Annotated in this window: 77 protein-coding genes and 2 tRNA genes (1 of these 79 running past the window's edge); 18 read left to right on the top strand and 61 right to left on the bottom strand. The window is 70.2% G+C overall.

Annotated elements, in window-relative coordinates; all coding sequences use genetic code 11:
* The 56 genes from CBQ26_RS21140 to CBQ26_RS00830 form a co-directional block, all read right to left on the bottom strand.
* A protein-coding gene (locus CBQ26_RS21140; RefSeq protein ID WP_143341887.1) for a hypothetical protein crosses the window boundary here: on the bottom strand, window positions 1–2 show a 2-nt sliver of it. Its footprint begins 184 nt before the window's first position; just 2 of its 186 coding nucleotides fall inside the window; the start codon is cut by the window's left edge — 2 of its three bases fall inside, at window positions 1–2; its stop codon lies beyond the left edge, outside the window.
* A 76-nt stretch (window positions 3–78) separates the two neighbouring features.
* On the bottom strand, window positions 79–1,050 hold the full coding sequence (locus CBQ26_RS00570; protein ID WP_088246678.1) for a hypothetical protein: 972 nt from the start codon (window positions 1,048–1,050) through the stop codon (window positions 79–81).
* Complete coding sequence (locus CBQ26_RS00575; protein ID WP_088246679.1) at window positions 1,047–1,313, bottom strand: hypothetical protein; 267 nt, start codon at window positions 1,311–1,313, stop codon at window positions 1,047–1,049. The genes CBQ26_RS00570 and CBQ26_RS00575 overlap by 4 nt, the downstream gene beginning before the upstream one ends.
* A complete protein-coding gene (locus CBQ26_RS00580; protein ID WP_088246680.1) occupies window positions 1,310–1,765 on the bottom strand; it encodes a hypothetical protein in 456 nt (151 codons plus the stop codon). Before CBQ26_RS00580 ends, CBQ26_RS00575 begins: the two co-directional genes overlap by 4 nt.
* A complete protein-coding gene (locus tag CBQ26_RS00585; RefSeq protein WP_143341888.1) occupies window positions 1,762–2,238 on the bottom strand; it encodes a hypothetical protein in 477 nt (158 codons plus the stop codon). Before CBQ26_RS00585 ends, CBQ26_RS00580 begins: the two co-directional genes overlap by 4 nt.
* Complete coding sequence (locus tag CBQ26_RS00590) at window positions 2,235–2,936, bottom strand: hypothetical protein (protein WP_088246682.1); 702 nt, start codon at window positions 2,934–2,936, stop codon at window positions 2,235–2,237. The genes CBQ26_RS00585 and CBQ26_RS00590 overlap by 4 nt, the downstream gene beginning before the upstream one ends.
* Window positions 2,933–3,373 (bottom strand): hypothetical protein, encoded by a 441-nt coding sequence (locus tag CBQ26_RS00595; protein WP_088246683.1) that lies wholly within the window; start codon window positions 3,371–3,373, stop codon window positions 2,933–2,935. Before CBQ26_RS00595 ends, CBQ26_RS00590 begins: the two co-directional genes overlap by 4 nt.
* A gap of 3 nt (window positions 3,374–3,376) precedes the next feature.
* Window positions 3,377–3,871: a hypothetical protein gene (locus CBQ26_RS00600; protein ID WP_088246684.1), complete on the bottom strand. Its 495-nt coding sequence runs from the start codon at window positions 3,869–3,871 to the stop codon at window positions 3,377–3,379.
* A gap of 50 nt (window positions 3,872–3,921) precedes the next feature.
* Window positions 3,922–5,022 carry a phage major capsid protein gene (locus tag CBQ26_RS00605; protein ID WP_088246685.1) on the bottom strand — a complete coding sequence of 367 codons (1,101 nt, stop codon included), beginning with the start codon at window positions 5,020–5,022 and terminating at the stop codon, window positions 3,922–3,924.
* An 81-nt stretch (window positions 5,023–5,103) separates the two neighbouring features.
* On the bottom strand, window positions 5,104–5,451 hold the full coding sequence (locus tag CBQ26_RS00610; protein ID WP_088246686.1) for a hypothetical protein: 348 nt from the start codon (window positions 5,449–5,451) through the stop codon (window positions 5,104–5,106).
* Window positions 5,452–5,495: 44 nt separating this feature from the next.
* Entirely contained in the window at window positions 5,496–6,938 is a 1,443-nt protein-coding gene (locus tag CBQ26_RS00615; RefSeq protein ID WP_143341889.1) for a S49 family peptidase, read from the bottom strand.
* A gap of 2 nt (window positions 6,939–6,940) precedes the next feature.
* Window positions 6,941–8,272 (bottom strand): hypothetical protein, encoded by a 1,332-nt coding sequence (locus tag CBQ26_RS00620; protein WP_088246688.1) that lies wholly within the window; start codon window positions 8,270–8,272, stop codon window positions 6,941–6,943.
* Window positions 8,273–8,489: 217 nt separating this feature from the next.
* A complete protein-coding gene (locus tag CBQ26_RS00625) occupies window positions 8,490–10,247 on the bottom strand; it encodes a hypothetical protein (protein WP_143341890.1) in 1,758 nt (585 codons plus the stop codon).
* On the bottom strand, window positions 10,141–10,704 hold the full coding sequence (locus CBQ26_RS21670) for a hypothetical protein (RefSeq protein WP_088246690.1): 564 nt from the start codon (window positions 10,702–10,704) through the stop codon (window positions 10,141–10,143). The genes CBQ26_RS00625 and CBQ26_RS21670 overlap by 107 nt, the downstream gene beginning before the upstream one ends.
* Before the next feature lie 551 nt (window positions 10,705–11,255).
* Window positions 11,256–11,332 (bottom strand) — tRNA-Leu (locus CBQ26_RS00635).
* A 59-nt stretch (window positions 11,333–11,391) separates the two neighbouring features.
* Window positions 11,392–11,485, bottom strand: a tRNA-OTHER gene (locus CBQ26_RS21675).
* 258 nt (window positions 11,486–11,743) lie between these two features.
* The gene (locus CBQ26_RS21150) at window positions 11,744–12,052 is read right to left on the bottom strand and encodes a DnaJ-like cysteine-rich domain-containing protein (RefSeq protein ID WP_143341892.1); all 309 of its coding nucleotides are present in this window, start codon (window positions 12,050–12,052) and stop codon (window positions 11,744–11,746) included.
* Between the two features lie 16 nt (window positions 12,053–12,068).
* On the bottom strand, window positions 12,069–12,452 hold the full coding sequence (locus CBQ26_RS00640) for a hypothetical protein (protein WP_088246691.1): 384 nt from the start codon (window positions 12,450–12,452) through the stop codon (window positions 12,069–12,071).
* A gap of 135 nt (window positions 12,453–12,587) precedes the next feature.
* The gene (locus CBQ26_RS00645) at window positions 12,588–13,760 is read right to left on the bottom strand and encodes a hypothetical protein (protein ID WP_088246692.1); all 1,173 of its coding nucleotides are present in this window, start codon (window positions 13,758–13,760) and stop codon (window positions 12,588–12,590) included.
* Entirely contained in the window at window positions 13,757–14,458 is a 702-nt protein-coding gene (locus CBQ26_RS00650) for a metallophosphoesterase (RefSeq protein WP_172417855.1), read from the bottom strand. Before CBQ26_RS00650 ends, CBQ26_RS00645 begins: the two co-directional genes overlap by 4 nt.
* Complete coding sequence (locus CBQ26_RS00655) at window positions 14,451–14,894, bottom strand: hypothetical protein (RefSeq protein WP_143341893.1); 444 nt, start codon at window positions 14,892–14,894, stop codon at window positions 14,451–14,453. The genes CBQ26_RS00650 and CBQ26_RS00655 overlap by 8 nt, the downstream gene beginning before the upstream one ends.
* Entirely contained in the window at window positions 14,891–15,316 is a 426-nt protein-coding gene (locus tag CBQ26_RS00660) for a hypothetical protein (protein ID WP_143341894.1), read from the bottom strand. Before CBQ26_RS00660 ends, CBQ26_RS00655 begins: the two co-directional genes overlap by 4 nt.
* Window positions 15,317–15,395: 79 nt before the next feature.
* A complete protein-coding gene (locus CBQ26_RS00665; protein ID WP_143341895.1) occupies window positions 15,396–15,743 on the bottom strand; it encodes a hypothetical protein in 348 nt (115 codons plus the stop codon).
* Window positions 15,740–15,964, bottom strand: a complete 225-nt coding sequence (locus CBQ26_RS00670) for an FmdB family zinc ribbon protein (protein WP_088246697.1) — start codon at window positions 15,962–15,964, stop codon at window positions 15,740–15,742. Before CBQ26_RS00670 ends, CBQ26_RS00665 begins: the two co-directional genes overlap by 4 nt.
* Window positions 15,961–16,296: a hypothetical protein gene (locus CBQ26_RS00675; protein WP_088246698.1), complete on the bottom strand. Its 336-nt coding sequence runs from the start codon at window positions 16,294–16,296 to the stop codon at window positions 15,961–15,963. Before CBQ26_RS00675 ends, CBQ26_RS00670 begins: the two co-directional genes overlap by 4 nt.
* The gene (locus CBQ26_RS00680) at window positions 16,293–16,565 is read right to left on the bottom strand and encodes a hypothetical protein (RefSeq protein ID WP_088246699.1); all 273 of its coding nucleotides are present in this window, start codon (window positions 16,563–16,565) and stop codon (window positions 16,293–16,295) included. The genes CBQ26_RS00675 and CBQ26_RS00680 overlap by 4 nt, the downstream gene beginning before the upstream one ends.
* A gap of 3 nt (window positions 16,566–16,568) precedes the next feature.
* Window positions 16,569–16,847 carry a hypothetical protein gene (locus tag CBQ26_RS00685; protein ID WP_088246700.1) on the bottom strand — a complete coding sequence of 93 codons (279 nt, stop codon included), beginning with the start codon at window positions 16,845–16,847 and terminating at the stop codon, window positions 16,569–16,571.
* Complete coding sequence (locus tag CBQ26_RS00690) at window positions 16,844–17,059, bottom strand: hypothetical protein (protein ID WP_088246701.1); 216 nt, start codon at window positions 17,057–17,059, stop codon at window positions 16,844–16,846. Before CBQ26_RS00690 ends, CBQ26_RS00685 begins: the two co-directional genes overlap by 4 nt.
* A complete protein-coding gene (locus CBQ26_RS00695) occupies window positions 17,056–17,355 on the bottom strand; it encodes a helix-turn-helix domain-containing protein (RefSeq protein WP_172417856.1) in 300 nt (99 codons plus the stop codon). The genes CBQ26_RS00690 and CBQ26_RS00695 overlap by 4 nt, the downstream gene beginning before the upstream one ends.
* A complete protein-coding gene (locus CBQ26_RS00700; RefSeq protein ID WP_088246703.1) occupies window positions 17,352–17,561 on the bottom strand; it encodes a hypothetical protein in 210 nt (69 codons plus the stop codon). Before CBQ26_RS00700 ends, CBQ26_RS00695 begins: the two co-directional genes overlap by 4 nt.
* Window positions 17,558–17,875 carry a hypothetical protein gene (locus CBQ26_RS00705; RefSeq protein WP_088246704.1) on the bottom strand — a complete coding sequence of 106 codons (318 nt, stop codon included), beginning with the start codon at window positions 17,873–17,875 and terminating at the stop codon, window positions 17,558–17,560. Before CBQ26_RS00705 ends, CBQ26_RS00700 begins: the two co-directional genes overlap by 4 nt.
* Window positions 17,872–18,297: a VRR-NUC domain-containing protein gene (locus CBQ26_RS00710; RefSeq protein ID WP_088246705.1), complete on the bottom strand. Its 426-nt coding sequence runs from the start codon at window positions 18,295–18,297 to the stop codon at window positions 17,872–17,874. The genes CBQ26_RS00705 and CBQ26_RS00710 overlap by 4 nt, the downstream gene beginning before the upstream one ends.
* A gap of 1 nt (window position 18,298) precedes the next feature.
* Window positions 18,299–18,877 carry a hypothetical protein gene (locus CBQ26_RS00715; protein ID WP_088246706.1) on the bottom strand — a complete coding sequence of 193 codons (579 nt, stop codon included), beginning with the start codon at window positions 18,875–18,877 and terminating at the stop codon, window positions 18,299–18,301.
* Window positions 18,874–19,158, bottom strand: coding sequence for a hypothetical protein (locus CBQ26_RS00720; protein WP_088246707.1), 285 nt, complete (start codon window positions 19,156–19,158; stop codon window positions 18,874–18,876). Before CBQ26_RS00720 ends, CBQ26_RS00715 begins: the two co-directional genes overlap by 4 nt.
* Complete coding sequence (locus tag CBQ26_RS00725) at window positions 19,155–19,427, bottom strand: hypothetical protein (protein WP_088246708.1); 273 nt, start codon at window positions 19,425–19,427, stop codon at window positions 19,155–19,157. The genes CBQ26_RS00720 and CBQ26_RS00725 overlap by 4 nt, the downstream gene beginning before the upstream one ends.
* Window positions 19,424–19,708 (bottom strand): hypothetical protein, encoded by a 285-nt coding sequence (locus tag CBQ26_RS00730; protein WP_088246709.1) that lies wholly within the window; start codon window positions 19,706–19,708, stop codon window positions 19,424–19,426. The genes CBQ26_RS00725 and CBQ26_RS00730 overlap by 4 nt, the downstream gene beginning before the upstream one ends.
* The gene (locus tag CBQ26_RS00735; protein ID WP_088246710.1) at window positions 19,705–19,974 is read right to left on the bottom strand and encodes a hypothetical protein; all 270 of its coding nucleotides are present in this window, start codon (window positions 19,972–19,974) and stop codon (window positions 19,705–19,707) included. The genes CBQ26_RS00730 and CBQ26_RS00735 overlap by 4 nt, the downstream gene beginning before the upstream one ends.
* A complete protein-coding gene (locus CBQ26_RS00740) occupies window positions 19,971–20,411 on the bottom strand; it encodes a hypothetical protein (RefSeq protein WP_088246711.1) in 441 nt (146 codons plus the stop codon). Before CBQ26_RS00740 ends, CBQ26_RS00735 begins: the two co-directional genes overlap by 4 nt.
* A gap of 109 nt (window positions 20,412–20,520) precedes the next feature.
* Window positions 20,521–20,928: a hypothetical protein gene (locus CBQ26_RS00745; protein ID WP_088246712.1), complete on the bottom strand. Its 408-nt coding sequence runs from the start codon at window positions 20,926–20,928 to the stop codon at window positions 20,521–20,523.
* Window positions 20,925–21,332 carry a hypothetical protein gene (locus tag CBQ26_RS00750; protein ID WP_088246713.1) on the bottom strand — a complete coding sequence of 136 codons (408 nt, stop codon included), beginning with the start codon at window positions 21,330–21,332 and terminating at the stop codon, window positions 20,925–20,927. The genes CBQ26_RS00745 and CBQ26_RS00750 overlap by 4 nt, the downstream gene beginning before the upstream one ends.
* Before the next feature lie 80 nt (window positions 21,333–21,412).
* Complete coding sequence (locus CBQ26_RS00755) at window positions 21,413–21,970, bottom strand: hypothetical protein (protein WP_088246714.1); 558 nt, start codon at window positions 21,968–21,970, stop codon at window positions 21,413–21,415.
* Window positions 21,967–22,176 carry a hypothetical protein gene (locus CBQ26_RS00760; protein WP_088246715.1) on the bottom strand — a complete coding sequence of 70 codons (210 nt, stop codon included), beginning with the start codon at window positions 22,174–22,176 and terminating at the stop codon, window positions 21,967–21,969. The genes CBQ26_RS00755 and CBQ26_RS00760 overlap by 4 nt, the downstream gene beginning before the upstream one ends.
* Window positions 22,176–23,801: a hypothetical protein gene (locus tag CBQ26_RS21155; protein WP_143341897.1), complete on the bottom strand. Its 1,626-nt coding sequence runs from the start codon at window positions 23,799–23,801 to the stop codon at window positions 22,176–22,178. Before CBQ26_RS21155 ends, CBQ26_RS00760 begins: the two co-directional genes overlap by 1 nt.
* A gap of 248 nt (window positions 23,802–24,049) precedes the next feature.
* Window positions 24,050–24,646 carry a hypothetical protein gene (locus CBQ26_RS00775; RefSeq protein WP_088246718.1) on the bottom strand — a complete coding sequence of 199 codons (597 nt, stop codon included), beginning with the start codon at window positions 24,644–24,646 and terminating at the stop codon, window positions 24,050–24,052.
* Window positions 24,643–25,386, bottom strand: a complete 744-nt coding sequence (locus tag CBQ26_RS00780) for a hypothetical protein (protein WP_143341898.1) — start codon at window positions 25,384–25,386, stop codon at window positions 24,643–24,645. The genes CBQ26_RS00775 and CBQ26_RS00780 overlap by 4 nt, the downstream gene beginning before the upstream one ends.
* Before the next feature lie 160 nt (window positions 25,387–25,546).
* The gene (locus tag CBQ26_RS00785) at window positions 25,547–25,933 is read right to left on the bottom strand and encodes a hypothetical protein (protein ID WP_088246720.1); all 387 of its coding nucleotides are present in this window, start codon (window positions 25,931–25,933) and stop codon (window positions 25,547–25,549) included.
* The gene (locus CBQ26_RS00790) at window positions 25,930–26,424 is read right to left on the bottom strand and encodes a hypothetical protein (RefSeq protein ID WP_088246721.1); all 495 of its coding nucleotides are present in this window, start codon (window positions 26,422–26,424) and stop codon (window positions 25,930–25,932) included. The genes CBQ26_RS00785 and CBQ26_RS00790 overlap by 4 nt, the downstream gene beginning before the upstream one ends.
* Window positions 26,411–26,986, bottom strand: coding sequence for a hypothetical protein (locus CBQ26_RS00795; RefSeq protein ID WP_088246722.1), 576 nt, complete (start codon window positions 26,984–26,986; stop codon window positions 26,411–26,413). Before CBQ26_RS00795 ends, CBQ26_RS00790 begins: the two co-directional genes overlap by 14 nt.
* Window positions 26,983–27,204 carry a hypothetical protein gene (locus CBQ26_RS00800; RefSeq protein WP_088246723.1) on the bottom strand — a complete coding sequence of 74 codons (222 nt, stop codon included), beginning with the start codon at window positions 27,202–27,204 and terminating at the stop codon, window positions 26,983–26,985. Before CBQ26_RS00800 ends, CBQ26_RS00795 begins: the two co-directional genes overlap by 4 nt.
* Window positions 27,201–27,611 (bottom strand): hypothetical protein, encoded by a 411-nt coding sequence (locus tag CBQ26_RS00805; protein ID WP_143341899.1) that lies wholly within the window; start codon window positions 27,609–27,611, stop codon window positions 27,201–27,203. Before CBQ26_RS00805 ends, CBQ26_RS00800 begins: the two co-directional genes overlap by 4 nt.
* Window positions 27,612–27,625: 14 nt before the next feature.
* A complete protein-coding gene (locus CBQ26_RS21680; protein WP_172417857.1) occupies window positions 27,626–27,796 on the bottom strand; it encodes a hypothetical protein in 171 nt (56 codons plus the stop codon).
* Window positions 27,796–28,326 (bottom strand): hypothetical protein, encoded by a 531-nt coding sequence (locus CBQ26_RS00810; RefSeq protein WP_143341900.1) that lies wholly within the window; start codon window positions 28,324–28,326, stop codon window positions 27,796–27,798. The genes CBQ26_RS21680 and CBQ26_RS00810 overlap by 1 nt, the downstream gene beginning before the upstream one ends.
* Window positions 28,323–28,886: a DnaJ-like cysteine-rich domain-containing protein gene (locus tag CBQ26_RS00815; RefSeq protein WP_088246726.1), complete on the bottom strand. Its 564-nt coding sequence runs from the start codon at window positions 28,884–28,886 to the stop codon at window positions 28,323–28,325. Before CBQ26_RS00815 ends, CBQ26_RS00810 begins: the two co-directional genes overlap by 4 nt.
* Window positions 28,883–29,323 carry a hypothetical protein gene (locus tag CBQ26_RS00820; protein ID WP_143341901.1) on the bottom strand — a complete coding sequence of 147 codons (441 nt, stop codon included), beginning with the start codon at window positions 29,321–29,323 and terminating at the stop codon, window positions 28,883–28,885. Before CBQ26_RS00820 ends, CBQ26_RS00815 begins: the two co-directional genes overlap by 4 nt.
* A 126-nt stretch (window positions 29,324–29,449) precedes the next feature.
* A complete protein-coding gene (locus tag CBQ26_RS00825) occupies window positions 29,450–30,019 on the bottom strand; it encodes a hypothetical protein (RefSeq protein ID WP_088246728.1) in 570 nt (189 codons plus the stop codon).
* A complete protein-coding gene (locus CBQ26_RS00830) occupies window positions 30,016–30,474 on the bottom strand; it encodes a hypothetical protein (protein ID WP_088246729.1) in 459 nt (152 codons plus the stop codon). The genes CBQ26_RS00825 and CBQ26_RS00830 overlap by 4 nt, the downstream gene beginning before the upstream one ends.
* A gap of 26 nt (window positions 30,475–30,500) precedes the next feature.
* Here CBQ26_RS00830 and CBQ26_RS00835 point away from each other — a divergent pair, with 26 nt between their 5' ends.
* Window positions 30,501–31,472, top strand: coding sequence for a site-specific integrase (locus CBQ26_RS00835; RefSeq protein WP_088246730.1), 972 nt, complete (start codon window positions 30,501–30,503; stop codon window positions 31,470–31,472).
* Here CBQ26_RS00835 and CBQ26_RS00840 read toward each other — a convergent pair whose 3' ends face one another.
* Window positions 31,473–31,880 (bottom strand): hypothetical protein, encoded by a 408-nt coding sequence (locus CBQ26_RS00840; RefSeq protein WP_088246731.1) that lies wholly within the window; start codon window positions 31,878–31,880, stop codon window positions 31,473–31,475. It abuts the gene before it with no gap.
* A 1,482-nt stretch (window positions 31,881–33,362) separates the two neighbouring features.
* Window positions 33,363–33,605 (bottom strand): helix-turn-helix domain-containing protein, encoded by a 243-nt coding sequence (locus CBQ26_RS00845; RefSeq protein ID WP_088246732.1) that lies wholly within the window; start codon window positions 33,603–33,605, stop codon window positions 33,363–33,365.
* Between the two features lie 140 nt (window positions 33,606–33,745).
* Between CBQ26_RS00845 and CBQ26_RS00850 the strand changes: the two genes are divergently transcribed.
* Window positions 33,746–34,315 (top strand): helix-turn-helix domain-containing protein, encoded by a 570-nt coding sequence (locus tag CBQ26_RS00850; RefSeq protein WP_088246733.1) that lies wholly within the window; start codon window positions 33,746–33,748, stop codon window positions 34,313–34,315.
* Here the strand turns inward: CBQ26_RS00850 and CBQ26_RS00855 are convergent.
* From CBQ26_RS00855 to CBQ26_RS00860, 3 genes are all read right to left on the bottom strand, one after another.
* Complete coding sequence (locus CBQ26_RS00855) at window positions 34,293–34,475, bottom strand: hypothetical protein (protein ID WP_088246734.1); 183 nt, start codon at window positions 34,473–34,475, stop codon at window positions 34,293–34,295. The genes CBQ26_RS00850 and CBQ26_RS00855 overlap by 23 nt on opposite strands.
* A gap of 76 nt (window positions 34,476–34,551) precedes the next feature.
* Complete coding sequence (locus tag CBQ26_RS22755) at window positions 34,552–34,683, bottom strand: hypothetical protein (RefSeq protein WP_255675758.1); 132 nt, start codon at window positions 34,681–34,683, stop codon at window positions 34,552–34,554.
* 47 nt (window positions 34,684–34,730) lie between these two features.
* Window positions 34,731–36,206: a hypothetical protein gene (locus tag CBQ26_RS00860; protein ID WP_088246735.1), complete on the bottom strand. Its 1,476-nt coding sequence runs from the start codon at window positions 36,204–36,206 to the stop codon at window positions 34,731–34,733.
* 142 nt (window positions 36,207–36,348) lie between these two features.
* Between CBQ26_RS00860 and CBQ26_RS00865 the strand changes: the two genes are divergently transcribed.
* From CBQ26_RS00865 to CBQ26_RS00940, 16 genes are all read left to right on the top strand, one after another.
* The gene (locus CBQ26_RS00865) at window positions 36,349–36,750 is read left to right on the top strand and encodes a hypothetical protein (RefSeq protein ID WP_088246736.1); all 402 of its coding nucleotides are present in this window, start codon (window positions 36,349–36,351) and stop codon (window positions 36,748–36,750) included.
* On the top strand, window positions 36,747–36,953 hold the full coding sequence (locus CBQ26_RS00870; protein ID WP_088246737.1) for a hypothetical protein: 207 nt from the start codon (window positions 36,747–36,749) through the stop codon (window positions 36,951–36,953). Before CBQ26_RS00865 ends, CBQ26_RS00870 begins: the two co-directional genes overlap by 4 nt.
* Entirely contained in the window at window positions 36,953–37,147 is a 195-nt protein-coding gene (locus CBQ26_RS00875) for a hypothetical protein (protein WP_088246738.1), read from the top strand. Before CBQ26_RS00870 ends, CBQ26_RS00875 begins: the two co-directional genes overlap by 1 nt.
* A complete protein-coding gene (locus CBQ26_RS00880; RefSeq protein ID WP_088246739.1) occupies window positions 37,144–37,416 on the top strand; it encodes a hypothetical protein in 273 nt (90 codons plus the stop codon). The genes CBQ26_RS00875 and CBQ26_RS00880 overlap by 4 nt, the downstream gene beginning before the upstream one ends.
* Entirely contained in the window at window positions 37,416–37,817 is a 402-nt protein-coding gene (locus CBQ26_RS00885; protein ID WP_088246740.1) for a hypothetical protein, read from the top strand. Before CBQ26_RS00880 ends, CBQ26_RS00885 begins: the two co-directional genes overlap by 1 nt.
* Window positions 37,814–38,374 (top strand): hypothetical protein, encoded by a 561-nt coding sequence (locus CBQ26_RS00890; RefSeq protein ID WP_088246741.1) that lies wholly within the window; start codon window positions 37,814–37,816, stop codon window positions 38,372–38,374. Before CBQ26_RS00885 ends, CBQ26_RS00890 begins: the two co-directional genes overlap by 4 nt.
* Entirely contained in the window at window positions 38,371–39,162 is a 792-nt protein-coding gene (locus CBQ26_RS00895) for an N-6 DNA methylase (protein ID WP_088246742.1), read from the top strand. The genes CBQ26_RS00890 and CBQ26_RS00895 overlap by 4 nt, the downstream gene beginning before the upstream one ends.
* Window positions 39,159–39,656, top strand: coding sequence for a hypothetical protein (locus CBQ26_RS00900; RefSeq protein ID WP_088246743.1), 498 nt, complete (start codon window positions 39,159–39,161; stop codon window positions 39,654–39,656). Before CBQ26_RS00895 ends, CBQ26_RS00900 begins: the two co-directional genes overlap by 4 nt.
* A complete protein-coding gene (locus CBQ26_RS00905) occupies window positions 39,653–42,274 on the top strand; it encodes a ParB/RepB/Spo0J family partition protein (protein WP_088246744.1) in 2,622 nt (873 codons plus the stop codon). The genes CBQ26_RS00900 and CBQ26_RS00905 overlap by 4 nt, the downstream gene beginning before the upstream one ends.
* Window positions 42,267–42,602, top strand: a complete 336-nt coding sequence (locus tag CBQ26_RS00910) for a hypothetical protein (protein ID WP_088246614.1) — start codon at window positions 42,267–42,269, stop codon at window positions 42,600–42,602. The genes CBQ26_RS00905 and CBQ26_RS00910 overlap by 8 nt, the downstream gene beginning before the upstream one ends.
* Entirely contained in the window at window positions 42,595–42,864 is a 270-nt protein-coding gene (locus tag CBQ26_RS00915; protein WP_088246615.1) for a hypothetical protein, read from the top strand. Before CBQ26_RS00910 ends, CBQ26_RS00915 begins: the two co-directional genes overlap by 8 nt.
* The gene (locus CBQ26_RS00920; protein WP_088246616.1) at window positions 42,864–43,400 is read left to right on the top strand and encodes a hypothetical protein; all 537 of its coding nucleotides are present in this window, start codon (window positions 42,864–42,866) and stop codon (window positions 43,398–43,400) included. The genes CBQ26_RS00915 and CBQ26_RS00920 overlap by 1 nt, the downstream gene beginning before the upstream one ends.
* Window positions 43,397–45,091: a helix-turn-helix domain-containing protein gene (locus tag CBQ26_RS00925; RefSeq protein ID WP_088246617.1), complete on the top strand. Its 1,695-nt coding sequence runs from the start codon at window positions 43,397–43,399 to the stop codon at window positions 45,089–45,091. Before CBQ26_RS00920 ends, CBQ26_RS00925 begins: the two co-directional genes overlap by 4 nt.
* A complete protein-coding gene (locus CBQ26_RS00930) occupies window positions 45,088–46,263 on the top strand; it encodes a hypothetical protein (RefSeq protein WP_088246618.1) in 1,176 nt (391 codons plus the stop codon). The genes CBQ26_RS00925 and CBQ26_RS00930 overlap by 4 nt, the downstream gene beginning before the upstream one ends.
* A complete protein-coding gene (locus CBQ26_RS00935) occupies window positions 46,260–46,721 on the top strand; it encodes an ASCH domain-containing protein (protein ID WP_088246619.1) in 462 nt (153 codons plus the stop codon). The genes CBQ26_RS00930 and CBQ26_RS00935 overlap by 4 nt, the downstream gene beginning before the upstream one ends.
* The coding region (locus CBQ26_RS00940) for a hypothetical protein (protein WP_143341902.1) at window positions 46,718–47,240 on the top strand (523 nt) is incomplete at its 3' end. The genes CBQ26_RS00935 and CBQ26_RS00940, both read left to right, overlap by 4 nt.

Below are 47,240 nucleotides of genomic sequence, written 5' to 3' on the forward strand. Positions count from 1 at the left end.
ATGACTCTCCTGTTGGGTGGTAACCCCGCGCACGAAAAGGGGCAGCGCGCGCCCTGTCGCGGGCGGGGGGGGTCAGGGTCAGGTGTCTTTGGTCTTGATGCTGAACGGGCTGACGCCGGGCGTCTGGTTGCGGGCGCGGAGCGTGGCGGTCGTGCGGACCCGGCCGGGGCTGACGGGCACTTCGCGGGCGCTGACCTGCACCTGGGCGGTGATCTCGATCAGTTTGGTGGTGCCGACGGCGAGTTTCCAGACGAGGGTGGTGAAGGCCTTGCTCTTGCCGAGCGCGAGGATGGCTTCGACGGGCCGGGCGAAGCTCATGCCGAATTCCGCGCCGATGGGCTGCTCGCTGGGCGCGAAGCCGCTGACGAACTCGCCGTTGGCGGGCAGGGGTTCGACGGGGTTGTACAGGCGGGCGGTGCTGGTGCTGTCGGGGACGTAGGAGATGCCGCCGATGGTGACGGTGTGTTCCAGTCGGCCCAGGCCGCCGCTGTAGCCGGGGATGACGGGCACGATGGGCGCGAAGGGCGCGATGGGCGCACCTTCGGGGTGCCGGACGCCCTTGGCTGCGTGGAAGGAGTACTGGGCGGTGACGTACTCGGTGCGCTGCTCAGGGACGGTCAGGAGCATCTCGTGCAGCTGGCCGTCGGTGATCTGCACGTGGCCGGCGCCGGGGACGTACCACTGACCGCTGAACGCGGTGAGCGGGAAGTACTCGGCCCACTGGGTGCTGTCGACGGGCGTGATGACGCCCTGCGCGTCCGGCGTGCCGAACATGGCCTTCATGGCCAGGATGACGTCGGCGGCGGTCGCTTCGGTGGTGACGCTGCGGCCCTGGTAGTCGCTGCCGGCGTACTCGGCGGGGTTCTCGAACGCGTTGCCCCGGAAAGCCTGGCTCATGCGTTCCAGGTCGTCGGGCAGGAAGCCGCTGCCGCCCGTTTCGCGCAGGAAGTGGGTGGGGGGGACGTACACGCCGGGTTCGGTCTGGAGGGCCATGCCGAAGTGGCCGCGGCGGCCCTGGTTGCGGATGGCGGTGTTGGCGGTGAAGGTCATGCGGTCTCCTCGGCGGGCGCGGTGGCCTCGTCTTCAACGGGCGCAGTGGCTTTGGCGGTCGTCCGTTCGAAGTGCCCGGTTTTCAGGATGGCCTGGGCGTGGGCGGCGCTGTCGGGCGCAATGACGATGCCAGGGGCCACCTGCACGGGCGGGTAGCCTTTCAGGGGGACGACGCCGGTGGTCTGACTGGTGTAAGCGAGGTTCTCGCCGCGCGGCTCCGGGGTTTTCTGGGCGGCTGCCGGTTCGGGCTTGGTCTTGGTCATGGGGTCTCCGTGATGGTCAGGTCGACCTCGAGGGTGAAGTCGAACGCGAGGGTCAGGACGGGCGGGAGGCCCGCTTCGACCGGGACGGGGTTCAGGAACCAGTTGCTGGGCGCGCCGCCCAGACCCCGGAATGCGGGGTTGCCCTGCACGTCGGGGAGGCGGTCGAAGCTGGTCAGCGCGCGGAACACGGCCGCCTCGTCCTTGAACGTTTTGCTCTGGTCGGTTTCGGCGGCGTAGTGCACGGCGATGTAGCCCTGGTACGCGCGGGGCACGAGCAGGCCGCCGCTGCCCCAGCCGCCGCCGGGGCTGTCCTGGCCGGCCGTGATCACGAACTCGGACGTCCCGCCCCTGAGTTCCTTGCTGGCGAGCGGGCGGGGCGTCAGGCCGGGCAGGTTCGCCTGGGTCCTGACGTGCTGGTACAGCAGGCGGAACAGTGGGGCGGGGTCGATCACGGGGTCTCCAGTGCGAAGTTCACGAACGCGGGGATCAGGTTGGTGGCCTGCAGGGCGGCGTCGCGGACCATGTGACGGGGCCGCAGTCGCACCTGTCGGACCCGCACCCAGTTCCCGGTGGCCTCCGCGCCGTCCCAGGGGTTCCGGAGTCGGAAGGTCAGCCACTTGCCACGCCGGGGCCGGATGGCTCCGCCGGGCAGTCCGGCTGTACCTTCCTCGAGGAGGTTCATGCCGGGGCCGGTGGCGCTGATGCTGCTGCCGGCGCTGGTGTGGGTGGCGGTGACGCTCTGGCGGGCCGCGCCGGTGCGGGCGGTGAGGTAGCGGGTCATGGGGCCGCCGCCGACGTACTCGCGCAGTCGCTCGGCGGCCGCGTCGGCCCAGCGGGCGTTGACCTCGGCCGTGACGCGGTCGGGCAGTTGCTGTTCCACGTCACGGATCAGGGCGCGCAGGTCCCCCTGGATGTTCAGGGTCACTGGTTCCACCACGGGTCGATGGCGGGGGGCGTGACGGGCACGCCGGGGTCGGGGGTGGGGTCGTTGCCGGGCGTGGGGGCGCGCGCGCCGGTGCGTCCGCGCCAGCTGAGGCCGAGGGTGTCGCCGAGCGTGTCCCGCTGGATGGGCGGCACGACCTCGTACTCGTCGCCGTCCGTGGTGCTGATGACGGTGCCGGGGTCGAGGGTCACGCCGGGCGGCAGGTGCGCGCGGTGGCTGTCGTCCACGCTGGCGGCCAGGTCGTTGCCGGACTGCGCGCCGCCGGGGAGCGTGGCGGTCGCCTGGACGCGCAGGCGGACGCTCTGGCCTGCGGCGGTCGCCTGAACCGGGTAGGCGCGGGCGTCCACGAGTCGGCAGACGCCGACGCTCCGGCCGGTGTACTGGCTTTCGTCGCTCCATACGCCAAACACCAGCTGCCCGCCCTGATGGGGGACGCTGGTGCCGGGAGTGGGTTCGCTCTGCCCTGGCGCGAGACGAAGAAGGCGCAGACTGGCGGGCATCGGGTCCGTCTGGAGTTTCAGGAGACCGCGTCCGCCGTTGCCCCGGTTCGGGTCCCTCACGCCGAACTGCCGGGTGATCCCGTCCGACCAGACGGCGCGCAGCGGGTAGCGCAGGGCGTTCAGGTCCGCATCCGAGTCCACGGACGCCACGGCGGCCTGCACGTCGTCCAGGAGGCTCATCGCGCCGCTCCGGGGAACAGCGGCCGGCGCGGAGCGGACGGGAAGGCCAGCAGCAGGAATTTCTCAGCGAGTCCCGCCCAGTGCGTGGAGGTGAGGGTGAGCGTTTCGTCTTTCGACGCGGCCGCGCGGTACTTCACTTCCAGCTCGTCCGGGATCTTGATGGACTCGATGACTTTCGCGGGTCCGCTCGTCGCCACATGATGCAGGGTGATCCCGCTGTCCGTTCCGGCCCGGAGTTCCAGGGCCTTGGCGGCGATGGCGGTACGTGCCGCCAGTCGCTGGGGCGTGTCGAGGGCCGTGTCGCTGACGTTGCGTTCCGCGAGGCGCTGTGCGACCCATAGGGCGGCGAGGGTGAGGTGTCCTTCGGTCACGTCCGTCACGTCCGCTGGCGCGTCGGGGATGAGCTGGGGCACCTCGGCGGGCGTGACGGTGATCACGGGTCAGTCCTGCGCTTCGACGAGGGTGCCGTCGCGCAGGCCGCGCGCGAGGGCGGGCGTCCAGTGGGCGGTGACGGGGTCCGCGCCGATCACGCGGCTGCCCTGCGCCTGGTCGGGGTCGGTGAACGTGCCGCCGTACGCGGCGATGGTGTCGTTCACGCGGACCGTGAAGGTCGGCGCGTCCGGTGCGGGCTCGGCGCTGCCTGTGCTGGCGCTGCCGCCCTGCAGTTCGGCCAGGGCAGCGCGCGCGGCGTCCGCGTCCGGTTCGTCCAGCAGCGCCTGGAGTTGCTCGCTGGTCAGGGTGGCGTCCGTGAGTTCGACATCCAGCGCGTCCTGCACCTGCGTGGTGAGGATTTCGCGCTTGACGCCTTCGGGGTCCGTTTCGACGCGGTCCGCCCAGCCCTGCAGGACGTCCGCTTTCGGGTTGGTGGCCTCGGTGTTGATGGTGACGCCGAGTTTCTCGCCGAGCAGTCCGGCGTTCTCTTTCCTGGTGGCCATGGGTGATCTCCTGCGCCGGGCCTGCTGGGGTCAGCGGCCCGGCGTGACGCTTACTGGAGGGTGAGGGTGGTGGCGGCGCCGGTGTCGGGCTTGCTGAAGCCGAGCATCTCGGTGATCTGCACGGCCTGCAGGTCGCGGCGGATGATGTCCTCGTACCGGACGAGGTCGAAGCGGGGGTCGTAGTGCATGGTCAGCGCGGCGGCCGGGTCGATGGCGAGCAGCTGGTCGGTGCCGGTCAGGACGCTGCGCTGGGGCGGCAGCTTGGGGCGCATGCCGAACAGGGTGGGGAACGTGCCGGTGTCGCGGAAGTCGGCGGCGGCGGCGGTGCTGCCCGTGCCGGTCACGACGTCCATGCTCAGCGCCTGCCCGAGCGCGGCGGTCGCGCCGGTCAGGATGGTGGGTTCCGCGCCGTACTCCTCGGCTTTCATCAGCAGCGCGACGAAGTCGGCGGCGGTCAGGGTCGCGCCGGCGGCGTTGACGTTCGGGGCGGCGTTGTTGTTGCCGTCGCCGTTCTTGAGGATGTCGAGCGCCTTGCGGATCTTGTTCCGGTCGGCCTGACGGCGGACCTTCAGCAGCCAGCGGTCGAAGGTGCTGAGGCTGGCGTTCAGGATCGCCTCGAGGCTGGCTTCCAGGCGCCCGCCGCACTTGAACAGGCGGACGACGGCGTCACCCTGCGTGATGGTCAGCACGGGGTACTCGGCGCCTTCGGCGACGCGGGCCAGGTCGGCGTTCTCGTCGTCCTGGAAGCTGAGCAGCTGGGTGTTGACGACGCTGGCCTCGACGGGCTGGGTGTCGGTGACGACGTCGGCGAGCGTCAGGCCGTTGCGGCTGTCACGGCCGACTTCGCGGTAGCGTTCCTCGATGTACAGGGGGAACAGGATGCGGTTGTCTTCCTGGCGGAAGAACGCGTCGTTGACGGTCGCGGCGGCGTGACGGCCGCGGGGTTCGAGGCCCGCGCCGCGCACCATGACCTGCTTCCACGCGGCGACGCTCGCGCCGGTGCTGTCGCGGGTGGCGGGGTCGTACAGGCTGCTGTCGATCTCGCCGTTGTCCGCGAGGTGCTGGATCTGCTGCGCGAACGTGCGGCGCTCGGCGTGCGCGTCGGCTTTCAGGGCGAGGGTGAGGTCGTTGATCTTCTTGATTTTCGGCATGGGCTGGCCCTCCTGCGGGCGTCATGGGAGCGCCCACCCCTGCTGCAGGGTGGGCGCGGTTCGTGGTGCCGGGGGCGGGGGTTACAGCTTGATGTTGGCGAGGCCGTTCTGGGCGATGTTCACGAGCACGCGGGTGCCGCCCGCGCCGACCTTGGCTTTCCCGGCGCCGTCCACGACGAGCGTCTGGTAGCCGAGGGGGAGGGTGCCGACCGTGGCGATGTCGGTGAAGCCGGCACCTTCGAGGGCGACGGCGCCGACGCCGTCGGCTTCCTTGGTGAGGACCTTGCCGAGCAGGGGGTTGCCGTCCGCACCGCGTCCGGCGGTGGCGGCGCCGGTGTGGGCGACGGCGTCACCGACGACGGTGCCGGCGGCGAGGTTCATGGTGGGGAAGTGGTTCTGGCCGTTGAAGACGAGTTCTCCGAGTTTCATGGTGTTCCTCCAGGGGAAGCGGGATGGGGCGGTGAGCGGGGGGCTTAGAAGTTGAAGGCGGTCGGGGGAACGGCGGGCGCGGCGGGTTTGGTGTCGTCGGCCTGGGGGGGCGCGCCGGCGTCGGGTTTGCTCTGGCGTCCGGCGGGGTACAGGGCGGATTTCTGGGCGGTGAGGTCGTCGATCATGCCGGGCAGGTCGGCCGTGTCAGCCTTGCTGGCGAGGCGCGCGGCGCGTTCGATGGCGGCGGTAGCGTCGGCGCCGTAGACGCTGGTGGCGAGCGCTTCGACTTTCTCGATGAGGCTGGCGCGGTAGGCGGCGCCGTCGGCGGCCTGGGCGCGCAGCTGGGTGAGGCGGTCGGCGGTGAGGTCGTTCACTTCGACGCCGAGGGCGGCGGCAGTGAGTTCCCGCTGGGCCTGGATGCCCGCTTCGTACGCGCCGCTTTCGAGGGTGGCGGTGAGGGTCTGCGCGTCGGTCTGGGCGGCGTCGGTGGTGGTGTCGAGGGTGTGAGTCTTGCCGGTGCGGTCTTTGACGGTGATGAGCACGGTGTCCTCCTGGTGCGGGTCTTCCGCGCTGGCGCTGCGGCCGAGGCGGAGGGTGGGGGCGGGTTGGGGCGTGGCGGCCTGGAGGTGTTCGGTGATGATGTCGTTGAGCGTGCCGACCCGGTCGGCGAGGCCGGCGGTGACGGCTCCGTCTCCGAACCAGACGTCCCCGGTCGCCCAGGTGCTGGCCTTCGCGACGCTGACGTTGCGTCCGGCGGCGACGGCCTGCACGAACAGGTCGTGCACGGTGGCCATTTCCGCCTGCCACTGCGCGAGCACCGTGCCGTCCATGGCTTCGGCGGGCTGCCCGAGCGCTTTGCGTTCCGTGCTGCGGACGTACGTGACCTTCAGGCCTTCCCCTTCGAGGGCGGCGGTCTGGTCGGTGTGCGTGCCGATCACGCCGATACTGCCGACCTCGCCGGCGGGCGTGACGATGAACTCGGTGGCCTGCGCGCCGATCCAGTACGCGGCGCTGCACGCCATGGTGTTGGCGATGGCGGTGACGGTCTTGGCCTGCGCGGCTTCCGCGACGGCCTGCGCGGCCACGTCGATGCCGGACACGGCGCCGCCGCCACTGTCGATGTCGATGATGATGCTCGTCACGGCCGGGTCCTGCGCGGCCGCGCGGACGCGGTCGGCGAAGGTGTGCGGGTCGACGGCGCCGCACATCCAGACCATCATGCTGCCGCGCGGGAAGATCGTGCCGTGCAGGGGGATGATGGCGACGCTGGGCGTGGCGTCCTGCGCGTCCTGCGTGGCGGCGGCGCGGCCCTCGCGCGCGGCCCTGAGTTCACGGAGGGTGTCTTCGCTGGGGCCGTGCCCGGCGAGGTACGCGCTGAAGCCCGTGACGATGTCCTGCAGCTGGTCGCCTTTGATGGCCCAGCGGCCGTTGGCGATCAGGGCGGTGACGCCGCTGAGGTGGGTGGGACTGCGGGTCTTGGTGGTCATGGTCACTCCTGGGGGGTGGGGGCGTGCACGTACCGTCGTTCGCGGGGGTGGTACGCGTACCGGGCGGTGATCTGGGCGTCCGGGTCGCTGGTGGGGGCGGGCGGTGGGGGTGCGGGGGTGCCTGCGCTGTCGTCCCAGGTGTCCGCCCAGGCGGGGGCGTGCTGGTCCTCGTCGTCGCTGAAGTCCAGGTCGTCCGCGAACCGGCGGGCGTACGCCTTGCCGGCGATGGCCTTGCCGATCTGGTGGGCTTCCATGCGGGTCTTGTACGCTTCGGCTTCTGCCTGCTTGAACGCACTTTCGGCCTGCTGGAAGCGCACGTACGCCACGGCGCGAATGCCGCGCAGGCGCAGGTGCAGGTTCAGCCCGAACTCCAGTTGCCGCGCGATGACGGCCTGGATGTTCGTGGCGCGCGCCTCGATCATCGGGTAGACGATCTTCGCGAGTGCCTCGGTGGTGCTGTCCATGTGCCCGCGCAGGAATCCGACGGTGCTCAGGCCGCTCCAGACGCGGCGGTTGTTCTCCCCGACGATGTCCTGCAGGCCGGTGAGGCTGTGGCTGATGTTGTTGATCGTGAACTTCGTGCCTTCCGGTCCGACGAACAGGCCCTCGTCCGCGAGGCCGAGGATCATGTCGGCCGCCTGGTTGGTGTACTCGGCTTTCAGTTCCGCGTACCGGGGGTCTTGAGCGTCCGTCAGGCCGAGTTCCTGCGGACTGGGCAGGGGCAGTTCGACGCCGACGAGCGCGATCTTGCGCATCAGGTCGATCACGCGGTCCACGTTGTCGATCAGGCGGGTCTTGCGGTCCAGGCTCCGCAGGGCGCTGAGGAACATCGGAATGCCGTGCGGGTCGCCGCCCATCGTGAGGAGCGGCGCGTACAGGTACGTGGCCGGGTCCAGTTCGATGGGGTTGATGGCGACGCCCACCTGGTGGTACGTGCGCGCTCCGGTGGTGGGGTCGTACCCGACGGCGATGCGTTCGGCGGGCACGACGACCGCGCCGATCACGCCGCTGCGGGTGTCGTCGGTGGGCCACTCGACGCTGCTGGCGGGACTGGCGAGCAGTTCGAGGATCTGGTTGTTGATCAGGCCGTCCAGTCCGCCTCCCTCGGGGAAGATGGTGGTGGCCCAGGTGTCCAGTTCCGCGCGGGCGGCCTTGACGGCCTTGCGACTGCCGGTGAATTCGATGGTGTGGCCGGGGTTGACGATGGCGAGGTAGTCGCTGGCGGCGCCGCTGACGTCCTCGTCGCTCTGCAGGAGCATCCGCAGGACGCCGGTGAGGCGGGTGCGGGTGTCGCCGGGGTACCCGAGGTACGCGCCGGCGATCCGGTCGAGCATCGCGCCGGGGTTCTCGGCGCTGCGTTGCGTGCCGAGTTGCCGTCCGCTGCTGCGGAGGCTGCGGGTGAGGTTCGCGATGCCCCAGGAGGCGCGGCCCGTGACGGCCTGCCGGGCGTGGGGGCTGGCGCGGGCGCGGCGGCGCGGGAGGAGGTCCTGGACGGGGGTGTTCAGGGTCCGCCAGGCGCGGGTCAGGGAGTCTCGAATGCCGATGGTGGGTTCACCTCCTCTGCTTCAGTCGGTTCATGAAGGCGGACTGGACGTTCACGACGTCCTGGCCCGTCACGGTGGATTGCGTGTCGGCGGGTGGGCGGAAGATTTCCTCGGGCGCGGCGGCCAGCGCGGCCCCGTCCCCGTCGTCAGGGCTGCGGGCGGGCTTGATGCGGCTCTTGAACTCGTCCTTCCCTTCGAGCTTCCGAACGATGCGCCGCGCCGCTCCGGCGTTCTTCGCGACGAAGCGTGCGCGCCGTTCGGTGAGGTCCGCCTGCAGGTGCTCGGGCGGGTTGGGGACACTGAGGATCAGGAGCTGGTCGTTGGTGGTGCCGTACAGCTCCGTCGCGCGGTCGTAGTAGCGCTCCGGGTCATGCGGGGTGTGGTTGAACTGCACCTCGTGGAAGACCAGGACGCACCCGGCGACCTGCGCGGCTTCCATCAGTTCCGCGTCGGCTTTGGTGATGTCGATCTTGCCGCTGCCATACCCGCCGGTGCCGTCCACGCGGAAACTGACGCGCTGCGCCCCGGCGCGGATGGCTTTCAGTGCGGCGAGTTTCATCTGGTGCGCGTACTGGAAGTCGTCCGCCTGGCGAAGTTCCGCCTCGCGGGTCAGGACCTGTCCCTGATTCAGCCACACGTTCCCGGCGTCTGGGCCAAAGCGGGCGCAGTCCACGCCGATCTGCGCGACCGTCATATCCCGCACGGCCGGAATCGGCCGCTGCGCGGCCGCCTCGAAGCGCGCCGTGCTGATCAGGGCGTCCCCGGCGTTCGTTGCGGGCGGCACGCCAAGCGCACGGAACTGGAAGTCCGCGCTCGGCGCGAAGATCGTTCCGGCGGGGTAGGAGATTTCCTCCCCGTCCGCGAACACTTCCCACTCCACCTCAAACGTCAGGCGGTCCGGGTCGTGTTCCGAAACGACGTCGCAGTGCTTGAAGATCATGCCGTTCAACCACGCACGGCTCGTGCCGCCCGGCACCACGTCCACGCCCTCGACGACGTTCGGGAAGTCCAGCAGGCTGAACAGGTAGTTCTGCACGCCGGGCTGCTTCCCGAGCTTGTGGAAGGCGCTGGTGCGGGTCTGCGGGTTGGCGATCAGGAGCCAGATCATCACGACGCCGCCGGTCATCATGGCGTTGATCGCCTCGAACTGGTACGCCGGAACGCCTTCCGCTTCGTCCACCACGAAGAACATGTACTTCGCGTGTTGACCCTGCGCGCGCGCCGTGCCCTGGCCGCCCGCGTCGCTGGTGGTCCGGCCGATCGCCCAGTGATTCTCGGCTTTCACCATGCGCGGCGTTTCCGGCAGGACGCGTCCCGGCAGGCCCCGGCCTTTGCGCTGGCTCTTGATGTCCTTCCAGAGCAGCAGTTCCACCTGGTCCTTCGTGGGGGCCGTGGTGATCGTGATGCCCGGCGTGAACACGTCGAAGAACCAGTTCACCAGTCCGGCGGCAATGTACGTCTTCCCGACGCCGTGGGCGCTGTCCACCCGGAAGATCTTCGGAGCGTACTCGTCCCCGGCCAGCTGGCGGCGCACGCTCTCGCCGATGTCCTGCACGAGTTCGTACTGCCCGCGCTTCCCATTCCGGCCTTTCCAGGGGCGGATGCTCAGGATGTCCTGCAGGTACCCGAGGGGGTTCGTCTGGTACTGCGTGAACCGCTCAGCCTGCTTCCGCGCCTGCTTCAGCGCGGCGGCTGGCGAGTTCTGCGAGGCTGATCGTTCCCCACCGGCTTTCCACGGCGGTGAGGAGAGCGCTCCGAATGTCATCGTTCTCAATCACCTCCATCGCCGCGTCCGTCAGGTGACCGCCCATCACGGCCCACAGGCGCGTGATCGTGTCCATGCTGAACGTGCTCTCCTGCTGACCCTTCCGGATCCGGTCCACCATCGCCCCGACTTCCTTGATCAGCCGGGCCGCGTCCGTGATGTCCGCCATGCGCAGCGGCTTACTCGGCAGGTACGTCATCGGGTCCGGCATGCGCTCCAGCAACTCCGCGCTGAGGTCATCCTCCCGCTCCAACGCGTCCGCCCGGACTGTCCGCCACCACTCATTCCAGTCCGACTGGAACGCCTTCTCGAAACTCAGGTTCCAGCGGGTCAGCATCCGGTCCTGCTCCTCGAACCGGTTGATGTAATCCAGCATCAACGCCCGCAGCAGCTGCGCCTCCGGCAGGAGGTTCAGCGGGTCCGGATCCGACTCGAACTGCTCCAGCAGCTCCCGCACACGCGGACGCTCCACCGACGAGTACCGACCCGTCGGCGCTGGCGTCCGCCCCCCATGCAAGTAGCAGCGGCCCGAGCCTGGATGATCCGTCCGGAAACCCGCCGGATGCCGACACGGCTCCCCACGGTGCTTCCCATGCGCCCCGCACGTCAGGCCCGGCTCCCGCTTCTTCCGACCGGAGCGCGCAGGTTCTGTATGAGGTTCCTGCCCGGACGGATTCTGTATGAGGTTCCCGCCGTTCGTGACCTGCGGTTTGCTGCGGGTCTTGGCGAGGTACTCGGCGGTTCGTTTCTGGCTGGGGGGGTCGTTCTTGGGTTGGGCAGTGCCCGGCTTGTGCGGTGGGGTCTTGGTGGTTGGGGTGGGTTTCTTGGTGTTGTTCTTGGTGGCCTGTGCTTGGGCCTTCGCGGGTTTCTTCTTGGGTGTGGGCATCAGGTCACCTCCTGGGGTGGCGTGCGCGGGGTGGGCCGCACTGACGTCAGTGCGGTGGGGTCCATGGGATTTCCCATGGACGTAGTGGGCGATATGGGGATCCCCATATCGTGATTGGTGCGTGGTCCCTCTCGCAGGGTTCGAACCTGCACTGGGCCGGGTTTGAGCCGGCTGCCTCTGCCGGTTGGGCTAGGGAGGGAGGCTGGGCACGGCGGGTACCGTGCCTGGATCGACTGCCTGCGCGTGGCAGGAGTCTCGTGGGGGGAAGGGCAGGACTTGAACCTGCACGCCCTTGCGGGCAAGCGAGCGCCGTGAGGCTGCCAGCCAACTCTGCCAGTTCGTTCACCTTCCCAGGTGTCGGGGCGCTCGCCCCTACCGGATGCGCTACGCGGGCTCCGGTCAGCCTTGACAGCTACCCAGGCGCGACGCTGGGCAGTCAGAACACAGGGGACACGCGGGTCCTCTGGCAGTGGGGCCGAGGGGTGCGCCCTCGATGTGGCGCGATCCTTTCCTCGGCACGCAGCGTCCCAGCCGGTCGCCGCTGCGGGTCGTCTATCGCCGTGCGTCTTACGGGCACGGGTGCTGGCGCGAACCATTCCAGCGGGCGGGGTCAGTTGAGGTTGGTGCGTTCGCTGGGCCGTCCCTGGGTGTTTGGGCGGCGCTGGTCGCGGGGTGGTGGGGCGGGGTCTGCGCCGTTCCTGTAGGGGGCGTACGCCTGGAGGACGGCGGGCAGGAGGGAGGCGGCTGGGAGCAGGGAGGTCATGCCGCGCCCGTGACAGGCGGGGCAACGGGTGGCGTGGACGGCGGTTCCGCAGCGGTCGGGGTGGCCGTTGCTGTGGATGGTGGTGCGCCAGCCGGTGCCGCTGCAGGGAGTGCAGGTCTGGTACTGACGTCCGACTCGGCAGTTCAGTTTGTCCATCGGGCGCCTCCTGTCGTCAGGCGTGGTCTTTGATCCAGGGGTGATCCCGGCGGTACTGGTACTGCGCTTTGAGGGCGCGGGCGTACTCGTCGGGGAGCCGGTTGAGGTGTGCCTGGCCCTGCTGGAGGCGGGTGAGGGTCCAGGTTTTGAGGTGGGTGGTCCAGGCTTGTGGGCTGTAGAGGGTGGTGACGGTGGCCCAGGGGTCGCGGTGGTCGTTGCGGTGTCGGTGGGCGTGTTCGGCCTGCAGGTACTCGCGGTGTTCCTGGGGGAGGTGGTGGGCGTCTGCCTGGGCGGCGTTGAGGTTGGCGTCCGTCCAGGTCCGAATCTGGTTGTAGAACGCGTCGGGGGTGAGGTGGCGCGCCTGTTCATGCCAGGGGCGCTTTGGGTTCCTTCGGGGCATGGGCGCTCCTGGCATGGAAAAGCCCCCGCGTTTGGGTGCGGGGGCTTGGGTGTGTCCGGGTTGTGGTAGACGACGCCTACGGTACGAAGAGTGTGGGGGAATTTTTCCGTTTTGTCAAGCCGGTTTGTCGGCGGGTCAGGTGGCGGGGGTGAGGGTGACGCGCAGGGCTTCGAGCGCGGCGATGAGGTTCGGGTAGCGGCTTTCGAGGGCGGGGGGGAGGCGGAGGCCGTCACGGTCGGTGACGGGCGTCCAGATGAGGTGCTCGTGCCGGGGGCGGGGGCCGGGGCCTTCGCCCCCGAGGCGGGCGTGGGTGTCGAGGATCCAGCGGGCGAGGGAGTGCCAGCCGCGTCCGACGGTGATGCCGCTCTGCCGTTCTAGGTGGGCGGCGTCGTGCGGTTCGACGAGGAGCGCGAGGCCGTCGTCACTCCAGCGGAGGTCGAGGTGGAAGTGGAAGGGGACGGTCTGGGCGAGGTCGGGGTCGTTGTGGTCGGGGAGGTGCGCGGTCCAGGTGGTGCCGTCCTGCCAGGGTGCGGATCGGCGGCTATCGCGGTGGGCGCGGCGGATGCGGGCGTGCACGGCCTGGTACTGCGTTTCGGCGTCGCAGGCGAGTTGCGCGTGGTGCCGGGCGAGCGTGTCGGGGCCGCTGAGAAGGTAGCGGGCGGCGAGGAGCGCGTGGCTGTGCCGGTCGCGGTTGGTGTCGAGGAGGAGGGCGGTGTCCTCGTCGGCGGTGGTGCCGAGGTGGCTATCGCCGGTGCGGCGGGGGCGGCCGAGGAACGCGGCGGCAATGGCGTTGTGTTCCTGTCTTTGCTCGTGGAGGATCTGCACCGGGTCGATGGTCAGGGTGGGGTGGATGGCGTGGGCGCTGCCGGGCGCGGGCCTGGGGGCGGTGCGGAGCTGGGCGGCACGCAGGGGGCGCTGGAGGGCTTCCTGCCGGGCGGTGTCGAGCAGGAGGGTGGCGAGGTACTCGTGGTGGTGGCGGGCGGCGCTGCTGCTGCGGATCATGCGCCGGGCGTGCTGCTGGGCCTGCTGCCGGGTGACTTCCAGTTCGGCGCGGGCGGCCTGGTACCGGGCGTCGTAGGCCTTGCGGTCGTCGTCCTCTTCGGGGAGGCCGGCGAGGTCGTGCAGGGTCTCGTGGAGGTCCTGGGCCTGGGCGGCCTGCTGGTGGAGTTCGTGCGCGTACTGCAGGAGGCTGCGGTACCCGGTGCGGATGCGTTGCTCGCCGATGATCAGGGCGGCCGCTTCCGGGTGGATGGGCGCGGCGGCCGGGGCCTGGGCTGGGGCTGGCGTGGGGGGCGCGGCGGCGGTCATGGGGTGACCTGCGTGTGGTGCGGGGCGGGCAGCTGGATGGTGGTGGGCGTCCAGGTAGCCGTATCGAGCGCGGTGAGCTCTCCGGAGAACACGGCGCCGGTGTCGATGAACCACGCGACGGTCCCGTCGTTGAGTTGGAGGGGCACGGGGCCGTACCGCATGACGGTGTGCCCATGGACGCTGTGCGTCACGCCGGGGGGAAGGGGATGGAAGGGCGTCTCACCGTCCGGGCGACCCCAGAGGTGGTCGTCGCTGTCCGAGTCGGTGGGGTGGGGTCGCATGGCGTGGGCGTACAGGGTGCTCCCGATGGTGGTGTGCGGGAGGAGGTGCTCGTCCATCCACTGCGCGTCGGCAAGCAGGGCGGCGTGATCGCCGTCGTAGCTGTCCGTGGTGGTGTCGCCGCCGTTCATTTCCCAGATGGCGTGGCCGTGCCCGTGGAGGGTGGCGTTGATGAGCATCTGGTCGTGGTTGCCGCGCAGGGCCGTGGCGCGGCCGGATTCGACCAGTTCCCGGACGCGGGCGATCACCTGGGCGCTGTCCGGGCCACGGTCGACGTAATCGCCGAGCAGGACGATGTGCCGGCCCGTGAAGGCGGCGAGCGCAGCGTCGAGGAGGTCCAGGCGGCCGTGAATGTCGCCGATGGCGACGGGGGGGAGCGTGGCGGGGTCGGGGTGAAGGTGGGGGGCAGGGTCAGCCACGGGTGGTCTCCTTATAGTGCTTCAGGGCGCGCATGGCGGTCTCGTGACTGACGTCGAGGATGAGCATGGCGTCCCTGGGCGTGTGGACGTGCCCGGTGAGGGCGGTCAGGACCTCGTAGGCTTCCGGGCCGGGCAGGGACCGGAGGGCCTGGGCGGTGGCGAGGGCGACGCCGGCGGGGAGTTCGCCGGGCAGGGCGGCGCGCAGGCGGGTGCCGGTCGCGGCGCGCAGGTCGCTGCTCATGACGCTGGCCGCGATGGGGGCGGGGAGAGCGTCCAGGCCGGGCCAGGTCGCGCCGGGCAGCAGGGTGAGGTGATGCCGTCCTTCCACCACGACGAGGCCGGTCAGGACGTGGAAGGGCGTGTCGACCGTGACGGGCAGGGTGCCGTCGATAGGCGGGAGTTCAGGCAGCCAGACGTTACTGCGGGGGATCATCATGGGTGGGGGCGTCCTTCGAGGTGAGCGGTGATGGGACTGAGAGCCGCGACGGACAGGAGATGCTGGCCGGGGCGGATGCACAGGAGCTGGCCTTTCCAGGCGACGGGCGTGCCGGGCCGCAGGCCGGGCAGGAGGGCCTTCGCGGCGTACGTCTCGCCGGACAGGGTGAGTTCATACCGCTGGAGGGTGGTGGGGGAATCCAGGTGGGGGCGCGGCGCGTGCCGGCGAACGATTCGCTGCCCCTCGAGCGCAGCGAGGGTACCGCAGGTCTGCGCGAGCGTCAGGTGGTACGTGCTGGCGATCAGGGGCGGGTACGTCACGCCGGTCGCCAGGGCGTGCAGGACCCGCAGTTCCGGCGGGACGCGGCGCAGGGCGCGGCGGGCACGCCAGCGGGCGAGCAGGGCGGTCAGGGGTGCAGGCATGGTCATCTCCGGCGGGTGGCGGGACTGCGGGGTGGGCGGCGGTTCAGGCGGGCCGTGTGGGCGCGCAGGTGGCGGCGGGTCACGCGGACTCCGGCACGGCCGGGCGTCGGCGGGTCTTGCCATGCCAGCGGAGGGCCTCGTCGAGCGCGCGGATCAGGGCGCCGGGCGCGTCGGTGTCCGTGACGCGGCGGACGTACCCGCGCCCCAGGGCCGCCCAGGTGGGGTGCCAGACCGTCGCGTAGTACAGGGGCGCACCGTCCCGGATGCGGCGCGCGAGTTTGTACTCGAAGCCGGCCGTTTCGAGGATGGCCAGCAGTTCCAGAAGGGGCGGCGGTTCGTCGATCAGGAGGTTCGCGGCGGGAGCCTGCGCGGCCGGGTCGGCGCTGATCGCCCGCGCGACCACGTGACAGGACACGTAGCGGCTCATGGACGCTTCCAGGCCCAGCCGGGCACCGCGAACGCCCAGGCGGGCGGGGCGGCAACCGGATCCGGATGGGCGGGAGTGAGCGTGCCGTCCTGGTACGTGCTGGTCGCGCGACACTCCGGGCAGCGGGCGACCTCGCCGTCCTTCGTGCGGCGGCTGACGCTCAGCAGGACGCCGCACGACGGGCAGGGAATCTCCTGCGGGGGGAGGACGGCGGTTGTCATGGCGTGGCCTCTTCCAGGTCCGGGCGGCGGGTCCAGTCGAACCGTTCCAGGTACTCGAGGAGTTTGTCGCTGGCCTTGACGCTCTCGCGGAAGGTGCTGGTGCGGGCGTCGAGGTCGAAGGTCTCGGGCGTCCACGTCCAGGTGCTGACGCTCAGGCCGCCGGCGTGCTGCACCTGGCGCTGCATCGTGACCCTGCACGGCTCCGGGTCGTTCGGATCGACGACCTGCGTGTGGGTGTACACGCGCTGCTCGCGGTGCACCTGCCCGGGCCGCGCGCCGCGCGAGCGGACTTCCAGGTGCAGGGTGGCGTTGACTTCGATGGTGTTCGTCACGGGGTGGCTCCCTTGCGGCGTTCGCGGGCGTCGCGCTTCGCGCGGCGGTAGAGGTTCGTGGCGTGGCGCATGCCGGTCACGGTGGCGTCCGTGACGCGGTTCTCGATCAGGTGCAGGACGCGCGTGCCCAGCTGGATGCGGGGGCGGCCGTGGCGGGTGCTGCGGTCGCCGCGCTGGATGACGAGGTTGATGGCGCGGATGGCGCTGTCGTCGTCGCGTTCCATCCAGCGGGTCCGGGCGGCGCGGATGGCGGCGTCAGTGATGACCACCGCTCACTCCCTGATCGGCGTGCGGCTGCGCGTGCCGGGTCCGTGGATGGTGGTGGCCATGTCGTGCGGGGTGAGGGTCCGGTCGTGCGTCCAGAGGTGCCGGCGTTCCCCGTGCGGGTTCAGGCGGATGGTCAGGGGGATCAGGGCGGGGTTCAGGATCCGGGCGGGGGTGACGTGCACCTGCTGGAGTTGCCGGGCGCGGTCGAGTGCGGCGGGGGTGGGGCCGTACGTGTCGAGTTCCGCGAGCGCCTCGGCCAGCTCGCCGGTGGCCGCGCGGGTCACGCGGGCTCCCGGAGGCCGAGTTCCGGCAGGTAGTGGGGTTCCAGGTCGCTGATCGGCACGTACCCGAGGCGGCTGCGGTAGTCCTGCGCGGCGCGGCGTTGCGCGGACGCCCAGGGCAGCCCGGCGGCGTGGTGCTGACGGATGCGTTTCAGGCGGTGGCGGCGCGCTTCCTGCCGGGTCTTGCGGAGGATGGGGGCGTACGGGTCTTTCATTCGACCACCTCGCGGAGTTCGCGCATGTTCCTCGCCTTGAAGCGCACGCAGAGCGAGTCGATGTGGCTCTTCACGGTGTTCGGGCTCAGGCCGGTGTTCTTCGCGATCTGCTCGCGGTTCTGCCCGGCCCGGACGAGGCCCAGGATCTGCGCCTTGCGGGGTGACAGGCCGTCCGGCGCGGCGCGGCGGGCCAGCAGGACGTGATGCGCCGCCTGCGCCCAGTCCGGCAGGTCACCCAGGCCGGGGCTGCCCTCCTGCACCCACTGCTCGTGCAGGACCTCCGCGCGCCGGTTCACGCGGACTCCCAGTGGCGAGGCTGGAACGGGTGGCTGCGCGGGGTTTTCCAGTCGGGCGCGCGGAAGCGGAAGTCGCTGAAAACCACGCCAGGGGTGATGGCCTTGCCCTGGTCGTAGCGGTCGGCTTCCGGGGGCGAAACGGTGATTTCCCGGCTGGCCTGCCCGGCGATCAGGGCGACCGTGAGGTGTAGGTGGTTGGGTGTCATGCGGCGCGGTCCTCCTGTCGGGCGTGCCTGCGGGCGCGTTTGCGCTCCCAGCGGGCGTGGGGGTGGTGGGCGGTGATGATCAGGTGGGTGTGCGGGCACCAGATCAGGCGGAGCGTGACGCCGCGCCACGGGACGTGCAGGAACAGGCGCGTTCCGTTCGCGGGGTACGTGAGCAGGCGGTCCTGGGCGAGGTCCGCGCGGATCCGGGCGCAGAGGTCCCGGTACGCGGCGCGGGTGAGACGCAGGCCGTAGCGTTCGCGCACCTTTTCAGCGGTGTGGCGGTAGCGGTGGGCGGGGTGGGGGGCTTTCTTCACGCGCGTTCCTCCTGCTCGGCGGCCAGCAGCTCGGCCAGGGTGTACGCGACGACCACGCGGAACCCGGCGGCCCGCAGGCGGGCGTGGCAGGCGAGCTGGTCGTCGCTGGGTTTGTTGCCAGGCTGTTTGAGTTCCGCGAACCACAGGCGCCGCCGGCCGTCCGGGAGGTACAGCACCAGATCCGGCCAGCCGACTGTCATGTAGACGCTCCCACCCCTGCGGCTGCCCTTGTAGGACTCCTGGACGTGCCAGCCGAGTGCGGTGAGTTCCCGCACGGCGGCCACCTGGAACGCCGCTTCGTCCGGGTAACCGTTGTCACGCGGCGGCGCCGGCGCGGGCGGCGGGGAGGGCTGGGCCTCCTCCGGGAACAGGTGTGGGTGCTTCCGGCGGTACTCGCGCAGGAAGGTCTCGTCGAACGGCACGTCAGGTCAGCCCGAGGCGGGCGCGGGCCAGGGGTTGCCGGGCGGCGCCCAGGTCGGTCAGGGCCCACTGCCGGCCAGGGACGCTGACGACCAGGTTGCGCAGTTCGAGCGTGACGAGCAGCTGATGCACGCGGGAGTGATGCACGCAGGAGCAGTGCCGGGGGCCGTGCCGGTCGCCGAAGGCCTGCACGAGGCTCAGAAGGCCCACCGGCAGGCCGGGGGTGAGCAGCAGGAGCGTCTGCGCCTGGCGGATGGTCAGGTCGGACGCGCCGGCGGTCAGGACCTGCCCCCCGGTCGGCGTGAGGGTCCAGGTGGCCCGTCCGTCCTGCGGGCCGCTCCGGTCCGCGTACCCGTGACGCCGGAGGCGGTACGTGGCCGCGTGGAACTGCTGAGGGGTGACGTCCGGCAGGCGGGCGAGGAGGGCCGTGCCGGTCAGGGGGCCGTCGGCGAGGAGGGCCAGGGCGCGCCAGGCGGCGCTGCCGTGGCCGGGGATCCAGGCGGTCAGTGGGTGCCACGGCACGCTGGGCGGGCGGTTGCAGGACTGCCGCCGGAACGGCGCGACCGTTGCCGTCGCGGTCACGTGGGGGCCTCCAGGGTGCCGCGCTGCCGGTGCCAGAGGAGACGCTGTTCCCCCAGGCCGGTCAGGTGGTAGCGGGGGCTGCCGGGGCTGGGCAGGACCTGAATCCAGTGCTCGCGCAGGTAGCGGGCCAGGGCGTGCCGGACGGTCTCGTCGCGGTCCAGGGCAGGCAGCGGGGCGGGCGTGAGGGTGCGGGCGCGCGCCAGGGCGCCGGTGATCCCGCACGGGCTTTCCAGCGCGGCCAGCAGCACCGCTTCGAGCAGCGGCGGGGCGTCCGGCGTCAAGCGGGCACTCCGTCCGGCCAGAGGGGCAGCGTCGGTCCGGGGTCGGGCTGGGTGTGCAGGACCGCCTCGATCAGTCGCCTGTGGGGCGCGTCGGCCAGCCGCCGGATCTCGCTGGTGCTGCCGATCAGCTCCATGCACAGCGGCAGGCGCAGGTGAGGCAGGAGGCGCAGGGCAGCGGGGGCGGCGCGGGCCGGGACGGGCTGCGCCCAGGGGATGCCCCGCAGGGCGCGGCGCACGGCAGGCCAGGGGAGGGGGGCGGGGCCGGTCACTGCAGGTCGTCCTTCTCGTCCTGGTGAACGATCATGCGCGCGGCCCGGTTCGCGTTCTGCACGTGCTCGGGTTTCAGGGCGTCGAAGCCGTGGCGTTGCAGTCCGGCGCGGACGATCTCCAGCGTGGCGTACTCGACGGGGGAGAGGCGCCGGTCGGTGTGGGCGCGGCGGGCGGGTCGGTCGGTTCGCGGGCTGGTGGCCACGTAGGCGCCCAGAAGGGCCAGCAGGATGACGGCGAAGATGGCGTAGCGGATGAGGTCGTGCGTCTGGTCTGGGGTCACTGGGGGCCTCCGAAGGCGGCGAGCAGCTGCTGGTCCTGGGCGGTGCGGGTGGTGCCGGGGCGGCGCAGGTGATCGAGGTGGGCACTGAGCGCGCGGTGCTGGTCGGGCGTGCAGTCGAGGACGCTGACGCGCAGGCCTTCCGGGGTGACGTGGACGGGTAGTTCGCGGCCAGCGCGGCGCCGCAGTTCCCCGGTCATGGCGTCCCGTTCGCTGCTGGTGAGGTCATGCGGGTCGGTCACGGGAATCTGGAGCTGGATCAGGGTCATAGGTCCTCACTGCCGAAACTGGCTTTCAGCACGTCGTTCAGGGCGATGGGCGCAGGCGTGGTGGGCGGGCGGGGCGTGAGGCGCCGCGCGAGGTTCGGGGCGAACGCGACGGGCCGGACGTTCGGGTCGGCGGTCCGGGCGTACCGCAGGTGCTCCTGAAGGTGGAAGGCGCGCTCGCCGGCCTGCCGGGCGCGGTCGGTGGGGTAGCGGGCGTGCGCGGGGTTGTGGAGGCCCGTGATGAAGTACGCCAGGGCGTCCAGGGCGCTCCGGAAGGCGTTGCGGCCCTCGGGGGTCATGTCGGCCCGGTCGACGTGTTCCGCGACCGCCCAGGTCTGCCCCATGTGCAGGCGGCCGCTGAGTTCAGCGGCGCGTTCCAGGGCCAGGAGGTCCGACTCGGTGAGCAGCAGCTGGTAGAGGGGTTCGGGGTGGTCAGGCAAGGGGGTCCTCCGGGGGGAATGGGGGCGCGGGCCGCCTCCTGGGATGGGGGCGGCCCGGTCGCGGGGCGGTGGGTTGTGGGGTCCGCACTGACGTCAGTGCGGTCCGGATTCAGTACGTGGCGCGGCTCTTTGAAAAGGCTTCTCGGCTGCAGCCGAGCAGGCCGCCGGCGATCACCTGGTTCAGGGTGCGGGGCTGGTGTCCGAGTCGGCCGAGGAGATCCATCCGCTCCGCGATGGGGTGCACGGTCAGGGCCTGCGCGGTGATCAGGGCGACCCCAGCGGTGAGGGCGTCGGGGGTGACGGCGTCCGTCCAGGTGCTACCGGGCATGCAGCCGGTCTCTCCGAGTTGGAGGTGGTCGGTGATGGGGCCGGGCAGGGCGGCGTGGCCGGGCCAGGTGCCACCGGCGGGAATGCGGACGCTGATGCGGGAGGACACGCCGTACGCGATGACGATGCCGCTGGTGACGGTGAACGGCTGTTCGAGGGGCGGGCCTGGGGTGTAACGGAAGTAGCTCATGGGATCTCCAGCAGGGTGGGCATGGCGGGGGGTGGTGGCGGCGAGGGGCGCTGGGCGACCTTGCGGCGCAGGTCCTTCAGGGCCTGCTGGTTCTCGCGGGCCCGGCGGGCCTCGTCGAGTCGGTCGCGGGCGCGGGTGGTGGCCTGCTTGTCGGTGCCGGGCCAGCGGTGCCGGGCGGCCCGCAGGCACGCGAGCGCGAAGGCCTGCGCGGCGTGGTGCAGGTCGCGGGTGTCCTCGTCCAGCGCGTCCAGCAGGCGGCGGGCCGTGAAGTCCAGGTCCGGGACGGCATCGAGGATGGGGTAGATCCGGTTGCTGCTGCGGCGCACCTCGGCGGCGTGCGCGATCAACATCCGGAGGGTGGTGGGTGGCCGGTCGTCGGCCACGACGTACAGGTCGTCGAGCACGGAGAACCTCCAACGCGAAGTCCCGCACCGGCGCGGTGGCCAGGGCGGGACTCGAGGGCGGAGCGGAGTGCGGTGTGGGCTCAGTCGGCCGCGGCGGGCGGCTCTGCCGGGGGCGTGGCGCTCACGCGGCGGGTGTAGGCGCGCACGCCCTGCCAGCGTTCCGGGACGGGTGCGTGCACGCTGCGGATCTGCTCGGCGAGCAGGACGCCCGGTCCGACGTTCAGGACCCGGCCGCGTACCGTCACGCTGAACGTGCCCGGATCCAGGCGCAGCACCTCGGTGGAGGCCTGGAGCGTGACCGTGAACGGGTGGGTGTTCGCGACGGCGGGCGCGATCTTCACGCGGATGAGGCCCTCGCTGCTGTCGAGTTTCAGGAGCGTGCCGGTCACGAGGACGTCCGTGCCGTTCGGGCGGCGGGCCGGGCGGATGTTCGCCGGCGGGGCGTACAGGCGGCGCAGCGCGCCGGACGGACTGGTGTCCGGGAACGCGCGGACCGTGACGCGCCGGGGCGTCTCACCGGGCCGCCAGGTCGTGCGGACGTGAAGGCCGTGGATGCGAATGCCGTCCGGGAGTGCGGTGGGCCAGCCGGTCACGGTGACCACGGCCGCGTGCGGGGTGGGGGAGGCGGGGTGGGTCACGTGGGGTCCTCCTGATCGAGCGGGACGGCGGCGGCGCGTTCGAACAGTCCGGTGAGGGTCTGCCTGTTCGGGGCGTTGAGTTCCACCAGGGCGACCGGGCGGTCTGAGGCGGGTTGCAGGCCTGCCGCTTTCAGCTGGTCGCGGGTGGCGAGGCCCTCGGGGATCTCGTCGACGTACTTCGGGATGGACGGGTTGCGGTGCGGCATCAGCTGGCCGCCTGCTGCGCGGTGTGCTTGACGTGGCTGGTGCTGAACTTCGCGATGCTCAGGCGGTCGCCACTGTCGAGGTAGACGGTTGGGCCGTCGATGCGTTCGATGCGGACCAGGGTGCCGCTCGCCTTGTGCCGCCAGATCTTCCCGGCCGCCAGGGCGCCCTCGGCCTCGATGGCCGCATCGACCGGCGCGTCCGCCTGGACCGGGGCGGGGCGGGCACCTTCGTTCTTCACGTCGTACGCGTGACCCAAGGCCAGCTGCGGGGCCTGGGGTCTCTGGCCGGAGAGCATCTCGGCCGTGAAGGCCTTGCCGAGCAGGCGGTCCAGGGCGTAGTACCCGGCGTTCGGCATGCCGCCGGGAATGCGGGCGGCGTCGTGCGACGCGGCCTTCGCGGCGCGGTCCAGTTCGGCGTCCGTCAGGCGGGGCAGCAGGTGGCGGTGCGTGCCGGGCAGGGCCAGCTGCTCGCGCAGGTGCCCGAGGCGCTTGGCACTGCTGGCCTGCATCAGGGCCCGCAGAACCTTCAGACCTTCCGGGTCACGGGCGGGCCGGGCCTGGAGGTCCGCGAGCGGGATGGGTTCCAGGGCCAGGATCGCCCAGCCCTGAGTGCCGGAGTTCTCCACAGGGTTTTCCACAGGGGCCGCCGCGGCCGGCGGAACATCTTCAAGGGATTGGGCTGTGCCTGATTCGCCGCCTTCCACGCCAGACCCGACCAGTTGATCCAAGAGCAGGTCCTCGCCACCTTCGGCGTCCGTGTCTTCAGGCAGACCTTCAGGGGTTCCGCCGTCAGGCGAAAGGTCATCATCATCGCGAACCTCGGGCGCCTCACCCAGGTCAGTGATGATGGATGATTTTTTCTCTGGGGGAGTCTCTGCCGGAGTCTCTGTGGGAATCTCTGCTGGAGTCTCTGTATAAGAAATTATCAAATCGGTAGTTTCGAAATTACCGTTTTGGTAATCCGGTTTTTGCCTTTCGGGTAATTCCGTTATTACCGTTTTGGTAATTTGGTTATTACCCTTTTGATAATAACCAACTTCCCCGCCCCCGGTCCCCCCGGTGGGGTCGGCCGCTCCGGCCTGGACCTCGCCAGCGGCTCCGTCCACCTCGTCGGCCTGCACTTTGCGGCGGTTGCCGGAGGTGGGCTTGCTGCCCTTCTTGCGCACCAGCTCGCGCTTCACTTTCGGCTCCACGCGGCCCGCCTGGCGCTCCTCCAGGGGGGTTTGGAGCATCTGCTGCCACAGCTCCATGAAGCGGTCCTCGTTGATGCTGATGTGGGTGGTGGGGTCCCCCGCGAACTTCCAGACCCGGAACGTCGCGAGGCCGCGCTGCTCCAGCGTCCGGCGTGCACCCATGGCCTCCTTGCTGGTCAGGCGGATCTCGGCCCACCAGTCCCGGTCGGACTTGGCCAGCCAGCGGCGACCCTCGCGCTCGATGCTGAGGCGGGAGTCGTCGTCGCTGCGGTTCTTGCGGGGCAGGCGCCAGTACACCATCTGGCTGAGCATCAGCCCGGCCTTCAGGTCCCCAGCCATGTCGATGTAGATCTTCTTGAGGTCGATGGTGTCGTTCGATTCGCGTTCCCAGATGATGAAATCCCGGAAATCGGCGATGGGGCCTGTGGTCACGGTGTTCTCCTACGCGCGCATCGGGCATGGGTGCCCGTCCGGTCTGTTGACCGGGGACCAGCAGGGCGCGTATCCTGCTGGTAGGCGAAAGTCCTGCCCCACATGCGTGGGGGTAAAAAAAAGGTTGTTCACGGTGATCCCTTCTGCGTACTACGAGCTGGCCGGCTCTCGCGGAGGGGGTTTCCCTTTTGGTCAGTTGCTCGGTGACCTCCGGGGATGCTGGCAGTGTAGCGCATCTCCCGTTCATGTCATGCAACTGTCCCGCCCGCGAGAGCGTCCTCGGCCTGCGCTGGCCAGTTCCTTCTGATCCAGCGTTCCTCGTCCCGGAGGTCGGCGCGTTTCATGCTCCGGACCGCTTCCAGACGTGATTCCCGCATGCTGTCCGTGAAGGTCGGGTTCCACCAGGGGCCCGGCCCGAGCAGCGCCGCGCGGATCCGCTCGTCGAGCGCCTTCTCGTCGGTTTCTACCGGTGCGGGCGAATTTTGCGGGACGGTGGGGGCTTCCGGATGGAACGGCGGCGGGTCCTCCTCGGGCGTCTCGGCTGGCCGGACGATCAGGTACCGCGTGCCGTCCCAGCTGCTCAGCTCCGTGTCGAACAGGACCCACCCGGCTGCGTCCGCGACCGCTCTGGCCTCGTCCGGACTGGCCTCGCCGTTCTTGCGGCTCAGGTAGATCACGTCCCCGTCCGCCGTCCCGACCCGCACCTGCAGGCCCTTACTCAGCACGTGCGACCGCTGCTTGCCGTCCGATCGGCTCGCGCGGAACAGGCCCGCCAGCGTCACCGCCAGCTGCGTCACCGGCTGCGGAGCAGGGGCGGGATCATCAGCGGCGAAGAGGGTGGTCACACATCCACCTGGAGCAGGCCGCCCTGCGGGTACGGCCGCGCGCCGAAGTAGCGTTTCAGGATGGGCTGGAAGTCCACGGCCACGCCGTCCACGACCCTCGTGATGTCGCCGTCGCCCAGGGCGTGCGTGGCGTCCAGCTCGCTGACCACGGCGTACTGCATGGTGGTGTGGACCGCCAGTTCCTGTTCCGTGAAGTTATCTTTCGTCGTCGTCTTTCCGCGCGACAGCTGGATCTCCTGGGCGACCATGCCGGTCACGCTGACGTTCAGGCGGTTGTGGACGTACCGGTACCCGCGTTTGCTGGAGCCATGGCGACCCAGGCAGCTGTTCAGCATGATGCTGGAGTGCTTGTGCTGCGCGCGCCGGGCCAGCCAGCGGGACTGCTCAGGGTCGGTCTGAGCGTCGATCAACTCGGCGGCCAATTCGGCGTCCCCGGCGAGGTAGCGATCGACGAGCTTGTTGGCGGCCGCGCGGTACTTCTTGCCGAGCATGCCGGGCAGGACCGTGACGATCCGGCGCCACCCGGCTTCACTCGTGACGGGGGTTAAACGCTGTCCAGCACCCGGAAATTTGAGGTTGTTACAGAATGTTACAACCTCGGGGTAGGCCTCCACGAGGCGGCGCCACATCACGCGGGGCTGCTTGGCCCCCATGACTTCCAGCGCGTCGAACACGCTGATCTGTCCGTCTGCCGTGCGGCGGATGGTGGGGGCGTCGGGAAGGGTCAGGGTTTCGCTCATCAGCAGCTCCTTCAACAGTGGAAGGCCCCCAGCCGTAACTCGGGGGCCTTCTTCCTTGCCGCGCATCTCTGACCGTGCGCGCCTCGGTCGGTGGTGGGGGTCGTCAGGTGTGCCCTGACGCTCCCCATGCGGCCCCGGCGTGGTGACCAGGGCGGGTGGATCAGTACTGCTGAACGACGAATCGGGGCGGGCGCTCCAGGACGTCCATGACGTGCTTGACCGCCACGCGGACCTGCGCGAGGCTCACGGCGTCCTGAAGGTCGGGCGGGGCGTTGATCTGCCCGCCGTCCTCGAGGAGGCGTTGCGTGGCGACCAGGGCCAGCAGGATCAGTTCGCTGTCCTCGCGCGGGAGGTCCAGGGGCGTGCCGGTCAGGCTGTATGCCTCCAGGTCGTCCCGGACCCGACGGAGCTTGGCGGCGGTGAGGATCGGCGTGATGTCCTGCCCGAGGCGGTTGTCCTCGGTGACGTGGTTCAGGACCAGGCTGACGCAGCCGAGCATGGTCAGTCCGAGGGTCTCGGGATCCGGTGCGGTGGCGGCGGCCGTCATGCGGTGGGCGCCTCGGGCAGGTGGATGGTATGGGTGCAGTTGAGCGTGACACTCAGGTGCGCGTGCGCGAGCAGGAGCGCCAGGGGGCTGTGGCCGGCGATGTTCTCTCCGTGCTCCTGGGCCTCGCCGACGGCGAAGGTCAGGGTGTACAGCGCGAACGCGATGTCCTGCACGTCGAGGACCGGTTCCCGGCCCGCCTGCATGTCCTCGATGGAGTCCGTGAGTTCCGTGGTGAGGGCGGCCAGGACCTTGCGGGTGTCCTCGTCGATGTCGGGGTCCTGACTGGAGTGCTGAACGACGTCCCGTGCGACGGTCCAGGCCTGCAGGCCGGTCGTGCCGTTCTGGATCTGGTCGGCAGCGCGTTCCAGTCCGAGGAGCCACGCGCCGTGGCGGTCCTCGGCGGTGGTGACGTCCACGCCGAGGATGCCGAGGGCGGCGTGCAGGCGGGCGCTGAAGGCGGGGCCGGTGGGGAGGGGTTCAGTTGGTGTCATGGTTCTCCGTGCGGCGCAGTTCCTGCTGCACGCGGTCGCGGTGGGCGGAGGTGAGGACGACGGTCCTGCCGCCGCTGCTGAGGGTGACGCTCTCGATGCCGTCGCTTTCGTTCACCATCTTCTGGACGCCGTCCCTGAACTCCTCGGCGGCCGTAAGAATCGGGTTGGCGTTCATGGTTTCCAGCAGGACGCGGAAGTCCAGGTGCGGCAACGCGTCCGCGTTTTCCCGCAGGGCGTACCCAGACAGGAAGTGCTCCAGGTTGTGGTGCGGGTTGAAGCCGTCCAGGCGCATCACCGCACCGAACCGGAAGTCCTTGGTGGTGCTCTTGACGAAGAACAGGTTGAAGGTGCGCCTCTCGCCGGCTTCATCCGTGACGTGCAGCTGCGCGGTGACGGTACCGCCCTTCCCGGCCTTCTGGACGCGGGCGGCGCGGTGTAGGAGGCGCAGGTCCGTGCCGCTCGGGAGGACCAGCGTCAGTTCCGTGAACGGCTCCCCGAGTTTGTTGTGCTTGTGGGCGAGGCTGTCGAGGTCCACGCGGACGGTCTGTTCCTGGCGGGTCATGAACCCACCAGAGCGGTGCTGACGCCGCGCAGACCGTGGCAGCCGACGACCACCATCAGGACGCTGAACATCAGCAGGATCAGCGGCGCGAACTGGTCGGCGAGCATGTGGCGGCGGTTGGAGTACAGGACGCTCAGGCACACCGCGCCGAACAGCAGGCCGCTCAGCAGCAGAGCGACCGACAGGATCGTCAGGCCCACCAGGGCCAGGGCGCTCACGCGGGCTCCGCGAGGAACTCGGTCAGGCGGTGCCCGGTGACGTCCTCCACCCGGAAGAAGGCGGGCTGATGCCCATGCCGTGCGGCCCAGGCGTCGAACACCTGATCGAGCTGCACCTGCAGGTCGTCGAGTTGATCTTCCGGTACGTTGGCCAGCCACTCGCTCGCGGCCGGGCCGTGCATCTGAACCGCGGCGCTCGCGGCTTCGGGGAGCAGGGCGTCCACGCTGCCCAGGAACAGGCTGGCGGCGGGCGTGACGGCGCGGGCCAGGAACACGCGCGGGTGATCGCACACCAGGGGCGGGTGGTCGAGCGCGTGGCGGGCGGCGGCGTCGCGGGTGGGGAACGGACCGGACCACGGGCCGTCCATATCCCAGGCGCAGAGCCAGGGACGGGAATCGTCAGGCATGAGGGACTCCTTACTTATAGAGAGGTGGCGATCAGGACGATCACGGCCGCGATGACGGCGGCCCAGATGACCAGCAGGGACAGGGAGGCGTGTTGCTGCTGTTTGAGCTGCAGGCGCAAGACGCGGAGCAGGTAGCGGTCCTGGGATTCACCGGGACGCGGTGGGGGCGGAACGATTCGGCCCATCAGCGGGACTCTTTCGGGCGGCCGAGGCGGATGCCGAACGGGTTCAGGCGGAACTGGATCTGTTCAGCCGGCGAGCCGCTTTGCCGCCCGGCGTCCCCGCTGGCGATGAACTGGTGGTCGTCCCACCATTCCAGCGACCAGTGCCCCCAGCGTTCCCGGAAGTACACCGGGCGGCCCGTCTCTGCGTCCTGGCCGTCCAGTTGGAGCGGGGAGGCTTCGCAGGTGACGGCCCAGTCCACGATGGTCATGGTCGGCGCGGCCAGCCCGGTGAGGACTTCGATCGTGGATTGGTCAGCGCTCAATTCGTGTTCCGCCATGACCGTCTTCAACGCGACCTGCAAGCGATCCCCGACCGCTTCCCGGACGTCCGGCGCGGTGGCCAGGGCATACAGCAGGCGCGCGAGAGCGTCGTACGAGATCTCGGTGGACTTGCCGTAGGGGAAGATCCCCGGACCCTGGATGTACAGGCTCTCCGTGCGGGTTTCAATGCCGATCTGGTCATCCTGCGTGTCTGCGACGTACCCCATCAACCCTCACCTCCAGCGTCGGCCTGAGCGCGCGCGCGAGTGCTGCCCCTGCCCCGACACTCCGGGCAGGTTTCAGGAATCCACAGTCCCTCGGCGTCGCGCGCACTGCTGGCCATTCCGATCCCGTTGCAGCGTTTGCAACCCTCACCCCCAGCGCTGGTCTGAGCGAGTGCGGCGGCAAGGCGGGCCTGCGCGTCACGGAAGGCGATGCGGACTTCCGGAAGCTCGGCAGCGGCCTTCAGTGCTAATCCGTAGGCCCTGCCCAGCTGGATGACGTCGAACCGCGCGTCGTCCTCTTCTTTGGGCAGAGGCCTCGGGCGGCCAGTCGTGTTGTTGGCGGCTCGCACGGCCTCGTTCACGCTCTCTGGCGTGTCCTGCTCCGCCCCAGCCTGGGCGCGCAGGGCCAACACGGCCGGTTCGAGCACGTCGATGTACCCCTGGATCACTGCGGCTTTTGCGCGCAGGGTGTCACCCGCGAGGTTCGGTAGGCAGGCGTCGGTGTTGGGAAGGTCGCGCCGCATCTGCCCGAGCAGCGCGTCGATCTGTTCCAGTGGCCCGGTCATGCCCGCTCCGGCGGTCTGGTGAGGTTCAGTCCGGCGAACGCGGGGAAGTGCGCGGGGACCAGGGTGGTGATGGCGCGCTCCAGCAGCGGCGTGAGCGGCTCGCCCAGGTCGCGGATCAGTTCTGCCGGGGTGGGCAGGCCGACGCGGGCCGTCATGGCCAGCAGGGCCGCCATGCGCAGCGGGGAGCCGCACTGCCGCAGGAGCAGGTAGACCTGCATGCCGCTCAGGCCGCAGGTGTCCACGTCCAGCAGCGCACCGGGGCCGATCTGTTCGTGGCAGGTGGCCAGGGCGCACAGGGCCGCGACGCCGCCCGGATTCCCGTCAGCGCTCAGGGCGAGGATGGCGTCGTGGACCGTCATGTCCGCCCGGAGGCGGGGGGCCGGAACTCCGGGGAGGCCCAGGGCTCCGGCGAGGGCTGCACTCGTGAATGCGTTCACAGGTCACTCCTGGCCGGTCAACAGGACCGGCGGGTCTTCATGAAACGTCGGATAATCTCAGTTCGGCGATGGAGACTGATCAGCCCTGGCGAAGGGGGGAGAGCCCCCATGCCCCGGCCCTGGCGTTCAGACGTTCGGGAAGTTCAGGGGCCACAGCAACGCCGCCCCACCCAGGTACGGAGCGTCCGAGTAGTACTCGAGGAACAGGTCCTCCGCCCGGGCACTGTGCGGACGCCCCGGCACCCAGAACGCAGCGCTCCGGTCGACCCGCGTCAGGGTCCCGGTGGGCACGTCACCCAGCCACTCCGCCAGGACCTCGAGGCTGTCCGCCGCGTAGAGTTCCAGGGAACCGTCCGGCATGCCCCGCATGAAGTACTGCACGCTCCCGGCGAGCCGGTCGAGGCGTTCGAGTTCCGCGACGATCAACGCCCCGGCGCGCACCAGGTTGTGGCGGTGCGTGCCGGGCCTGAAGCTCGCGCGGTCCCAGGGCCACAGGATGCGGCCCACGTCCGTTCCGTAGCCGTCCTGCGGGTTCACGGGGCTGTGGTCGCCGGCGTGCGCGTACGCGGCGGCTGCGTCGGCCAGTTCGCCAGTCACGTGCTGATCGTCATGTTCCAGCGTCCAGCCTTCCACCTGCACCTGCCGCTCCCGCTCCTCGCGGATCAGGGCGAGGGCGCGTTCCGGAGCGGTCGTCATGCGCTCACCTCGGCCGGCTGGGACAGCACGCGCAGGTGGCCATCAGCGCCGGGTTCGAACACCACGCGGAACCCGTACAGCAGCGCTTCACTGTCACGGGCACTGTCGATCTCGCGCAGCTGGTCGATCAGGTGCGTGGTGACGGCCGCCGCCGCGCTGCCGTCCAGGCCTTCCCTCACGAGCAGGTCCTGCTGGATCAGGCCGATCAGGTCCTCGTACATCACGCCGATGACCGGTTCGTCGAACGTCGCGGCGACCTGCTGGGCCGTCATGTTCCACGACTGGGCAGCATGGTCGAGCGCCGTCATGGGGTTGAGGACCGGGCCGGCCCAGTCGCCCTCGTCGTTCGCCTTCAGCCACCAGCGGGCGGCGGGGTACGCCGCGTCGAGGCGCAGCAGGTGTTCGGTCGTGATGGTCAGGTACGTCGCGGGTTCCGTGGCGTCGTGCGTGGTCATGGGGGGCTCCTCTGTATGCTGCGGGTATGAGTGGCCTGGAGTTGATGGCGTACAACCTGGAATTGCAGGGCCGCGCGGACCGGGTGGGCAGCCAGGAACCGGACGTCCTCCGGAAGGACGCGTTGCGCGCCGCGCGGGACGTGGACGTGCCGGGCCTCTGGGCGATCACGGAGGCGTTCCTGGTGCTGCGGGGCGGGCGGGGCGCCCGCGTCAGCCTGCGCACCCTGGAGAGTTACGAGACCGGGTTGCGCTTCCTGGTGGAGTGGGCGGCCGGGGCAGGCATGAGCTTCATCCGGCCGAAACCGAACGACGGGTACCGGTACGTCCGGTACCTCGAAGCCAAGGGCCTCGCGCCGAGTACCGTCCGCGTCCGGCTGGCCGCCGCCCGGGCCGTGTTCGCCGCGCTGCGCTGGGCGGGCGCGACCGACGTCGCGCCGTTCACGGACGTCCGGGCCGCGAGTGATCCCGTCCCCGCCTGGGAGAAGCGAAAGCCGTACCCGGACCGGGACGTGCAGGCGCTGCTCGACCACGCGGACGAGCAGGAGCGGGTGATGGTGCTGCTCGGCGCGGACTGCGGCCTGCGCGTCACCGAGATGACCACGCTGCTGCGCGCCGACGTCCGCGCCGGCGGGGACCGGCCGTACCTGACCGTGACCGGCAAACGCCAGAAACGCCAGCAGGTCCCGCTCTCCCGGCGGTCGGAAGCGGCGCTCGTCGAGTGGATCCGCATGACCCCGTCCTACGGGCCGCACGTCCTCACGCTCCGCAGTGGCCGCGCCGTCGAGCAGCGCATCCTGCAGCTGTGCGAACGCGCCGGCATTCCGTACCAGGGCCGCGAGGTGCACGGCCTGCGGCACACCGCCGGCACCCGCATGTACCGCGAAACGAAGGACGTCCTGGCGGTCCGGGATCACCTGCGGCACGCGAGCATCACGACCAGCGAAACGTACGTGAACTACGCCCGCGAAGGCGAGAAAGCCCTGAACCGCGACTGGTGATCAGGGGGTGCGCAGGAGGCGGGCCAGCAGGCTGGGGCCACGTTCGTGGCGCTGCATGATCGGCGGCGGCGGAGGAGGCGGGCGCAGCGCGTCACTCTCGCGGCGTTCCGCCGGGCGCGCGGGCCAGCTCAGCTCCAGCACGCCGGTCGGCAGCAGGTCACGCATGTGCACCGTCACGCCATACCCGAGGGCCTGGAAGATCGTGGCGATCTCCCCGGTCAGGTCCGGCCGGGCGAGGTTCAGCTGGACCGAGGTTCCCTTCCGGGCGGCGGGCAGGACTGCCTTCGCCAGCAGGTCGGCCACCTGCTGTTCCGCCTCGACGGCGCGCGGCAGTTTCGGGTTGTGCTGGTCGTGAATCCGCGCGGCGTCCTGCGCGGTCATGAGTTCCTTCGGGATCAGGCTGTTCAAGGTGCCTCCTGTGGCTCGGCGGCGGGAATCGAACCCGCGCATGCGCCAGGGCCGAGATGTCAGCGGCCCGCTGCTGTGACGCGGCGGGCCGGGTGAGTGACCGACTGGGGGGCGACGTGCTACATGGCCGGACCTCCACGGTGAACTTCGCCGGGTGTCACCGCCGGCGCGGCTGTGGAACGGCCCCAGGGCGGGACCGGTACTCGGAGCGCGCTGGACCTCCCAGCGCGCCCCAGTGCAACAAGAGGGAAAGGGGCGAATGACGACGGGCGGCAGGTGATTCCACGCGCTTCCCCGGTGGTGTGGGGGTGCAGGCGCACGCCGCGCCTGCTCGGGTCCCGGCCTCTCTCGGCCTGCTCGTCACGCTGCTCCCCGCGTTTGGGGTGACCTTCCCGGTGTGCAGGGCCGCGCTGGTGGCGGTTCGCTGCGGGTGGGGATGGCGGTCACGGGCACGCATCAGGGTGATGCGTTTCGACTGGTACCCAGACCAGCCTGAATCGTCGGCCGGTGCCCAGACCGGCCTGAGTCGAACGGGATGACGCTCAGGCGGGAGCGGCCGGGCTGTGCACGCCGCTCCCTGCATCCGACCGGAACCGCCGGTCGCGGGACGCGCCTTCCCCATGGCGTCATGTCCAGGCTCAGCGCTTGTCGGGCTACCCCCGTGCGGGCGGCGCTGAGAACCTCGGATCTGTGGCGGAGCTCGCCAGTGCTCCTGTTTAGAAATTCCGGACCTGATCCCCGGCGCAGGGGGTCCGCGCGGTCAGCCGGGCGCTGGCGTGGGCAGCCTCCCCGACGTCTCGCTGTCAGCAGGTGGGGCCCCACCTGGAACGGTGCCCGCCAGACCACCTGGCGGGACTTACTTGATGCGGGGCGGGCAGGAATCGAACCTGCGTCTCCCCAGCCTCGGGCCGGGGCGCTCTCCCAACAGAGCTACCTCCCCACGCAGCGCCCCGTCCTGGCGGCGCTGATGGTGTGAGTGTTCGGGCCGGCGTGTCGCGCCGGTTCACGCGCCCGGATCGGCCGGGCGCCAGCCTGCGCTTTGCTGCTCTCGGCCGCGCAGGTGGCCTCAACACTGGTCATCTCGGCGTCCAGGTCTGCCGTCTCCCCTGCTGTCTCGCGCCTGGGGAGTCGAGGCGCGCCGCGTCACTCCCGGTTGCAGGAACTTTCCGCCGGTCGGTCTTCGGGTCGTGGGTGTTGCTCGCGCAGCTGCTCGGGTGGCGGTAGCCTGCACGGACCTGCGCCCCCGCGACTTCAGGGGGAGGTTTCCGTCACGCGCCGTTCCGGTACCACGGGGGTCCGGTCCCGTCCCCGACTGGGGGGCGGGCTGTCAGCTGCGATCGATCTCGCGTTCGTTGTCATGCGGCTCACCGGGCAAACCCGGATGCAACTGTGGAGGAATGGACCCTGGTCGTCGGGGGCGGTCCGGGGTATCGCCCGTGGGATGAAACGAAAAGAGCCGCTCAGTCCATGGCGGACGGCGGCTTACACGGCCTGTTGTGTTTCGGGGATCTCGTCGGTGATGGCCTCGGGCTTAACACCCAGATAGTCACAAAGTGCTTCGAAAGAGTTCCAGTCGAAGGAGGTGCGACCCGATCCTTTTTCCCACTGGTTGTAGCCCTGCCAGGTCATTCCGGCGGCGGCGGCGGCGGCGGATTTGGTGCCGTCACCGGCCTTTTTCCGGGCTTCCCGCAGGAGCTGGGGGTTGATCTGGCGTCGGGTTGGCATGCATCTATCCTAAACTCAGTTTAGAAAATACGCAACAGGGTAAACCGCAGCTATTTCAAAATAGTCACAACGGCACTGTTGCCGCGGGGGCGCCCGCCGGGTAGCTAGCAGGTCATCTAAACTCCGTTTATAGTGCGGGTATGGCACGGAGACGCACGGAATCCCATCAGGACGGCAACGAGACCGCCGAACTGATGCCGTCCCCAGTCGTAACCGAGCAAGCCCTCAGCAGAGGATTGAAACTTCAGCAGTGGCTGGACCGACGGGGATTACGACAGGCCGACCTTGCCCGCATGAGCGGTCTGACCGAGATGACCATCTCGAAGTACATCTCAGGGAAGACCGACATCGGGTCGATGCGGTCAGCCAGCATCACCAAGCTGCTCGACGGCATGTTCGTGAGCGACGCCTGGGCCTGGACGTATTTCGAGATCCCTGTTGAGACGCGGTCCAGCTGGCGCTCGCTGCGGCAGGGCAAGATGGGCCCGCCCGAGCAGGGCGCGCTGGAAACGTTCCTGGCCGACCTGCCCGTGCAGGGCAGTGGTTGGATGATCCCGGCCCAGAGCATGCTGACCGTCGATCCCGCCGACAAGAGCGGCGGCCTGCAGATCGGGCAGTTCGGCGGGGCGTACTGGATCGCCAAAAAAGAAGAACAGCCCGCAGGGGCTGTCCTTCTGGGGAGATTCGTCAGCTCAGGTCCTCCCGCATAACCTGGAGCGCCTCTCGCACCTTCTCCATCTCGGCCTCTGTGTCGAAGTAAACGTGGTAGAGGCCGTTGTCTTCAGTGACTTCAAATTGAGCCACCTTCTGAAGCTCTACCAATTCGGCGGAATAGAGCATGGTCGGCAGAGTGAGGCGCTTGTCGGGCATGTGGGCATTGTGACTCAATCTGTGCTCCCGCATTACGTCATTTGCGTATAGGGTTACCTGAACGTGAAGGGATCGATCAGCACTCGGCGCAGGGATCGTTTTTCACGATGGGCGGCTTGGGAGGAGGGGTCACGGTCCCTGCGGCGAGGACTCCGCTGGTCGCGGTCAGGAGGGTGAAGGCAGCGAGCATCAGAAGCGATTTCTTCATGCCTCCAGCCTACGAGCAGAGCCGGAAAATAGCGATATCAACAGAGTTTATAGGCCCAGGGCGTCTTTAATTTCCTGGCGGAGGGCCGCGCTATCGACCCATTCAAGCGCGCGGCTCTGAGCCGCCTCCCACGACTTCCGATGCGAGAAGCGAGCCTGCTCACTGAACCGTCCAATAATCCTGATCAGTCCACCCAGATTCACGTATTCCCGCGCACCGATCTGCGTCAGGATGTCGCGGATCCGCTGCGCCGCCTGCGGATGGGGCCGGGATTCCGGACCCGTTCGGCCCGTCGCGGCGGCCAGGACCATCACCGAACTGCCGTTACTGCGCCCCGGCAGACGGTGCTGCTGGTAGCGGAACGAGAGCTCACCGCCGATCAACAGCGGCACTTCCGGCAGGCTCTCCGCCACCTCTTGATGCATCTCCGGCAGCATGGCCAGCAGCGCGAACGTTTCCGGCGCCAGCGACCGCAGCAGCGTCAGGAACGGCCCGCGTACCGTCATGGCGTTCAGGGCCGCATTGAACTCTGCAACCAGGTCGTCGATGTCGTCGCCGAAACCGCCCAGCTGATTCGCGCGGACCAGCGCGGCCGCCCGGTGAGCACGCTGGTCTGGCGTCCGGACGGTCAGACCCAGCAGCATCGTCCGGGCCTGCGCCGCCATTGGCCGGGCCTGAAGCATGCCCCACGCCCGGACGATCGAGCCGTACTCCGACTGTGGACTGGCTCCCTTGCTGAGCGGCGCGTGAAACGGACTGCCCAGCCGCAAGGCCCACAGCGCCCGCGCCACCTGACCATACGTGTCACGCGGCTCCAGTTGATCTGCCGATTTGTGATGCCGGCCCAGCAGCGCCAAGGTGAATGCCTGGATCTCGCTGAACTTCTGATCGCCCCGTGCCAGCAGGGTTGCAGCGGTTTCGTAATCACCCAGGGCCACGTGCGACTCCGCCAGCAGTCCCAGCGCCCACAGTCGCCGGCGATCAGACAGCGGGGCGCGGTTGATGGCGTTGATCAGCAACTGCGGGTCCGGCTGGCCCATGTTCGTGTGCAGGCGGCCGATCTCCAGCTCGACGTGTTGCACCCGGTACTGCATGTCGAGCGCCTGGGCCAGCGTGCGTGCCAGATGCAGCTGCGCGAGCGCCTCCGTGAACTGCCGCGTCTCGCCGAGCGCCATGCCCCGCGCGAACGCGCCGTCGGCGGCGTCTTCCACCGCGTGGGGATCCAGGCTGGTCAGGGGGCGTTCGGACGCCTGCAGGATGCTCGCGTACTGCCCGAGGGTGATGTTCGCCAGGAGGCGCAGACCGTGCGCGCCGCTGTCCTGCGTGCGGTCGAGCTCGTCGAGGGCTTCGTTGATGGTTTTTTTGCACCGGGTGGTCATGGCGATCCGGACCTTCCGGCGCAGGCGCAGGCTCTGAGGGGCGTCTGCGATGTCTGACACGAGTTCGGTGGGGTGGTTCGAGGTGCTGATCAGGCGGTCCCAGGTGGCGGGCGTGCTGGCGGATTCGTGCAGGGTCAGAGTCATCAATACCTCAACTGAGTTTAGGTCTTGCTTCATAGCCTAAACTGAGTTTATACTCTGGTCAAGCCCGAGCAAAACGGCGAATCCCCCTCTCCAGAACACGCCAGCCAGCGAATCCAACAGGAGAGGGGGAACGAGGCCCAGCATGACGTACTCCCCCCAGACCGTCAACCCCGCCCCCCGCTTCAACCTCGCCCTGATCGTGAATGAGGCCCGCCTGCACGGCGCGGCGTTCAACATCCTGAAGCCCGACCGCGTGATCACCGTGGACGGCGCCGAGTACAGCCTGGAGTGGATGCAGACCGGGTTCGACACCATGTCCCCCACCCGGAAGTACGGCGTGACCGTCACCTGCCGCGAGACCGGCCGTCGCGTCGAGTACGCCGTCATCGAGAAGGTCCGCCGCAACCGCCAGGGCGAAGGCAAGCTCCACTACAACTGCAAGTACGCCGGGATGAACGTCCACGGGTTCGACGAGGCCAACATTCACCTCGCCCAGACCGCCGCCGCGTTCCTCGCCCGCCGCGCCGCGCAGGTAGCCGCGTGACCGCCCAGCAGTACCGCGCCGACTGGGTCGTGCCCGGCCCCCAGCGCCTCACCCGCCTCGAGGAGTACCGCGCCCGCCACTGGGTCGCCCTCCTCGCCGAGCTGCACGCCGAACCCTGCACCGCAGAGCGCGCCCACCTGAGCCTGCGCGCCCTGCGTCTCGCCCGACTGGCCCGCCGCGCCCTCGAACTGGGAATGAACTGATGCCCGACCGCCTCGCCGACCTGTACGAACTCGAACGCGAGCTGCGTGACGCCATCGCCGCCGCCGGTCCCGACCACCCCAACCACGCCATCTGGATCCAGGCCCGCCTCAACGCCCTGACCGAGATGCAGACCCACCGCCGCGAGTACAGCGACCAGCAGCCCCTCCCCCTCACCCACAGGAGCGCCGCATGACCACCATCCAGCCCCGCACCGCCGCTGCCACCACCCGCCCCGCCCTGCTGACCCGCCGCGCGGTCCGGTACATCCTCGCCATCGTCGCCGTGGTGCTCTTCGCGGGCGTGGCCGGTGCGCTGGACCAGGAGCGCATCACGGTCCGCCTGCTGGCCAGCCTCGTGCCGTTCCTGCTGTTGGCGGTCATGCTGCTGCTGGCCGCGTTCGCGCTCCGCCCCACGCGCGACCACAGCGACCTGATCGACTCCGGCCCCCTGGAGCTGTTCTGATGGCAGCCCCCCGCAACCGCGTGCCCAGCGGCCGGCAGAAACGCCGCGTGCTCCGCGTCCTGCTGACCATGTCCCCCCTGACCACCGCCACGCTCTGCCAGGCGTTCGAGTTCAGCGACGAGCACACCTGCACGCTCGCCTGGAACCTCCTCCAGCAACGGCTCGTGCGGCGCGTGCCGGCTCCCATGCTCCAGGCGCACCGCAGCCAGGGCCGCGCCCATCACGCCCTGGTGCCCGCCCCCATCGCCGCCCTGCTGATCTACCGCCGCCCCACGCCCCTGCGCCCCACCGCGCACCTGATCGCGCTGAGCGAACTCGTGGACGGCACGTTCCGGGACGCGGACGCCCTGATGCTCAACCGCCCCCAGACCACCGCGCAGGACATGGCAGGTGCCGCGTGAACAGCGCCCTGGCCGCCCCGAACGCAGACGCCGCCGAGATCCTGCGCCACGTGTACCACGGCAGCGGCGTGACGCGCGCCGAACTGACACGCACTCTGGAGGTGCGTGCAGGCATCGTGGCGGCCGCGCTGGACGCCTTCAAGGACGCCGGGTTGATCCACTTCGACGACCTGCGATACTACCCCAGCCTGAACGACGACACGGACGTCACCGCCCGCCGCGAGTACGCCCGACTGAGTGGCGCCCGCAGCTGCCGCACCTGTGGCTGCACCGACCAGTGGGCCTGCGAAGGCGGCTGCGACTGGGTGGACGAGGACCTGTGCAGCACCTGCGATCCCACGGTCATGCGCCTGAACCAGCGGACCTCGTTCGTGGTCGTCGAGAATGACGCGACGTACGTCGAGACGGAACTGGCAGACGACGAGTGCGTGCGCCTCAACATCCGCCGGGGCGAGAGCGTTTGCGCCGTAATACTCACACCATCGGAAGCGATCGCGGTCGCCACGAAGCTCCTGATGTACGCCAGCGCCGCCGAGAACGACGGGGAACTCCTGTGAGCCGCCTGCAGGCCGCCATGGACCGCGACCGGGGCGCGCAGCAGGCCGCGACTGGACTGGTCGGTGATCCCCTCAAGCTGCCCTTCGCGCGCATCCTTCAGGAAGCCCAGCAGATCCGCGTGAGCGAGGCGTACCGCCGCATGGTCACCGCCGGCGCGTGCGCCCTGACCGGCGGCCGCGCCGAGGGCCTGTACCTCGACACCATCAAGGGCCTGAGTGCCCACGATCTGGACGTCATCGTCCGCGCGTTCCGGCAGCTGATCGTGGACATGGAGCACCGCCCCTTCCTTGACCTGCTCGGGCCGCTGTACATGGAAATCGGCCACAAGCTGGACAAACAGGACCGGGGCGAATTCTTCACTCCCTTCTGCCTGAACCGCCTGATGGTGGACCTGATCGCCGCCGGCGACCCGCGCGCCATGTTCACGCCCGGCGAGATCCTCACCGCGAACGAACCCGCCTGCGGGACCAGCGGCATGGTCCTGGCGTTCGCCGAGCGCCTCACCAACCACGGCGTCAGCCCCCTGCACCTGCGCTGGACGGTACAGGACCTCAGCCAGACGAGCTGCTACGCCAGCTACATCAACCTGACCCTCTGGGGCGTCCCGGCCACCGTCATCTGCGGCGACACGCTGCGCATGACCGTGAACTGGGCGTGGCAGAACGTCCACTGGCACCAGGCGAAGCCCTGGCCCACCGCCGAGGAACGCCGCGCGCACGTCGCCGAGGTCATGCGCCAGGAGCGCTTCCTGCGCGTGTTCCAGGAACTGTTCGTGGGGGCCGCGTGAGCCGCCGCCGCCTCCTGCCGGAAACCTGGCTGGCCGGGCAACTCGTGTCGTACCGCGCCGCTCCTGGCCTGTACATCCCCAGCGTGGTCCTGCGCGACGCCGGAGAGCCCGCCCCGTCCCTGACCGTACACGTCCACGGGCAGGGCGAGGTGCAGGCCGCCCGGATGGACGTCACGCCCCGCTGCGCACCCATCGGCCACCCCCTGCAAGCCGGGGACGAGGTTCAGGGCCGCCTGATGGACCCGCACGGCCTCCCGCTGTTCGAAGGCGACTGGACCGTCACCCGCGTGGGCCTGAGTGTCACCCTCGTGAATCCCCGCGTGCCCGGCGAGCGCGTCGTGAACCCTGACTACCTCGTCGTGTGCCGCCGCGCCGATCTCGCCCTGGCCCTGGCGGAACTCCCAGCTACCGCCGAGCGCCGCGCTGGCACCCGGAGCGGGAAGCGCAACCCTGCCCGCCCGGACTTCGGCCCACTGTTCGGCGGTGCCCGATGACGTTCCGCGCTGGCCAGACCGTCACCGGTCCCAGCCTGAGCGGCCCTGTGACCGGCACGGTCGTCCGCGTCCGCCCCAGCATCATCGACCGCAGCGTCCTGATCGTCGACATCGACGTGGACGGCCAGGAGTACAACCTCCCCGCCGAGGACTGCGCCATCGCCCGCGCGCCCCGCGCCGCCACCCCGGAGGAACCCGTGACCGCCACCGCCGAAGCGCCCCGCGCCGACCAGCCGGCCCCCGCCCCCAGCCACGGCTGGATGCATCCGAACAACTCCCACCTCGCCCACTGGGGCGACGGCACCCGCGTCCTGTGCGGCCGCATGGTCCCCGACGGCACCGAGATCGTGAACGCCGACCCGCACGCCGACGTGCAGCGCTGCTCGAAGTGCGACAAGGCGCTGCAACGGGACCTGAAGGCGGCCGTGGAGTCCAGCGACAGCCCGGCCGAATCCCCGGCCTATGCGCCCCAGGTCGGGGATGACGTTCGCGTCCGCACGGGCCGCCACGACGTCGCCGTGATCGTCAACGTGCGCGGCGACGAGGTCCAGGTGCTCTACGCCGACGGCACCCGCCCGTGGGTGCCCGCCAGCGCCCTGGAGAAGGCCCACACCGCCGAACAGCCCGAGCAGATCCAGCCCGCTACCGCGACCGCCCCGGAGGCCAGCTGGGCGGTCGGGATGACCGTGGAATTCACGTATCCCCATCCCAACCCTGACTCCCGCGCCCAGGGCATCATCACGAAGATCTTCGACGACGGTAATCGCCGGTACGACAAGGACTGCCAGGTCAAATACGGCAACGCCTTCTACTACCGCAACTTCGACGACCTCACCCTCATCGAAGTTCAGGAGAGCGCCCCGGCCCCTGCGGAACCCGTCAAGGAACCCCAGCCCACGGCGCCGGCCACCGCCGCGCAGTTCGAAGTGCCGCAGTTCGAAGCGCCCACGCTGGGCCTGCAGGCCGTGCCCTGGAACCGGATCCTGAACAGCAGCCTCAACCCCCGCAAGCACTTCGACGCGGACAGCCTGCGGGAACTCGCGGTCAGCATCTACCGCAAGGGCCTCCAGCAGAACCTCGTCGCCCGCCCCCACCCCGACCGCCCCGGCCACTTCGAGATCGCCGCCGGGGAGCGCCGCTGGCGCGCCATCGGCCTGCTCACCCAGGGCTTCGAGGTGGACGGGCACGAGTGGCTGGAATGGCCGGCCAGCACCCCCGTGAACGTCCTGGTGCAGGACCTCACGGACCTGGAACTGCTGGAGGTCGCCACGGCCGAGAACGTCCAGCGGCGCCGCATGACCCCCATCGAGGAGGCCGACGCCTTCGCCGCCCTCGCGGATCACGGCAGCCCGGTCGAGGACATCGCCGCGAAGTTCGGGTACACCCGCCGGACCGTCATCCGCCGCATCCAGATCAGCCGCGCCCTGTCCCCGCTGCTGCGTGACGAGTTCAACACCGGCAACCTGACGCTCGCGCAGGTCGAAGTCCTCGTCACGGTCGCGCCGGAAGTGCAGGAGGCCGTCTGGAACGGGTACCTGCGCAGCAACCCGCGCCTGTACCCCCCGGAGCACATCCGCAAGCACCTACCGAACAACCTGTTCCTCGTCCGGCACCGGCAGTTCCCGCCCGCCTGGTACACCGGCGGGGTCGTCGAGGCGGACCTGTTCGACGACGTGGAACCGTACTTCCAGGACCCGGCGCAGGCCATGGAATGCCAGCTGCGGCACGCACGGGTCCTGGCGGATCAGGACGTGGCGGGCGGCGCGGCGTTCGCGGAAGTCGTGCTGAACGCCATGCGCCACCACTACGGCGAGAACGGCAACGGCGTTGTGTACAGCGTCAAGAACGGCGGCGAGATGGAACGCTGGGAGAACATCGGCGCCCGCCGCAGCTGGTCTCCCCTGCCCGACGGCGGGTACAGCGTCAAGAACCCCACCCCGGACAGCAGCGTCCCGTCCAGCAGCGGCACCCAGGGCGCGGCTACCCAGCCCGGTGCGGCCCAGACCAGTGCCGTTCAGGCAGACCGGCCCGCCGTGCCCAGATACCCGGCCCCGTGGTCCCTGGAGGACATCCGCATCGATGCGGCCCTGACCGGCCCTGACCGTCGCCGCCGCCTGCAGGCCGCGTACATCCTCGACAGCATGCTGGACCGCGAAGTCCCGCACATCACGCCCGAACTCACCAGCGCGGCCGATCGCCTGGAGCTGCTGTTCAGCACGCACCTGAAGCGCAACGGGGACGGCTGGACCCTGAGCGCCGAGCCCAAGGATGAGACGGCGGAACTCGCGGTCGCCACCGAGATCCTGCGCCTGCTGCTCACCCTGACCAGCGCGGACCTCGACACGCTGTTCTACGGGTACTTCCACCGCGAGTTGAGCTTCTCGAACACGGCCGCCCCGACCGCGCTGGGCAACCTGGACCCGTTCACGCTGACGGAAGGGTTCATGGGAGGCTGCGACACGCTCGCCCTTCAGGAGATCTGGGACGACGCGGGCCTGGGCGACCGGGCGAACACCACGGACGAGTACCTGCGGTCGATGCTGCTCGAAGAGGCCCCCACCCTGGCCGCGCGTGGCTTCCTGCCCCGGCCCCTGCGCCCCGAGGCCGCCGATGACTGAACCCGCCTTCACCCCGGCCGTGCACTTCGAACTGGAGTTCAAGTCCGACTACCGCCAGCTGCTGGGTCACCCTGGCCACCCGGCGCAGGTCATGTACGCCAGCGCCCTGCTGGCCGTGTTCGGGCTGCCCCTCAACACGCCCGTCCGCCTGAGCATCCGCTTCACGGACCGCAACCAGCTGATCGCCGTCAACGGCCCCGTGGCTCACGAGGCCTCTCCGGCGGAGGTCGGCGCGGCGCTGAACGCGGCGGGCGCCATCGTGGCCACCACCTTCGTCCTGCAGACGCACGTGATCACCGACCTGAACGGGGAGGTCAGTCATGCGTGACCTGAACCGCCTTCAGTTCATGGCCGCCCCCCAGGGCAACCAGACCGCCCGCGTGGCCGTCGCCGTGGTGGGCGGGGAGGTCGTCGCGCACGCCCGCACCCTCGCGGACGCCCTGACGCTCGAAGCGGGCTGGCACGCCTACATGCGCGGACGGCCCCGCGCTCACGGTGGGAACGCCCGCGAGCGGACGCACTGGTACCGCGGCTGGGACCGCGCGCAGGCCTGGGTCAAGCAGCGCAGCCGCGCCCGGCAGGTGGCGTGATGGACGTCCTCACCGCCCACAACGCACGCGGGTACCTGCACGCCGTCACCTGCGACAGCCCCGCCGGGTTTGGGGAACTGTTCGCCCGCACCATGCGCGCTCAGGGCTGCACCGTCACGCGCCGCAGCATGGCCGACCACCTCGCCCAGATCGCCGCCGGCCGGGCGGGTCACGTCCGCGCGGACTCGCCCGCGCAGGTGGCCGCGCCCGCCCTTCCGGAAGTCGGAAGCACTCTCACGGTCCCGCACCTGGGCGCCGGCGTCGTGATCACCGTCCTGACCTGGCCGGACGGCACGCAGGCCGCACTGGTCCGCGCCCGCGATGGCGAGAGCCTCGCCCGGCCGGGCCAGTGGACGCCCCTGGATGCACCTACTCAGGCCACGCAGGACGCCCCACCACCTGAATCACCCATGCCGCCACCCGAACCACCCATCCAGCTGCCCGAACCACCCATCGACCCGCCCATGCCCGCCGCGCCCGTCCTCTCCGCCCCCACGTGCATGCCGACGCTGTTCGGCGACTGGAGCCCCGCATGACCGATCCCGCCCCCACCTACGCCATCCTCGACACCGACCTGCCCGCTGGCGGCAGCCTCAGCGACCGCATGGCCGTTCTGGAAAGCCGCGCCGACCTGATCGAAGGCCTGCGCGTCGAGATCGACGAGCACGAAGCCACCATCCGCGACGCGAAGGTCCGCCGCGACGTCGCCGCCAGCCGCCTGAGCGTCGCCCTGCACGCCGCCGACCTGCTGCGCGACATCGAGCACTCCATCGCGCCGCTGCTCGGCACGGCCCGCCGCACCCACCTCCCGAGCGGCACCACGGCCGCCAGCCCTGCCCCGGACGGCCTGGCCAGCCTGATCGACACGCTCGAACCCGTCACCATCACGCCGGAACTGGAGCCCGCACCCGCCCAGGTGACCGAGTTGTCCGAACCGGACGTCCAGCCCAGCCCTGAACCCGTGGCCGTCACGAACACCCTGGACCTGGTGTTCCCCGCCGGGTTCGAACTCACCGCGCGGGCCGTGGTGTACCTCGACGTTCTCGCTCACCCCGGCGCGACCCTCCCCGAGATCACAGACCGCACGGCCCTGCTGAGCAAGACCGTCAATGGCGTGCTCAGCCGTGGGACGGCCTGCCTGGACTTCTCCCGCGTCGGCGCGCCCAGCCAGTACACCCTCACGGACAGTGGCGTCAGTTACCTGCGCCAGCTGCACGCCTACGCCGTGAGCCAGACGACCCAGGCGGAGGAAGACAGTCCCGAAGAGCCGGAAGAGGTTGACCCGGAACCCACTGTCGAAGCACTCGAGTCACCGGAAGTCCCTGCCGAGGAAGTCGCCGCCACGCAAGAACCTGCCGTGGAAACGCCGGTCGAGGAGAACCCTGCCCCCGCCCCGGATCCGGTCCGCGAGAAGGAGTCGATCAAGGCGGTCAAAGGGGCGCCAACCAAGCGGGCCAAACCGGCACCCGCCCAGCCGACTGAACCGACGGCTGGCAGCGCCCAGGCCCGCGCGCTGGACTTCCTGCGCGAACACGGCCCCGCCACCCCGCAGGGACTCGCCGCGCACCTCGGCATGCCCCGCCTGCCCACCGGCGCCGTGATCTCCCAGCTCGTGAAGCACGGGTACGCCACCCAGACGGACACCGACCCCAGGCTCATCCTGATTCCCGGCGACACCCGCCTCCCCGCGAAACCCGCGCAGCAGGCGGCGGCCGGGCCGTCGGTCACGCTGACCGCGCCCGCTGACGCTGGCTCGCCCAGCCAGGAGGAACTCAAGGCCCGCCTCCGCGAGAACGCCGAAGCGGTCCGCGCGGTCCTCGGCAAGAAACCCATGACGGAACTGGACCTCCGAGCCAAGCTCCCCGACATGAACCTCAGCCACCTGCGCGCCGCACTCGGGTACCTCGAAGAAGGCGGCACCGTGCGCCGCGTGCCCGGCCCCACGCCCGCCAGCCGCGCCGCGTACGCCCTGGACGAACTGGACCTGCCCGCCCCGACCCTGGACCACCTGACCGCCGAGGGCCGCATGGTCGAGGTGCACCTCGCGCAGGTCACGGACCGCAGCGAACGGGACACCGCGTCGAACATGGCCCTGAAACTCGGCCTGCCCCGCGAGCAGGTCGAGGAGGCCCTCGCGGTCCTGCACGCCCAGGGCCGCCTCCGCTGGAGCCGCACCGGGATGCTCGTCCACTACTCCCTCACGACCGCCGGCGAGGTGGCCGCGTGAACGCCCTCGGCAGCCGCTACCTGATCGCCCAGGCCGTGCAGGCCTCCCTGCGCGGCAAGGACCAGCGCCTCAAGTCGTACACCGTCGGCGAGCACGACCTCACGCTGCACCTCGACCGGGTGGAACTCACCGCCAGGAGTGAGCACGCCGCGCGGCGCATCGAGAACGTCATCCGCACCATGCCCGACGCGCAGCTCGGCCGGTACGTGCGCGACGCGGAACACCTCCTGAACCGCCTCCTGGCCCAGCAGACCGGGACGGCCTCCGCGCCCCTGATCCGCCTCGCGCTCAGCTGCGTGCAGTCGGGCGTGGCGGGCCTCATGCGCGGCGGCTCAAAGGTCGCCGTGAGCGACATCAACGCGCAGATCACGCAGTTCGACGAGCAGTTGTTCACCACCCTGAACAGCGAGCTGGAGTACGTCCGCGAGACTGCCCGTCTCCGCGTCGAACAGAAGGACGCGGACATCCAGCGCCTGATCGCGCAGGCGGATCAGGAGATGAAAGCCGACTACGCCCGCTGCGTGGCGGACCTCGAAACCCGCAAGGCGGAACTGGACGCCCGTGAGGCCACGCTGCGCGAGCAGGTGGAGGCGGACCTGCAGATGGCCCTGCGTGCCGCCGATCAGGCCCAGGCGGACGCCAGTGAGGCCCGCCGGCAGCTGGACGCCGCGAGCGCCCAGATCACCCGCGAACGCGCCGCGCACGAACAGGCCCTCGCGGAATTGAAGCGCACCCTGGCCGCCGAGCGGACCGCCACCATCAACCGCGACCGGGACACCCGCAACCAGATCCACCAGCTCGAACAGGACAAGCGAACCCTGTCGTCCACGGTCGGGCACCTCAACCAGGAGTGCGAACGCCTCGAGGCGGAACTCGCGACCGCCCGGACCGCCGCCCCCGAACCCGCCCCCGTTCCCGTCCCGGCTGCCCTGGAGGTCACCGCCATGCCCACCCCCACCCTGAACCCCCGACTGGCCGCCATGAGCTGCGCCGTGTACCTCACCGCGCACGGCATCCCCACCCGCGCCGACGGCGACCACCTCACCGGCGAGCAGACCGTCCAGCGCAGCGAACTGATCGTCGCGTGGTCCACCGAGTACCCGACCGACGAAGCCCGCCGCGCCCACCTGCGCGCCAGTATCCGCCCACTCCTCGCCCAGGACGCCGCGTGACCACCCCGCCCGTCCTCCTGGCGCTGAGCGTTCAGGAACCCTGGAGTACCGCCATCCTGGATCTCGGCAAGGACGTCGAGAACCGCGACTGGCACCGCAGCCCCGGCCTGCTCGCCCAGGCCCGCCGCCTCGTCGGCCGGCGACTGATGCTGCACGCCGGGAAGACCTTCGACGACAGCGGCGTCCCGTTTATCCGCACGCTGACCGGGCAGCGCGTCCTGAAGACGGACTGCACCCTCGGCGCGGTCCTGGGTGTCGTCACCCTGAAGGCCGTCACGGTTGACGGCAGGCCCACCAGCCGCTGGGCAGCCTGTGACGCCGTGCACCTGCACCTCGCCGACCCCATTCGCCTGACCGACCCCATCCGCTGCCGGGGCGCCCTGGGCTTCTTCTGCCCGGACGACACCGTGCAGGAACGGGTGCGCCGCCAGCTGGCCGCGCAGGGCGTGACGCTGTGACCACCCCGCTCAAGCCCGCCGCGCCGGAAACGGAAGGGCGCGGCCCCATGCTCCTGCGGGTCGCGCACGCCAACGCCGGCCGGTGGATCACCGTCACGCAACTGCGCGACCTGCTCGGCATGGAAGAAACCAGGCACTACGCCAAACGGGCCGCGTACCTGCACCGCACCGGCCGTCTCGACCGCCAGCACGCCGCCGACCACCGCCCCGACCGCCCCCGCTTCGAGTACCGGTTCCGCGCGTGGCCGCAGACCCCGGCCCTGCGCGCCACGACCGAACTCGAAGCCGGCACGGACGCCAGCGAGGCCGCCCGCACCGCCCGGTACCAGCAGACCGTCACCCGCCGCCGCGCCGCCATCACGGCCGCCGCCGCGCAGATCCTGACCGTCCTGCGCGCCGCGCCCGGCCCCGTTCCGGAACAGGACCTCCTGGCCGCCGTGTCGCACCTGAGCGTCACCACGGCCCGCGAGACGCTGACGTACCTCGTGCACGAGACGCAGGACGCCCTGATGATCACGG

It is taken from the genome of Deinococcus indicus, from assembly GCF_002198095.1.
Lineage (GTDB): Bacteria > Deinococcota > Deinococci > Deinococcales > Deinococcaceae > Deinococcus > Deinococcus caeni.

What these genes read in the sequence shown, in the direction of transcription:
- CBQ26_RS00665 (WP_143341895.1), bottom strand. Translation starts at nt 15,743, where the DNA reads ATGAGCCGCTACGTGTCCTGTCACGTGGTCGCGCGGGCGATCAGCGCC.
- CBQ26_RS00815 (WP_088246726.1), bottom strand. Translation starts at nt 28,886, where the DNA reads ATGACCGGGCCACTGGAACAGATCGACGCGCTGCTCGGGCAGATGCGG.
- CBQ26_RS00785 (WP_088246720.1), bottom strand. Translation starts at nt 25,933, where the DNA reads ATGACGGCCGCCGCCACCGCACCGGATCCCGAGACCCTCGGACTGACC.
- CBQ26_RS00780 (WP_143341898.1), bottom strand. Translation starts at nt 25,386, where the DNA reads ATGAGCGAAACCCTGACCCTTCCCGACGCCCCCACCATCCGCCGCACG.
- CBQ26_RS00910 (WP_088246614.1), top strand. Translation starts at nt 42,267, where the DNA reads ATGACTGAACCCGCCTTCACCCCGGCCGTGCACTTCGAACTGGAGTTC.
- CBQ26_RS00655 (WP_143341893.1), bottom strand. Translation starts at nt 14,894, where the DNA reads ATGATGATCCCCCGCAGTAACGTCTGGCTGCCTGAACTCCCGCCTATC.
- CBQ26_RS00875 (WP_088246738.1), top strand. Translation starts at nt 36,953, where the DNA reads ATGCCCGACCGCCTCGCCGACCTGTACGAACTCGAACGCGAGCTGCGT.
- CBQ26_RS00830 (WP_088246729.1), bottom strand. Translation starts at nt 30,474, where the DNA reads ATGACCACGCACGACGCCACGGAACCCGCGACGTACCTGACCATCACG.
- CBQ26_RS00795 (WP_088246722.1), bottom strand. Translation starts at nt 26,986, where the DNA reads ATGACCCGCCAGGAACAGACCGTCCGCGTGGACCTCGACAGCCTCGCC.
- CBQ26_RS00805 (WP_143341899.1), bottom strand. Translation starts at nt 27,611, where the DNA reads ATGCCTGACGATTCCCGTCCCTGGCTCTGCGCCTGGGATATGGACGGC.
- CBQ26_RS00855 (WP_088246734.1), bottom strand. Translation starts at nt 34,475, where the DNA reads ATGCCCGACAAGCGCCTCACTCTGCCGACCATGCTCTATTCCGCCGAA.
- CBQ26_RS00825 (WP_088246728.1), bottom strand. Translation starts at nt 30,019, where the DNA reads ATGACGACCGCTCCGGAACGCGCCCTCGCCCTGATCCGCGAGGAGCGG.
- CBQ26_RS00620 (WP_088246688.1), bottom strand. Translation starts at nt 8,272, where the DNA reads ATGCTCGACCGGATCGCCGGCGCGTACCTCGGGTACCCCGGCGACACC.
- CBQ26_RS00660 (WP_143341894.1), bottom strand. Translation starts at nt 15,316, where the DNA reads ATGCCTGCACCCCTGACCGCCCTGCTCGCCCGCTGGCGTGCCCGCCGC.
- CBQ26_RS00605 (WP_088246685.1), bottom strand. Translation starts at nt 5,022, where the DNA reads ATGCCGAAAATCAAGAAGATCAACGACCTCACCCTCGCCCTGAAAGCC.
- CBQ26_RS00645 (WP_088246692.1), bottom strand. Translation starts at nt 13,760, where the DNA reads ATGACCGCCGCCGCGCCCCCCACGCCAGCCCCAGCCCAGGCCCCGGCC.
- CBQ26_RS00880 (WP_088246739.1), top strand. Translation starts at nt 37,144, where the DNA reads ATGACCACCATCCAGCCCCGCACCGCCGCTGCCACCACCCGCCCCGCC.
- CBQ26_RS00845 (WP_088246732.1), bottom strand. Translation starts at nt 33,605, where the DNA reads ATGCCAACCCGACGCCAGATCAACCCCCAGCTCCTGCGGGAAGCCCGG.
- CBQ26_RS00860 (WP_088246735.1), bottom strand. Translation starts at nt 36,206, where the DNA reads ATGACTCTGACCCTGCACGAATCCGCCAGCACGCCCGCCACCTGGGAC.
- CBQ26_RS00760 (WP_088246715.1), bottom strand. Translation starts at nt 22,176, where the DNA reads ATGCCGCACCGCAACCCGTCCATCCCGAAGTACGTCGACGAGATCCCC.
- CBQ26_RS00610 (WP_088246686.1), bottom strand. Translation starts at nt 5,451, where the DNA reads ATGAAACTCGGAGAACTCGTCTTCAACGGCCAGAACCACTTCCCCACC.
- CBQ26_RS00590 (WP_088246682.1), bottom strand. Translation starts at nt 2,936, where the DNA reads ATGAGCCTCCTGGACGACGTGCAGGCCGCCGTGGCGTCCGTGGACTCG.
- CBQ26_RS00920 (WP_088246616.1), top strand. Translation starts at nt 42,864, where the DNA reads ATGGACGTCCTCACCGCCCACAACGCACGCGGGTACCTGCACGCCGTC.
- CBQ26_RS00625 (WP_143341890.1), bottom strand. Translation starts at nt 10,247, where the DNA reads ATGACATTCGGAGCGCTCTCCTCACCGCCGTGGAAAGCCGGTGGGGAA.
- CBQ26_RS00670 (WP_088246697.1), bottom strand. Translation starts at nt 15,964, where the DNA reads ATGACAACCGCCGTCCTCCCCCCGCAGGAGATTCCCTGCCCGTCGTGC.
- CBQ26_RS00915 (WP_088246615.1), top strand. Translation starts at nt 42,595, where the DNA reads ATGCGTGACCTGAACCGCCTTCAGTTCATGGCCGCCCCCCAGGGCAAC.
- CBQ26_RS00885 (WP_088246740.1), top strand. Translation starts at nt 37,416, where the DNA reads ATGGCAGCCCCCCGCAACCGCGTGCCCAGCGGCCGGCAGAAACGCCGC.
- CBQ26_RS00615 (WP_143341889.1), bottom strand. Translation starts at nt 6,938, where the DNA reads ATGACCACCAAGACCCGCAGTCCCACCCACCTCAGCGGCGTCACCGCC.
- CBQ26_RS00850 (WP_088246733.1), top strand. Translation starts at nt 33,746, where the DNA reads ATGGCACGGAGACGCACGGAATCCCATCAGGACGGCAACGAGACCGCC.
- CBQ26_RS00640 (WP_088246691.1), bottom strand. Translation starts at nt 12,452, where the DNA reads ATGCCCCGAAGGAACCCAAAGCGCCCCTGGCATGAACAGGCGCGCCAC.
- CBQ26_RS00835 (WP_088246730.1), top strand. Translation starts at nt 30,501, where the DNA reads ATGAGTGGCCTGGAGTTGATGGCGTACAACCTGGAATTGCAGGGCCGC.
- CBQ26_RS00570 (WP_088246678.1), bottom strand. Translation starts at nt 1,050, where the DNA reads ATGACCTTCACCGCCAACACCGCCATCCGCAACCAGGGCCGCCGCGGC.
- CBQ26_RS00735 (WP_088246710.1), bottom strand. Translation starts at nt 19,974, where the DNA reads ATGACCCTGATCCAGCTCCAGATTCCCGTGACCGACCCGCATGACCTC.
- CBQ26_RS00925 (WP_088246617.1), top strand. Translation starts at nt 43,397, where the DNA reads ATGACCGATCCCGCCCCCACCTACGCCATCCTCGACACCGACCTGCCC.
- CBQ26_RS00905 (WP_088246744.1), top strand. Translation starts at nt 39,653, where the DNA reads ATGACGTTCCGCGCTGGCCAGACCGTCACCGGTCCCAGCCTGAGCGGC.
- CBQ26_RS00700 (WP_088246703.1), bottom strand. Translation starts at nt 17,561, where the DNA reads ATGACACCCAACCACCTACACCTCACGGTCGCCCTGATCGCCGGGCAG.
- CBQ26_RS00865 (WP_088246736.1), top strand. Translation starts at nt 36,349, where the DNA reads ATGACGTACTCCCCCCAGACCGTCAACCCCGCCCCCCGCTTCAACCTC.
- CBQ26_RS00690 (WP_088246701.1), bottom strand. Translation starts at nt 17,059, where the DNA reads ATGAAAGACCCGTACGCCCCCATCCTCCGCAAGACCCGGCAGGAAGCG.
- CBQ26_RS22755 (WP_255675758.1), bottom strand. Translation starts at nt 34,683, where the DNA reads ATGAAGAAATCGCTTCTGATGCTCGCTGCCTTCACCCTCCTGACCGCG.
- CBQ26_RS21680 (WP_172417857.1), bottom strand. Translation starts at nt 27,796, where the DNA reads ATGGGCCGAATCGTTCCGCCCCCACCGCGTCCCGGTGAATCCCAGGAC.
- CBQ26_RS00745 (WP_088246712.1), bottom strand. Translation starts at nt 20,928, where the DNA reads ATGAGCTACTTCCGTTACACCCCAGGCCCGCCCCTCGAACAGCCGTTC.
- CBQ26_RS00575 (WP_088246679.1), bottom strand. Translation starts at nt 1,313, where the DNA reads ATGACCAAGACCAAGCCCGAACCGGCAGCCGCCCAGAAAACCCCGGAG.
- CBQ26_RS00600 (WP_088246684.1), bottom strand. Translation starts at nt 3,871, where the DNA reads ATGGCCACCAGGAAAGAGAACGCCGGACTGCTCGGCGAGAAACTCGGC.
- CBQ26_RS00790 (WP_088246721.1), bottom strand. Translation starts at nt 26,424, where the DNA reads ATGACACCAACTGAACCCCTCCCCACCGGCCCCGCCTTCAGCGCCCGC.
- CBQ26_RS21150 (WP_143341892.1), bottom strand. Translation starts at nt 12,052, where the DNA reads ATGGACAAACTGAACTGCCGAGTCGGACGTCAGTACCAGACCTGCACT.